Annotated in this window: 64 protein-coding genes and 2 pseudogenes; 17 read left to right on the plus strand and 49 right to left on the minus strand. The window is 70.9% G+C overall.

All coding sequences use genetic code 11. From position 1 onward, the window contains the following. Positions 1 to 443: 443 nt before the first annotated feature. Both OG254_RS17590 and OG254_RS17595 read right to left on the minus strand, forming a co-directional pair. A complete protein-coding gene (locus tag OG254_RS17590) occupies positions 444 to 596 on the minus strand; it encodes a DUF5994 family protein (RefSeq protein WP_405582816.1) in 153 nt (50 codons plus the stop codon). Between the two features lie 76 nt (positions 597 to 672). Further along, positions 673 to 1,122: pseudogene (locus OG254_RS17595) on the minus strand (fatty acid desaturase); the annotation flags it as partial. Between the two features lie 264 nt (positions 1,123 to 1,386). Here OG254_RS17595 and OG254_RS17600 point away from each other — a divergent pair. The 5 genes and pseudogenes from OG254_RS17600 to OG254_RS17620 form a co-directional block, all read left to right on the plus strand. After that, on the plus strand, positions 1,387 to 1,578 hold the full coding sequence (locus OG254_RS17600; RefSeq protein ID WP_405582818.1) for a CsbD family protein: 192 nt from the start codon (positions 1,387 to 1,389) through the stop codon (positions 1,576 to 1,578). Further along, complete coding sequence (locus OG254_RS17605; protein ID WP_405582820.1) at positions 1,575 to 1,922, plus strand: hypothetical protein; 348 nt, start codon at positions 1,575 to 1,577, stop codon at positions 1,920 to 1,922. The genes OG254_RS17600 and OG254_RS17605 overlap by 4 nt, the downstream gene beginning before the upstream one ends. A gap of 147 nt (positions 1,923 to 2,069) precedes the next feature. Next, entirely contained in the window at positions 2,070 to 2,666 is a 597-nt protein-coding gene (locus OG254_RS17610) for a DUF5994 family protein (RefSeq protein WP_405582822.1), read from the plus strand. Between the two features lie 10 nt (positions 2,667 to 2,676). After that, positions 2,677 to 2,952, plus strand: a complete 276-nt coding sequence (locus OG254_RS17615) for a hypothetical protein (RefSeq protein WP_405582824.1) — start codon at positions 2,677 to 2,679, stop codon at positions 2,950 to 2,952. Positions 2,953 to 3,019: 67 nt separating this feature from the next. Further along, positions 3,020 to 3,148 (plus strand): annotated as a pseudogene (locus tag OG254_RS17620) (serine/threonine-protein phosphatase); the annotation flags it as partial. Between the two features lie 371 nt (positions 3,149 to 3,519). Here OG254_RS17620 and OG254_RS17625 read toward each other — a convergent pair. Next, positions 3,520 to 3,690, minus strand: a complete 171-nt coding sequence (locus OG254_RS17625) for a hypothetical protein (RefSeq protein ID WP_405582826.1) — start codon at positions 3,688 to 3,690, stop codon at positions 3,520 to 3,522. 95 nt (positions 3,691 to 3,785) lie between these two features. Here OG254_RS17625 and OG254_RS17630 point away from each other — a divergent pair, with 95 nt between their 5' ends. The 3 genes from OG254_RS17630 (at position 3,786) to OG254_RS17640 (ending at position 6,006) form a co-directional block, all read left to right on the plus strand. Further along, positions 3,786 to 4,457 carry a hypothetical protein gene (locus tag OG254_RS17630; protein WP_405582828.1) on the plus strand — a complete coding sequence of 224 codons (672 nt, stop codon included), beginning with the start codon at positions 3,786 to 3,788 and terminating at the stop codon, positions 4,455 to 4,457. Positions 4,458 to 4,548: 91 nt separating this feature from the next. Continuing rightward, positions 4,549 to 5,208, plus strand: coding sequence for an ANTAR domain-containing protein (locus tag OG254_RS17635; protein ID WP_405582830.1), 660 nt, complete (start codon positions 4,549 to 4,551; stop codon positions 5,206 to 5,208). Positions 5,209 to 5,289: 81 nt separating this feature from the next. Next, complete coding sequence (locus tag OG254_RS17640) at positions 5,290 to 6,006, plus strand: ANTAR domain-containing protein (RefSeq protein ID WP_405582832.1); 717 nt, start codon at positions 5,290 to 5,292, stop codon at positions 6,004 to 6,006. Between the two features lie 68 nt (positions 6,007 to 6,074). Here the strand turns inward: OG254_RS17640 and OG254_RS17645 are convergent, their stop codons facing one another. The 4 genes from OG254_RS17645 to OG254_RS17660 form a co-directional block, all read right to left on the minus strand. Continuing rightward, positions 6,075 to 6,365 carry an ANTAR domain-containing protein gene (locus OG254_RS17645; protein ID WP_405582834.1) on the minus strand — a complete coding sequence of 97 codons (291 nt, stop codon included), beginning with the start codon at positions 6,363 to 6,365 and terminating at the stop codon, positions 6,075 to 6,077. Positions 6,366 to 6,368: 3 nt separating this feature from the next. Further along, positions 6,369 to 6,518 (minus strand): hypothetical protein, encoded by a 150-nt coding sequence (locus OG254_RS17650; protein ID WP_405582836.1) that lies wholly within the window; start codon positions 6,516 to 6,518, stop codon positions 6,369 to 6,371. Between the two features lie 50 nt (positions 6,519 to 6,568). Further along, complete coding sequence (locus tag OG254_RS17655; protein WP_405582838.1) at positions 6,569 to 6,925, minus strand: PRC-barrel domain-containing protein; 357 nt, start codon at positions 6,923 to 6,925, stop codon at positions 6,569 to 6,571. Between the two features lie 201 nt (positions 6,926 to 7,126). Beyond that, positions 7,127 to 7,405 (minus strand): hypothetical protein, encoded by a 279-nt coding sequence (locus tag OG254_RS17660; protein WP_405582840.1) that lies wholly within the window; start codon positions 7,403 to 7,405, stop codon positions 7,127 to 7,129. 382 nt (positions 7,406 to 7,787) lie between these two features. Here OG254_RS17660 and OG254_RS17665 point away from each other — a divergent pair, with 382 nt between their 5' ends. After that, positions 7,788 to 7,949 (plus strand): hypothetical protein, encoded by a 162-nt coding sequence (locus tag OG254_RS17665; RefSeq protein ID WP_405582842.1) that lies wholly within the window; start codon positions 7,788 to 7,790, stop codon positions 7,947 to 7,949. 302 nt (positions 7,950 to 8,251) lie between these two features. Here the strand turns inward: OG254_RS17665 and OG254_RS17670 are convergent, their stop codons facing one another. After that, positions 8,252 to 9,085, minus strand: a complete 834-nt coding sequence (locus OG254_RS17670; protein ID WP_405582844.1) for a ribonuclease BN — start codon at positions 9,083 to 9,085, stop codon at positions 8,252 to 8,254. A gap of 159 nt (positions 9,086 to 9,244) precedes the next feature. On the opposite strand from OG254_RS17670, the gene OG254_RS17675 reads away from it, so the two are divergent. The 3 genes from OG254_RS17675 to OG254_RS17685 are packed head-to-tail and all read left to right on the plus strand — an operon-like array spanning position 9,245 to position 10,446. Beyond that, on the plus strand, positions 9,245 to 9,601 hold the full coding sequence (locus tag OG254_RS17675; protein ID WP_405582846.1) for a PRC-barrel domain-containing protein: 357 nt from the start codon (positions 9,245 to 9,247) through the stop codon (positions 9,599 to 9,601). Positions 9,602 to 9,639: 38 nt separating this feature from the next. Further along, positions 9,640 to 9,810 carry a hypothetical protein gene (locus OG254_RS17680; RefSeq protein ID WP_405582848.1) on the plus strand — a complete coding sequence of 57 codons (171 nt, stop codon included), beginning with the start codon at positions 9,640 to 9,642 and terminating at the stop codon, positions 9,808 to 9,810. A gap of 54 nt (positions 9,811 to 9,864) precedes the next feature. Further along, positions 9,865 to 10,446 carry a hypothetical protein gene (locus OG254_RS17685; protein WP_405582850.1) on the plus strand — a complete coding sequence of 194 codons (582 nt, stop codon included), beginning with the start codon at positions 9,865 to 9,867 and terminating at the stop codon, positions 10,444 to 10,446. A gap of 203 nt (positions 10,447 to 10,649) precedes the next feature. On the opposite strand, the gene metF is transcribed toward OG254_RS17685, so the two are convergent. The 5 genes from metF to OG254_RS17710 all read right to left on the minus strand — a co-directional run bounded on the left by metF (position 10,650) and on the right by OG254_RS17710 (position 15,259). Next, on the minus strand, positions 10,650 to 11,573 hold the full coding sequence (metF, locus tag OG254_RS17690; protein WP_405582852.1) for a methylenetetrahydrofolate reductase [NAD(P)H]: 924 nt from the start codon (positions 11,571 to 11,573) through the stop codon (positions 10,650 to 10,652). Between the two features lie 85 nt (positions 11,574 to 11,658). Next, a complete protein-coding gene (locus tag OG254_RS17695) occupies positions 11,659 to 12,009 on the minus strand; it encodes a DoxX family protein (protein ID WP_147993946.1) in 351 nt (116 codons plus the stop codon). Between the two features lie 116 nt (positions 12,010 to 12,125). Beyond that, a complete protein-coding gene (locus tag OG254_RS17700) occupies positions 12,126 to 12,731 on the minus strand; it encodes an NADPH-dependent FMN reductase (protein ID WP_405582854.1) in 606 nt (201 codons plus the stop codon). A gap of 51 nt (positions 12,732 to 12,782) precedes the next feature. Next, entirely contained in the window at positions 12,783 to 13,712 is a 930-nt protein-coding gene (locus OG254_RS17705) for an aldo/keto reductase (RefSeq protein WP_405582856.1), read from the minus strand. Positions 13,713 to 13,717: 5 nt separating this feature from the next. Continuing rightward, a complete protein-coding gene (locus tag OG254_RS17710) occupies positions 13,718 to 15,259 on the minus strand; it encodes an MFS transporter (protein WP_405582858.1) in 1,542 nt (513 codons plus the stop codon). Between the two features lie 67 nt (positions 15,260 to 15,326). Here OG254_RS17710 and OG254_RS17715 point away from each other — a divergent pair, with 67 nt between their 5' ends. Beyond that, entirely contained in the window at positions 15,327 to 15,992 is a 666-nt protein-coding gene (locus OG254_RS17715) for a TetR/AcrR family transcriptional regulator (protein WP_351191761.1), read from the plus strand. Positions 15,993 to 15,995: 3 nt separating this feature from the next. On the opposite strand, the gene OG254_RS17720 is transcribed toward OG254_RS17715, so the two are convergent. From OG254_RS17720 to OG254_RS17855, 28 genes are all read right to left on the minus strand, one after another. Continuing rightward, on the minus strand, positions 15,996 to 16,478 hold the full coding sequence (locus OG254_RS17720) for a nuclear transport factor 2 family protein (RefSeq protein WP_405582861.1): 483 nt from the start codon (positions 16,476 to 16,478) through the stop codon (positions 15,996 to 15,998). A gap of 27 nt (positions 16,479 to 16,505) precedes the next feature. Further along, the gene (locus OG254_RS17725) at positions 16,506 to 16,727 is read right to left on the minus strand and encodes an acyl-CoA carboxylase subunit epsilon (RefSeq protein ID WP_405582863.1); all 222 of its coding nucleotides are present in this window, start codon (positions 16,725 to 16,727) and stop codon (positions 16,506 to 16,508) included. A gap of 14 nt (positions 16,728 to 16,741) precedes the next feature. After that, positions 16,742 to 18,313: an acyl-CoA carboxylase subunit beta gene (locus tag OG254_RS17730; RefSeq protein WP_405582865.1), complete on the minus strand. Its 1,572-nt coding sequence runs from the start codon at positions 18,311 to 18,313 to the stop codon at positions 16,742 to 16,744. 1 nt (position 18,314) lies between these two features. Continuing rightward, positions 18,315 to 19,121: a 4'-phosphopantetheinyl transferase family protein gene (locus OG254_RS17735; protein ID WP_405582867.1), complete on the minus strand. Its 807-nt coding sequence runs from the start codon at positions 19,119 to 19,121 to the stop codon at positions 18,315 to 18,317. Next, the gene (locus OG254_RS17740) at positions 19,118 to 19,462 is read right to left on the minus strand and encodes a phosphopantetheine-binding protein (protein WP_351191771.1); all 345 of its coding nucleotides are present in this window, start codon (positions 19,460 to 19,462) and stop codon (positions 19,118 to 19,120) included. Before OG254_RS17740 ends, OG254_RS17735 begins: the two co-directional genes overlap by 4 nt. Next, positions 19,459 to 20,733: an MFS transporter gene (locus OG254_RS17745; RefSeq protein ID WP_405582869.1), complete on the minus strand. Its 1,275-nt coding sequence runs from the start codon at positions 20,731 to 20,733 to the stop codon at positions 19,459 to 19,461. Before OG254_RS17745 ends, OG254_RS17740 begins: the two co-directional genes overlap by 4 nt. Before the next feature lie 24 nt (positions 20,734 to 20,757). Then, positions 20,758 to 21,648, minus strand: a complete 891-nt coding sequence (locus OG254_RS17750) for an alpha/beta hydrolase (protein ID WP_405582871.1) — start codon at positions 21,646 to 21,648, stop codon at positions 20,758 to 20,760. 20 nt (positions 21,649 to 21,668) lie between these two features. Continuing rightward, positions 21,669 to 23,066 carry an NDP-hexose 2,3-dehydratase family protein gene (locus tag OG254_RS17755; RefSeq protein ID WP_405582873.1) on the minus strand — a complete coding sequence of 466 codons (1,398 nt, stop codon included), beginning with the start codon at positions 23,064 to 23,066 and terminating at the stop codon, positions 21,669 to 21,671. Then, entirely contained in the window at positions 23,063 to 24,064 is a 1,002-nt protein-coding gene (locus OG254_RS17760; RefSeq protein ID WP_405582874.1) for an NAD-dependent epimerase/dehydratase family protein, read from the minus strand. The genes OG254_RS17755 and OG254_RS17760 overlap by 4 nt, the downstream gene beginning before the upstream one ends. Positions 24,065 to 24,075: 11 nt before the next feature. Continuing rightward, positions 24,076 to 24,687, minus strand: a complete 612-nt coding sequence (locus tag OG254_RS17765) for a dTDP-4-dehydrorhamnose 3,5-epimerase family protein (protein ID WP_405582876.1) — start codon at positions 24,685 to 24,687, stop codon at positions 24,076 to 24,078. Further along, complete coding sequence (locus OG254_RS17770) at positions 24,684 to 25,454, minus strand: class I SAM-dependent methyltransferase (RefSeq protein WP_351191782.1); 771 nt, start codon at positions 25,452 to 25,454, stop codon at positions 24,684 to 24,686. The genes OG254_RS17765 and OG254_RS17770 overlap by 4 nt, the downstream gene beginning before the upstream one ends. Beyond that, positions 25,447 to 26,568 carry a DegT/DnrJ/EryC1/StrS family aminotransferase gene (locus OG254_RS17775; RefSeq protein WP_405582879.1) on the minus strand — a complete coding sequence of 374 codons (1,122 nt, stop codon included), beginning with the start codon at positions 26,566 to 26,568 and terminating at the stop codon, positions 25,447 to 25,449. Before OG254_RS17775 ends, OG254_RS17770 begins: the two co-directional genes overlap by 8 nt. After that, on the minus strand, positions 26,565 to 27,581 hold the full coding sequence (locus OG254_RS17780; RefSeq protein ID WP_405582881.1) for a carbohydrate kinase family protein: 1,017 nt from the start codon (positions 27,579 to 27,581) through the stop codon (positions 26,565 to 26,567). The genes OG254_RS17775 and OG254_RS17780 overlap by 4 nt, the downstream gene beginning before the upstream one ends. After that, on the minus strand, positions 27,581 to 28,744 hold the full coding sequence (metK, locus tag OG254_RS17785) for a methionine adenosyltransferase (protein WP_405582883.1): 1,164 nt from the start codon (positions 28,742 to 28,744) through the stop codon (positions 27,581 to 27,583). Before metK ends, OG254_RS17780 begins: the two co-directional genes overlap by 1 nt. Before the next feature lie 75 nt (positions 28,745 to 28,819). Then, positions 28,820 to 30,304, minus strand: coding sequence for an FAD-dependent monooxygenase (locus OG254_RS17790; RefSeq protein WP_405582885.1), 1,485 nt, complete (start codon positions 30,302 to 30,304; stop codon positions 28,820 to 28,822). A gap of 52 nt (positions 30,305 to 30,356) precedes the next feature. Next, positions 30,357 to 31,346 carry a dTDP-glucose 4,6-dehydratase gene (gene rfbB / locus OG254_RS17795; protein WP_405582887.1) on the minus strand — a complete coding sequence of 330 codons (990 nt, stop codon included), beginning with the start codon at positions 31,344 to 31,346 and terminating at the stop codon, positions 30,357 to 30,359. Continuing rightward, complete coding sequence (locus tag OG254_RS17800; RefSeq protein WP_351191793.1) at positions 31,343 to 32,518, minus strand: nucleotide disphospho-sugar-binding domain-containing protein; 1,176 nt, start codon at positions 32,516 to 32,518, stop codon at positions 31,343 to 31,345. The genes rfbB and OG254_RS17800 overlap by 4 nt, the downstream gene beginning before the upstream one ends. 34 nt (positions 32,519 to 32,552) lie before the next feature. Then, positions 32,553 to 33,233 (minus strand): antibiotic biosynthesis monooxygenase family protein, encoded by a 681-nt coding sequence (locus tag OG254_RS17805; protein ID WP_405582889.1) that lies wholly within the window; start codon positions 33,231 to 33,233, stop codon positions 32,553 to 32,555. 69 nt (positions 33,234 to 33,302) lie between these two features. Then, positions 33,303 to 34,172 carry a glucose-1-phosphate thymidylyltransferase RfbA gene (gene rfbA / locus OG254_RS17810; RefSeq protein WP_405582891.1) on the minus strand — a complete coding sequence of 290 codons (870 nt, stop codon included), beginning with the start codon at positions 34,170 to 34,172 and terminating at the stop codon, positions 33,303 to 33,305. Between the two features lie 107 nt (positions 34,173 to 34,279). Then, positions 34,280 to 35,737: an FAD-dependent monooxygenase gene (locus OG254_RS17815; RefSeq protein ID WP_405582893.1), complete on the minus strand. Its 1,458-nt coding sequence runs from the start codon at positions 35,735 to 35,737 to the stop codon at positions 34,280 to 34,282. 17 nt (positions 35,738 to 35,754) lie between these two features. Beyond that, on the minus strand, positions 35,755 to 36,690 hold the full coding sequence (locus tag OG254_RS17820) for an aromatase/cyclase (protein ID WP_405582895.1): 936 nt from the start codon (positions 36,688 to 36,690) through the stop codon (positions 35,755 to 35,757). Positions 36,691 to 36,710: 20 nt separating this feature from the next. Then, positions 36,711 to 37,496, minus strand: coding sequence for a 3-oxoacyl-ACP reductase FabG (gene fabG, locus OG254_RS17825; protein WP_351191803.1), 786 nt, complete (start codon positions 37,494 to 37,496; stop codon positions 36,711 to 36,713). Positions 37,497 to 37,573: 77 nt separating this feature from the next. Next, the gene (locus tag OG254_RS17830; protein WP_351191805.1) at positions 37,574 to 37,843 is read right to left on the minus strand and encodes an acyl carrier protein; all 270 of its coding nucleotides are present in this window, start codon (positions 37,841 to 37,843) and stop codon (positions 37,574 to 37,576) included. A 162-nt stretch (positions 37,844 to 38,005) separates the two neighbouring features. Then, entirely contained in the window at positions 38,006 to 39,220 is a 1,215-nt protein-coding gene (locus tag OG254_RS17835; RefSeq protein WP_405582898.1) for a ketosynthase chain-length factor, read from the minus strand. Then, entirely contained in the window at positions 39,217 to 40,488 is a 1,272-nt protein-coding gene (locus OG254_RS17840; protein WP_405582900.1) for a beta-ketoacyl-[acyl-carrier-protein] synthase family protein, read from the minus strand. Before OG254_RS17840 ends, OG254_RS17835 begins: the two co-directional genes overlap by 4 nt. Then, positions 40,485 to 40,814: a TcmI family type II polyketide cyclase gene (locus OG254_RS17845; protein ID WP_351199906.1), complete on the minus strand. Its 330-nt coding sequence runs from the start codon at positions 40,812 to 40,814 to the stop codon at positions 40,485 to 40,487. Before OG254_RS17845 ends, OG254_RS17840 begins: the two co-directional genes overlap by 4 nt. Before the next feature lie 185 nt (positions 40,815 to 40,999). Continuing rightward, positions 41,000 to 42,871, minus strand: a complete 1,872-nt coding sequence (locus OG254_RS17850; RefSeq protein WP_405582902.1) for an acetyl/propionyl/methylcrotonyl-CoA carboxylase subunit alpha — start codon at positions 42,869 to 42,871, stop codon at positions 41,000 to 41,002. 237 nt (positions 42,872 to 43,108) lie between these two features. Continuing rightward, positions 43,109 to 43,828 carry a response regulator transcription factor gene (locus OG254_RS17855; protein WP_351199910.1) on the minus strand — a complete coding sequence of 240 codons (720 nt, stop codon included), beginning with the start codon at positions 43,826 to 43,828 and terminating at the stop codon, positions 43,109 to 43,111. A 372-nt stretch (positions 43,829 to 44,200) separates the two neighbouring features. On the opposite strand from OG254_RS17855, the gene OG254_RS17860 reads away from it, so the two are divergent. Then, a complete protein-coding gene (locus OG254_RS17860) occupies positions 44,201 to 44,887 on the plus strand; it encodes a ScbR family autoregulator-binding transcription factor (protein ID WP_405582904.1) in 687 nt (228 codons plus the stop codon). 14 nt (positions 44,888 to 44,901) lie between these two features. On the opposite strand, the gene OG254_RS17865 is transcribed toward OG254_RS17860, so the two are convergent. From OG254_RS17865 to OG254_RS17875, 3 genes are all read right to left on the minus strand, one after another. Then, a complete protein-coding gene (locus OG254_RS17865) occupies positions 44,902 to 45,690 on the minus strand; it encodes an SDR family NAD(P)-dependent oxidoreductase (protein WP_405582906.1) in 789 nt (262 codons plus the stop codon). Between the two features lie 118 nt (positions 45,691 to 45,808). After that, entirely contained in the window at positions 45,809 to 46,750 is a 942-nt protein-coding gene (locus OG254_RS17870; RefSeq protein WP_405582908.1) for an NAD-dependent epimerase/dehydratase family protein, read from the minus strand. Positions 46,751 to 46,770: 20 nt separating this feature from the next. Then, the gene (locus OG254_RS17875; RefSeq protein WP_405582910.1) at positions 46,771 to 47,742 is read right to left on the minus strand and encodes a ScbA/BarX family gamma-butyrolactone biosynthesis protein; all 972 of its coding nucleotides are present in this window, start codon (positions 47,740 to 47,742) and stop codon (positions 46,771 to 46,773) included. A 128-nt stretch (positions 47,743 to 47,870) separates the two neighbouring features. Between OG254_RS17875 and OG254_RS17880 the strand changes: the two genes are divergently transcribed. Both OG254_RS17880 and OG254_RS17885 read left to right on the plus strand, forming a co-directional pair. Then, positions 47,871 to 48,542 (plus strand): ScbR family autoregulator-binding transcription factor, encoded by a 672-nt coding sequence (locus OG254_RS17880; protein ID WP_405582912.1) that lies wholly within the window; start codon positions 47,871 to 47,873, stop codon positions 48,540 to 48,542. Between the two features lie 75 nt (positions 48,543 to 48,617). Continuing rightward, entirely contained in the window at positions 48,618 to 49,577 is a 960-nt protein-coding gene (locus tag OG254_RS17885; protein WP_405582914.1) for a D-2-hydroxyacid dehydrogenase family protein, read from the plus strand. A gap of 10 nt (positions 49,578 to 49,587) precedes the next feature. On the opposite strand, the gene OG254_RS17890 is transcribed toward OG254_RS17885, so the two are convergent. From OG254_RS17890 to OG254_RS17910, 5 genes are all read right to left on the minus strand, one after another. Then, entirely contained in the window at positions 49,588 to 50,184 is a 597-nt protein-coding gene (locus OG254_RS17890; RefSeq protein ID WP_405582916.1) for a DUF2087 domain-containing protein, read from the minus strand. Positions 50,185 to 50,272: 88 nt separating this feature from the next. Then, complete coding sequence (locus tag OG254_RS17895; protein ID WP_405582918.1) at positions 50,273 to 51,133, minus strand: tyrosinase family protein; 861 nt, start codon at positions 51,131 to 51,133, stop codon at positions 50,273 to 50,275. Next, positions 51,117 to 51,614, minus strand: coding sequence for a tyrosinase family oxidase copper chaperone (locus OG254_RS17900; RefSeq protein ID WP_405582920.1), 498 nt, complete (start codon positions 51,612 to 51,614; stop codon positions 51,117 to 51,119). Before OG254_RS17900 ends, OG254_RS17895 begins: the two co-directional genes overlap by 17 nt. A gap of 107 nt (positions 51,615 to 51,721) precedes the next feature. Next, on the minus strand, positions 51,722 to 52,312 hold the full coding sequence (locus OG254_RS17905) for a vitamin K epoxide reductase family protein (protein ID WP_405582922.1): 591 nt from the start codon (positions 52,310 to 52,312) through the stop codon (positions 51,722 to 51,724). A gap of 104 nt (positions 52,313 to 52,416) precedes the next feature. Then, complete coding sequence (locus OG254_RS17910; protein WP_405582924.1) at positions 52,417 to 53,163, minus strand: beta-glucanase; 747 nt, start codon at positions 53,161 to 53,163, stop codon at positions 52,417 to 52,419. A 215-nt stretch (positions 53,164 to 53,378) separates the two neighbouring features. Between OG254_RS17910 and OG254_RS17915 the strand changes: the two genes are divergently transcribed. Then, positions 53,379 to 53,774 (plus strand): hypothetical protein, encoded by a 396-nt coding sequence (locus OG254_RS17915; RefSeq protein WP_351199933.1) that lies wholly within the window; start codon positions 53,379 to 53,381, stop codon positions 53,772 to 53,774. Positions 53,775 to 53,948: the final 174 nt, after the last annotated feature.

Below are 53,948 nucleotides of genomic sequence, written 5' to 3' on the forward strand. Positions count from 1 at the left end.
CGAGGACCTGGACATGCCCGAGGAAACACACCCACGATGGTCACGCTGACGCACAAGGGGATCCAGCTCATGGAGACCGAGGAGGAGGACAGCGACTGACACGGCACGGGCCACCTCAAGGCTCCGGCCGGTCACATGAGGGCCATGTCCTCCCATATGACTGAAATGACGTCCCGGGCATACCCTGGTGAGTGGGTCGGCGCACTCTCACGTGCAAAGACCCGGAAGGGCGGCCCCGGTGTGTATACGCCGGGGCCGTTGCGTCACCGGCACATGCCACCGGGAGACGGTGTGATCCACTCGGCCGATCTCCGCGAGTGACGCAACTGCGTCGTCGTTGCCCCGAAGGGCCGAGAGATCAGCACGTCGTCCACCTGGACGGCGGACAGCGACTGGCCCGCCACCCATCGAGGTGACGGTGCTCATCGCCGATCTTGTCCTCCTCAGAACGCGGATTGGTTGGCGACGAGCATCCGGCCGGGCACCGCGGACCATGTCGCCCCGTTTACCGTGACACTCGTGATGTGACCCCACGTGCGCGGCAACCCGGCGGGCAGCTGGGGGAGTTCGGCGAGTCGTAGGAACGGGACCACCACGCTACGTCGATGGGCCGGGGCATGCCGCCGCGAGGTCGTTCCTGCCAACTTCCGTACGTGGATGAGTGGTTTGACGTCAGGCGCGGCGGGCGGCGACCCGGTCCACGGTCGGCCAGCGCACGTCGTGCACCCAGCCGAGGCGTTCGAGGAGCCGGATGACGGCGGCGGAGGGGTCGATCTGGCCGCGGTCGACGCCGTGGCGGGCGCTGGTGGGGTCGGCGTGGTGGAGGTTGTGCCAGCTCTCGCCGAACGAGAGCAGGGCGAGGGGCCACAGGTTGGTGGCCCGGTCGTGGCGTCGAGTGCGGAACGGGCGCTCACCGATCAGGTGGCAGAGCGAGTTCACGCTCCAGGTGACGTGGTGGAGCAGCGCGATACGTACAAGTCCCGCCCACAGCAGGGCGGTTACGCCGTACAACCAACTGCCGCCGATCGCCCAGCCCAGCCCGAACGGCAGGGCGAGCGTGAGGACGCACAGCGCCGGGAAGGCGCGGTCGACGGCCCGGATGTCGCGGTCGGGGTCAGGGGCTGCCCCTGTGAGGGGACGCGAGGACAGGGCCGGTTCGGATGCCGGCAACGAAGGGCCCTCTCTTCCTTCACCGTACTCCCGCATGCTCCAGAACGAGGCGGGCCGGACAGCATGGCCCCCGCGTTGACACGGACCGTCGTCGGACGTTGACTGGCAGCACGGTGCAGGGCCATGCCACTCCGGAACGTACGGCGAAGCATTCCGCCTTCCCGCCTCGCCCAGACCCCGCGGGAACCCACCTACCGGACAACAGCGAGGCCGGCCATGGCCGTTTCACGGATCATCAGGAACAAGGCGCAAACGATGAAGGGCAGGATCACTGAAGAGTTCGGCCGGGTCACCCGCAACAGGCGACTGCAACGCCGAGGCAGGACCGACCGGGTTTCCGGAAGCCTGAAGCAGGCCGTCGAGAAGACCAAGGGCGCCTTCAGGCGCAACGAAAGCAGCCCCCGATGATGTACGACCAGAATCGCGCCCGGCAGCCCGCGGATCACACCCGGGGCCGTACCGAGCGCCGTACCCCGGGCCCGGAGCCGCTGCTCCCGTCGGACGAACAGGACAAGATCGTCCAACGCCTCCGGCACGCCCTCAACACCTTCGCCGACAGCCCACTCGATGCGTTGGAAGAGGCCGAGAGCGCCTATGACGAAGCCACCGCCCAGCTCGTGAACGCCCTCGCGGAACGACGGCGTCTCCTTCGCGCCGGCTGGCAGGACCAGGACCGCGAGACACACCTCGAGGAACTCCGGCTCGCGCTGAGGCAGTACCGGGAGATCACCCAGCGACTGCTCCACATCTAGGCAGCCACTACTCCGCGTCGCGGCGGAACGCGGAGTAGTGTTGCCAGTACTGAGGGCACTTCGCATACCGGCTTCCACGCCGGGTCGTTCTCGGTGAGAGATGAAACCCGGGCCGCCGCAGAGGCGGCCCGGAGACGGGTCCGCATCATGTCGGCGACCTTGTATCCAGCCCTGCCGCGCGTCGAGCCCGTCGCAGCCCCGGCCGTGCGTCTCACCCTCAAGCCCGACGGCACCTCCCGTGGACTCCTGGACGGTGCCTGGTGGCCCCGCTCCCGGGATCTGCTGAGCGAACTGCCGGCACTGACCGACGTGTTGGACCCCTTGTGGGGCCGCATCACCCGCATCGCTGTCAACCCGGAGCACTGGCCGGTCGTCCCCCGCAAGGTTCCCGTGGACGGCCACATCGTCAAGGTCGGCTGGTTCACCCCGGAAATCGACCCGCACAAGCTGCTGCTGCTCTCCTACGGCACCGGCCGTTGGGACCTGCTGATCATCCCGCCGGAGACCGGGCCGGAGTCGGCGGCCCGGCTGATGGCTGCCGCGTCCGACTGCGACGGCCCGCCCCTGACCGCGAGCGCGCTCATCGCCGCGGACGAGGCCCTGCACGGCGTCGCCGCGACCGACGAGCCACTGGACCCGGACGAGGCGAGGGAGTACGGGGGCGGCGCCTCCGCGGTGTCCGCGACCGTCCCGCACCAGCCCAGCCAGCCCAGTCAGCCCAGTCGCCTGATCGTCGGTATGTGAGGCGGCCGCCATGAACGCCTTCCTGACGGCCGCCGCCTTCGTCGTCCTCATCGCAGCTGCGGCATACGTGATCCACCGGCTCAACATCGAGCACGCCGACAGAATCGCTGTGCACCAGTACAGCGCCGCCCGGCCCGGCCGCCGCGGACGCGGCACGCCGCAGCCGCCGATAGAACCCGGTCGGTCCGAGTCGCCGGCCTCCGGCGAGCGACGGGACCACCGCGACGGGGGCCGCGGCCGCTTCCCACCGCGCCGCCGACGCAGCCGGACCACTCACCACAGGTGACCAGCCGGTTTCCGTCACCGGGCCATCGCCGGGCAGTTCGGGCCAGCCAGCAGAGGCTCCGACGCGGCGAGCGATGGTGCGCTCACTCTCCCGCGCCCTGCAGCAGCAACGGGGCGGCCGCACCACCGACGACGCGACCCTCTTCCTGATCGAATGGCGAGGGGGCGCCGCCGACCACCTCGGGGTCCTGGAGTGAGTCGACACCCGCACGACGGGCTCCGGCATGCGAGCCGCCGCGTGTTCACCGTCCATATCCCGGGATTGGGCTGCTTCGGACCGTCCGTCACACGACCCGAGGACTACGCTGCTGTGTAGACGTCCCAGACCCCGGCGGCATGCTGTTGCTGAACACAGATGGCTGCGGGGTGCGGACTCTTCGTCCGTCACCCGGCGCCTCCATGGAGGGAACTGGGTGGGTCCTCTGTCCTGCTGCACAGGCTGTCGGACCGGCCGTTGCTCTGTCTCCGCCGAAAGTACGCCCCTGCCGGGAGCGCGCCCAGGGTGCCGGAACTCCGGCTCACCGTGCCGCTGCCGGATGGTCTCCCGAACCGAGGCGTCATGCCCCTCTCACAGCTCACCGTCCACCGCCATGGCCAAAGGAAGCAGGCGCTGATCACCCTGTCCGGTGAGATCGACCTCGAATCCGCCCTGCGACTGCACCATCCGCCGACGACACTGGCTCGGATTCTCGACCTGACCGGCTGCGGGTTCCCGCTCCTCGGCTTTCCGTTCGGCCACCTGCCACCTCCTCCCGGCGACACCCCGGCCGCGCCCCGTCCAGCCCCGCCGCACCGGTCTGTCCCGCTTGCGCCTGTTCTCTTGGGTGGTGTGCGATGACGGCCGGACCCGGGCGGGGACAGTCACGGCAGCCGGGGGACGGCGGGCCGTCCGCCGTGGCTCCTGTGTGGTTGCGTCGGCTGAGCCGTTGGCTGGTGGAGGGCCTGCGTGAGGATCTGGCGGGGCTGTATGTGGAGTCCCGTGCAACGCCGCCGGGTGGTCCATACCGCCGTCCCAGCCGCCAGAACTTCCTGAACCGTCTCACCGCGGACATGCGCCGACCGGGATTCGCCATGGTGATCGCCGAGACGGACAGCCTGATGGGATGCGCCTTCGGATTCCCGGTACGCGGCGACGGTTCCTGGTGGCTCGGCTTCGAAGGCACATTGCCGCGCAGCGTCGGGCAACTCACGGTGTCCGGCGGCGTCTTCGCATTCGCTGACATCATGATCCGGCCGCACCCGCAGGACCGGGACCTCGCCCGTCGCGTGCAGAAGCGGCTGCTGACCGACCACCAGGCATCACTCGGCGCCACCTTGGTGGACCGGGCCGATCGCCAGGCCCTCGCTGCGCTCCGCTCATGGGGGTGGCTGGACATCGGAGAGCTTCGCAGGCCACTGGGCGCCACCACGTTCCGCGCGCTGGTACTTCCCCTCGGGGAACGCACCGCGGCGAGGCCGGAGGGCGTTGTCACGATGCCTGGAGGCGGTGGCCCCAGTGGGGTCTGACAGGCGGTCGACCCGCATTCGGATGCTGGTGGCCGAGCAGGCGGTCCGACGAGGTGTCCGGGTGAGTGTGGTGGACGTATGCACTGCGGCCGTGGCCGCGCTGCCGGTCGGCGGGGCCGGGCTGTCGGCGATGTCCCGGACCGCGGCGAGCCATCCGCTGTGCAGCACCGACGACATCAGCGAGCAACTGGAAGAGCTCCAGCTCACGCTGGGTGAAGGGCCCTGCGTGGACGCCTTTGTACGCGGCTCGGCCGTCCTGGCACCCGATCTGCTCACCACTGAACTTCAGGATCACTGGGCCGTGTTCGCCGATGCGGCCCTGGAAGCCGGAGCCCGCGCGGTGTTCTCGCTCCCCCTGCAGAAGGGGGCGATCAGCCCGGGAGTTCTGGACCTGTACTCCAACATTCCGACCGTACTGGACACGGAGGAACTGGCCGACGCACTGGCGTTCGCCGATCTCGCGACGCTGCTCCTGCTCGACACAAGGATCGACGAGGCGGGCGCGCCGACCGGCGGGCCGATGCCGGACCGCAGCTTCGAGGACCTGGGCGCATACCGAGCGGAGATCGACCAGGCCAGCGGCATGCTCACGGTTCAGCTCGGAGTCGGCATCGAAGAAGCCTTCGTCCGGCTCCGCGCCTATGCCTATGTGCAGGGACGCCGGCTGGCGGACGTGGCCGCCGACGTGGTGGCCCGACGGCTTCGTTTCTCCCCGGACGCGGAGCCGGATCAGGCCGGGGAGGAAACCTGACGCATCGGTGCCCGGCCGAGGGAACTTGCCGTACTTTCCGCCCCTTCGGGCAGAGACTAGTCTCAATCGAGGGTGCCCACGATGGATCAACATCTTCTGGCCAAGACCTTCGTCGAGCTGGCCGACAATCTGGTCGCCGAGTTCGACATCATCGACTTCCTGCGCTTGCTGACCGACCGCTGCGTCAGCATGCTCGACGCGAGCGCCGCCGGAGTGCTGCTCGCCGACCGGGACGGCAGACTCCGCGTCATGGCCGCCTCGGACGAACAGGTACGCCTGCTGGAGCTCTTCCAGCTCCAGAACGACGAAGGCCCCTGCCTCGAGTGCTTCCGCACCGCCGTACCGGTGATCGTCCCCGACCTCGGCACGGCGACCGCTCGCTGGCCGCGCTTCGCAGTGGCGGCCCAGCGCAGCGGGTTCGGCGCGGTCCAGGCTCTGCCGATGCGTTTGCGGGACGAGATCGTCGGCGCCCTGAACCTCTTCCGCACCACCCCCGGCCCCTTCGACCCGGCCGCCACACCCGTCGCCCAGGCCCTGGCCGACGTCGCCACCATCAGCCTGCTGCAACAACGCACCACTCAGCGCAGCACGGTGCTCAACGAACAACTGCAGACGGCGCTGAACAGCCGGGTACTGATCGAACAGGCCAAGGGGAAACTCGCCGAACGCCAGGACATCGACATGGAGCAGGCGTTCACCGCTCTGCGCGGCTACGCCCGCGCCCACAATCGGCGCCTGGCCGATGTGGCCCGTGCCCTCATCGACGGCTCCGAACCCCTCACCGGCCTGGGGTCCTGACCCACGCGATGCGGAGCGGACAACGGACGAGGAACCGCACGACCGGTGTTTGAGATCCACGAGGCGGGCTACTCACAGAGGCGTCCGACGGCCGTCCTGGACGAAGGCACCGGAGAGCTGAGCTCACAGCTCCCGGAGCCGTCCGCCGGGTGCGCACGCCGTCGTCTCAGGTCCGCCGCGTGGAGGCGCCTCAGTGCTCGGCGAAGCTCCCGCTGTATCGGTTCCGAGAGCATCCGGTCCTTCGTCGTGGCGACCAGGGCCGCGGCCACGTCCCGGAGCTTGATGTTGCAGTGCTGCGACACGTCCACCAGCAAGTCCCAGGCCCCCTCGCTGGAACACGGGGCCAGGGCCATCACCATGCCTCATGCCTGGTCGATGACCGCACGGCTCGCCAGCGCCCGACCCAACTGCTGGTTTCTGGCGCGCAGTTCGACGACCTCGGCCAGCAACGCCGCGTACCCCTCAGAGGGCACAGTCCTCAACAGCCGCTGTTCTTCACGGGGTGGGGTCATTTGGTGCATGGTCCGTACCTCACAGGGCAGTCACCCCCGTCCCTGGATGATCAGCGGCGCGCCAGTTGCCGTTCGCCGGCCGCACCGGGCTTGTAGGGCAGTCCGTAGTGCTTGAAGACCGCTTCCTCCTGCTCGGCGGGCAGCACATCGTCGGTGCCGATCGAAGGGGCCTGCTTCACCAGCGTTCTGACATAGCCGACCCTGAGATAGCCCGGCCCGACGATCGCGTCCTCAAGAGGGACGAAGACAAGACGATGCCGGGTGGGCAGCCCGGTGCGTACCGTGGCCATGGCCGGCTCATCGGTGGTGGTGTCCACATAGACCGCCTCCAGGACACCGATCTTGTGCGACTCGGTATCGACGACATCGCGGTTGCGCCATTCTCGGACGTCGGCTGCGTGAATCATGATCTCTCCCTACCTGGACGACGTGCCTTGCGGTCGTGAGTCGCCCCCTGGTTCTCCGCGTGAAATCGCCGCAGCGCACGCTGCATCCGCATCGGGAGCGACTTGCCCTCCCAGGCGGCGACCAGGGCCGAGGCCGCCTCCGGAAGTTTGACGTGCACTGCCGAGAGGCATGCACCAGCAGGTCCCGGGCCGCTTCACGGGTCACCTGCGGTGCTCGCGGTCCCGACGGTCCTCGCGCCGCCAACGCGCCCGGTTCTGACGGCTGTAGCGACGGTCCCAGCGTTCCTGGCGACTCCGGCGCTCCTGGTAATCCCGGTAGTCCCCCAGATCGGAACTGCCGCTGCGGCTCCGGCCGCCGCCGCGATCGCGGCCGTGTCGGGTGGCGGCGTAGACCAGCACCGCCGCAGCCACCCACCAGATGGGATCGAGGAAGCCGAAGCCGAACAGGAACGCGATGAGGATGAGGAGCAGGGCTAACACGGTGGGCCTCCCCGGGAGCGGGACACGGCATCGATACCGGGGACTGGGGCCTCACCCCACAGCGTAGTCCTGCCCAAGGGTTGCGGATAGCGTGCGACGTAAGCGCGTCCTGCCTGGCCTGGATGGCTGCTTGAGACCTGTTGGGGAACTGCGGCGAGGTCTAGCGTGCGACATGCCGCCCCTGCCCTCGGCGGCGTCGCACCGCCAGCGCGCTCTCCAGAGGGCGCACCCTGCGCATCGGTGCCGGAACACGCCGCGTCACGAGCGCGGCCGTGCCCGTACGCGCCATCGTCACGCAATCCCGGTCGCGCCCCTATGCGCCCCGAGCGGGCATCGGTCTGCCGCCCGCCGCGTCGAACGCATCCCACACCAGGCGGTACACATGTACGCGCTGATCATTCCCGCTTCGACCCCCTTCGTCCTGCTCGCCACCGTGATGGCCCTGTCCTGGTGGGAGGACCACATCCTGCCGACGCCGCCGACCGACTCGGCCGAAGCCCCCGCCGAGGCTCCGCTCACCCCGGCGGCCGGCAGCACGGCGTAGCTGTGAATCAAGGAAATCCCCGCTGGCGGTGGCAGGCACCGGTACAGCCGCAGCCGCAGCCGCAGGTAACTGCAGCACGAAGGCAGGACCGGCCGGCTCTCCGGAAGCCTGAAACAGGCCCTCGACCAGAGCGGGACCGAGGAAATGCGGCAGACCATGGTCGAAGCCCGAAGCCTCTTCGAAGCACTGGTCACCGAATTGCATGCACCTTGTAGAGGCCCGCGGATCCGAAGAGGAACCAGGCCCGGCAGCGATGACGAACTCGCTGCCCAAGCGAAATGACCAGTTGCAGGGCCCGCATCTCATCTGCGCCGTTTCAGTGCGTCTGCCATGCGCGGGAGTTCCTCGTACAGCACCCGGCCGACCAGCGCACCGCCGAAGACGACGACACCCACGCCGAGCAGCCAGGACTGGATGACGAGGACGGTTCCGACGGGTCCGTAGGTGACGGCGTTGGACGCGATCAACGGCGAGAAGACGAGCCTGGAGAAGACCCTCAGGCCGAGCAGCCCGATCACGGTGGCCACGGCGCCGGGCAACAGGGCACGCCAGCGGATCCTCCCGCCGAGCAGCAGGCGCTGGGACCACCACAGCAACAGGACGGCACTCAGCGACGCGACGGCCCCACCTGCCAGGGGTTCACGCCGCAGCGTGGTGGTGGCGGAGACGTAGAGATATCCGGTGAGGACGCCGAGCCACACCACGTGCCGCCACCTGGCCCACCAGCGGGCCGACGGCAGGCTCCAGACCTTCTCATAGCCGGTCTGCACCGCCGCCCCGAAGCTCAGACCGAACACGGCCAGGGAGGCGACTCCGAACGCGGTCGTGGTCCGCAGGGCCTGGCCGGGCCGGGTGAACAACTGCTCGACCTGCCGCCTGGAGGCCGTCGACACGCCAAGCCCTTCCCCCAGCCACTGCGCGAACCCCCGCCCGTGCTCGGGATCGGCAGAGGAGACAATGATCAGCAGCGGCACCAGTGTGAGAAACCCCAGCGCGGCAAAGCCCAGCGAACGCGACCACAGCTCAATATCCCTGCTCCGCCGCCATCCGCGCCCGACTGGCGAACGGCTGATCACGCGGTGGAACGGCCCGAACCGAGAGGAACGGTCCGCGGCACCGGAAGGCTTCATCGACATGTCTGTCGACTACCACGGTCGCAACCCCTGCCGCGGGAGGGCGCGACGCAGAGATGCCCGGATAACCTGGAAGAACAAAGGGCTACCGGGCTCAGCGGGCTGCGACTGCCCGAGGGGGCGGCTCGTACCGGCCCGGATCAACGGCTCAGGAGGCAGGCCATGATCCATTCAGCCGATATCCGTGAGTGGCGCAACCACAGCGTCGTCGACCCGAAGGGCCACAAGATCGGCGTGCTCGAAGCGGTGTACGTCGACACCACCACCGACGAACCGACTATGGCCACGGTCCGTACCGGACTCCCCACCCGCCACCACCTGGCCTTCGTCCCCCTCGACGAGGCGACCCTCGGACCGGACTATGTCAAGGTCTCCTACACCAAGACGCTGGTGAAGAAGGCACCCTCGGTCGGCATGGACGACATCCTGCCCGCCGAGTCAGAGGAAGCGATCTTCCAGCACTACGACATGCCCTACCAGACGGGCGCACGCGGCGAGCGGCAACTCGCGCGCCGCTGATCGCCCGCGCTCAGCCACCCAAGGGAGGCGTACGCGTCATGGCCCTCTTTCTGTTTCTCCTTCTGGTCGCCGTTGTGCTGGGAATCATCGGAGTGGCCGCAGAAGGGCTGGGCTACCTGCTGATCATCGGCATCGTGATCCTTGTAGCTGCGCTGGGTCTCATCGCCGTCCGCTGGTCCCAGCGCACCGGTCACCGCCCCGTCCGATAACGAACGGCACCCTGTTACTCCGTGGAAGCCCAGGCCAGTGGGACCGTTCCCGAGGTGTCGTCGGCCCAACAGGTCGGCGCGGCGCTGGAGCGGGAGCGGGAGTTCCGTGCGGCGCCGGCATGTGCCTCGGTCCCGGTGACGGCGTCGGGGTGCCTGTGGGAGCAGGAATTCACGGTCCGGAAGGCGGATATGAACCGCCGTGACCGGCACGAGCAGCCGGAGGCCGAGCTGGTGCCGGCGTCCGCCGAAGCATGGGACGTGACGTTCCGGCAGACCGGTCCGGTGCTGTCCGAGATGGAGCCGGACGACAAGGTCGTCGGAGTGATCCGGCACGGGCAGATCGTCGAGGTACGGGACGCCGACGGGCGGCGGCAGCAGACGTCCGTCGGCCCCGTGGGGTGGCCCGCGGACCGTCTTGGCGGCGCGCTCGCCAGCATCCCGATCGGCCTGACGGCGCTCGCGGGACGGCTGTGGTCCCTTCTCGCGCGGGGCAACCGGCGTCACACCACCGCGGCGACCGTGGTGCGCTGGCACGGCGTCGGCATCGGCGGCGCCGCCCTACTGACGCTCTGGGCGCAGTCGGCGAACGACTGGCCGATCTGGGCGATACCGGCGGTCTGGGGGCGCTCGCGCTGATCCTCCTCGCCTGCATGACGGGCTTCACCATCGCCGCCCTGCGCGGCGATCTGGAGGACGATGCGCCGTCCACGCCGCCCGGAACGCGGACACCGGAGCCGGAGAGCGGTCGCTCCTGATCCGGGGCGAGGGCTGAGGGCCGAGGGCCGGAGCGCCCGCTTCAGCCGATCTCCCCGATCGCCCCCTGCCCTCCGGCGCCCCGCCTACGCCGCCACAGGCGTCGGCGTCAGCCCCAGGTTCCGATGGATCTCGAACGCCGCCGGCGAGCGGTTCAGGGTGATGTAGTGCAGGCCCGGAGCGCCCTCGGCCAGCAGCCGGCCGGCCATCTCCGTGGCGTGGGCCACGCCGATGCGGTGGCCCTCGGCCGGGTCGTCGCGGGCCGCGTCGAGGCGCTGGGCCAGGTCCTCGGGGAAGGATGCGTTGCTGAGCTGGGCGAAGCGGCGGATCTGGCGTACGTCCGTGGCCGGCATGATCTCCGGGATGACCGGGGTCGTACAGCCCGCCGCCGCCACCCGGTCCCGCAGGCGCAGGTAGTCCTCCGCGTCGAAGAACATCTGCGTGATCGCGTAGTCCGCCCCGGCCCGGCACTTGGCGACGAAGTGCCGGATGTCGCTCTCCCAGTCCGGTGAGCGTGGATGGCGCTCGGGGAACGCCGCGACGCCGATGCTGAAGTCGCTGATGTCCCGTACCAGGGAGACCAGTTCGTGGGCGTGGGTGAAGCCCTCGGGGTGCGGGATCCAGGGGCCGTTCGGGTCGCCGGGCGGGTCGCCGCGCAGGACGAGGACGTCCCGGACTCCGGCGTCCGCGTACTGGCCGATGATGTGCCGCAGTTCGGCCACGCTGTGGTCCACGGCGGTCAGATGGGCGACCGGCCGCAGCGTGGTCTGGGTCGAGATCCGGCCGGTCACCTCGACCGTGCGGTCCTTCGAGGAGCCTCCCGCCCCGTAGGTGACCGACACGAAGGTCGGTGACAGCGGCTCGATCCGGCGTACGGCGTCCCACAGGCTGCGGGTGCCGGACTCGGTCTTCGGGGCGAAGAACTCGAAGGAGAACGTGGGCGTGCCGGCCGCGAGGTCGCGGGCGAGCACCTCGCGCAGAGTCTGCGGAGTCGGCAGAGTCGTCGTCATGCTTCTTCCTCGGGGGACTGGTGAGTCCGGCCCGTACGGGGAGTCCGTACGGGCCGAGGAGCGGGCGCGCATCCGACGCGCGCCGTCACAGCGTGGCGAGACCCAGCACCAGCGGGGCGGCCGACACCAGCACCAGGACGATGGGCACCGGAACGCCCTTGACGTCCTTGACGCGCAGGTGCGAGATGACCGCGCCGATGAAGAAGAGCACCACGCCGATGGCGGCGGCGATGCCCAGCGGCCGGTAGAAGATGCCGATCAGCAGGCCCGCGGCGCCGGCGAACTTCAGCAGCGCCAGCATGGTGTACCAGCTGCTCGGGACGCCGAGCCGGGTCAGCGTCTCCACGATGTCCTTGTCCTTGACCAGCATGCTGCGGCCGGAGAACACCAGCAGGAACGACACCACGACGGCCAGCACGATGTATGCGATGAACATGACTTTCTCCGGGGAAGTTGGAGTGGCGAGCGGAGCGGAGCAAAGGGGAGGGGAGGGGAGGGGGAAGTTCTTGCCCTGTGCTGCCGGGCCTCGTGGCCTCCCCCGCCCCCGCCGTGTCAGGCCTCGGGGTTGTAGGGGGACTTGGCGCGGGCCTCGTGCAACGCGTTGCCCCACCAGGCGAGTTCGTCGAGCATCACCTTGAGGGCGCCGTTCGTGCCCTCGGTGTCATTCGGGGTGCCGTCCTCGCCGAACGCCTCCCAGTAGAACGGGAAGGCCAGCCCGTCGCGGATGGTGACGGCGTGCATCTCGGCGAAGACCTGGCGCAGCTGCTCGACGGCGCGCAGGCCGCCGCTCTGGGCGCCGTAGGAGACGAAGCCGACCGGCTTGGCCTGCCACTCGGTGAAGTGCCAGTCGATGAGCGCCTTCAGGGAGGCCGGGAAGCTGTGGTTGTACTCGGGGGTGACCACGACGAACGCGTCGGCCGCGGCCAGCTTCGCGGAGAGCGGGAGCATCTCGGCGGGGCGGAGCTCCTCGGTCGCCATGGCGGGCGGCGTCGCCGGAAGGACGAGCGGCAGCTCCGTCTCGGAGAGGTCGACGACCTCGACGTCGAAGGCGCTGTGCTCCTTGGCCAGACCGGCGAACCAGTTCGTCACGACCTCACCGAACCGGCCCTCGCGGACCGAGCCGAGTATGACGGCGAGCTTCAGGGTGTTCGTGGACATGCGGCGTTGCTCCTTCATCAAGGGCTTTCAAAAGGGCTTTCCAAGGGCTTTCTAAGGGCTTCCATCGAGCGACACGGCGTCGAGCCGGGCCAGTTCGCCGTCGGCGAGGGCGATGCCCGCCGCGGCGACGTTCTCCTCCAGGTGGTCCAGGCGCCGGGTGCCGGGGATCGGGGTGACGGGGATCCCCCAGACCCGGGCCCGGTGATGCACCCAGGCCAGCGCGATCTGGCCGGGCCGCACACCGCGCTCGGCCGCGATGTCGCGCAGTACGCCGGGCAGGTCCTCCCGGCCGGGGAAGGTGCGGGCCACCCGGGCGATCTGCGCCGAGCGGTCGCCCCGGGCGCTGAGCAGCCCGCGTCCGTTGGGCGAGAACGGCACCACGCCGACGCCGAGTTCGGCGCAGACCGGCACCATCGCCTCGATCCGGCGGGCGCCCAGCGACCACTCCGACTGCACGGCGGAGACGGGGTGCACGGCGTGGGCGCGGCGCAGTTCCTCGCCGCTGACCTCGCTGAGCCCGATGTGGCGCACCTTGCCCTCGGCGACCAGGTCGGCCATGGCGCCGATGGTCTCCTCCAGCGGCACGTTCACCTGCGGACGCGCGAGGTAGTAGAGGTCGATGACATCCGTGCCGAGGCGCTTCAGGCTGGCCTCGCAGGACGACCGTACGAAAGGTGCGTCGCCGCGCATCGACCAGCTGTCGCCGGGGCCGAAGACCACGCCGAACCTCGTGCACAGCACGGCCTCGTCGCGGCGGTGACGGACGGCCCGGCCGACCATCTCCTCATTGCGGCCGCGGCCGTACATGTCGGAGGTGTCGATCATCGTGGCGCCGAGGTCCAGCGCGTGGTTGATGACGGCGGCGGCCTCGGACGGGCCGGTCGACGTGGCCGGTTCGGTCATCCGCATGCAGCCGAGTCCCTGGACGGGGACCCTGAGGCCGGTGCTGCCCATGGGGGTGGTGGGGAGTGTCGTACGCATCCCTGTCATCCCTTGTCCGGTACGGCGGCCGCGGCGGGGTGCGCCGTGGTGCGGGCGGTCTTGCCGACCAGGTGGTTGATCACCAGGGCGGACAGGGCGCACAGGGCCGCCACCACCCACATCACGAGGTGCCAGGCGTCGGTGTACTGCTCGGCCAGGAAGGCGTGGGACTCGCCGCCGAGGTCGCCCGCGGCCACCCGGCCGGCCCGTTCGCGGCCGCCGACCTCGGACTGCATCAGGCTGATCAGGGCGGCGCCGAAGACCGCGAGGACGAGCGCGTTGGCGCCGCCGCGGGCGGTGTTGAGCAGGCCGGAGGCCATGCCGATGCGGTCGGGGGCGACGTGCTCCATGGCCTGGGCGTCGATGAGCGCGGCGGCCAGGCCGTTGCCGACGCCGATCAGCAGGAGCGGGCCGACGAGTTGTACGGCGCCGGAGCCCGGGGCGAGCACGGTCATCCAGGCGTTGCCGCCGGCGATCAGGGCGATGGCCAGGGTGATGAGGAGCCGGGCGGACACGCCCTGGTTCACGAGTTTTCCGGTCAGCGGGGGCACCGCCAGGACCGGCAGGGTCATCGCCAGCATCAGGGTGCCCGCGTCCCCGGCGGAGAAGTCGCCCGCGCCCTGGAGGTAGGTCGGCAGGTAGACCAGCACGCCGACGGTGCCGACGGCCGTGGTCAGGGCGGCGAGCAGCCAGCCGGTGAAGGGGCCGCCGCGCAGCAGGGCCAGGTCCAGGACCGGGTGTTCGGTGCGGCGTTCCACGGCGACGAAGACCGCGAGCATGAGCAGGCCCGCGCCCAGGAAGACGAGCACCCTCGGGCTGGTCCAGCCCGCCGACGCCACCTGGTTGGTGCCGTACATCAGGCCGATGATGCCGAGGACGAAGGCGATGGTGCCGGGCAGGTCGAACCTGGGCCGGTGCTCGGCGGCGGACTCCTTCAGGACCAGGGTGCCGGCCACCAGCAGGAGGCCGACGCCGGCGAAGGCGCCGAACATCGCACGCCAGCCGAGGGCGCTGACCAGCCAGCCCGCGAAGGTGGGGCCGAAGGCGAGGCCGACGCCGACCGTGGTCCCGACCATGGCGAAGGCACGGGTGCGGGCGGGTCCCTCGAAGCTGCTGCCCAGGATGGCGCCGCCGCCGGCCATGACACCGGCCGCGCCCACGCCGGACAGGGTCCGGGCCGCGTCCAGCACCAGCACGTGCGGGGCGAACGCGGCGGCGGCCGTGCTGGCGACGTAGAGCACCGCCCCGATGGCGAAGATCCGGCGCCGGCCGAAGAGGTCGCCGAGGGAGCCCGCGATCAGCATCAGACAGGAGGCGGCCAGGAAGTACCCGGTGACCACCCACTGCAGGGCGCCACCGCTGCCGCCCAGGTCGGCGGCGATGCGCGGGAGCGCGACGCTCGTGCCGGACATCGCCATCGGAACGATCAGATAGCCGAGGAGCACGGACCCCAGGGTCAGCGTGGCTCTGACACGGCTGCCCGAGTCCGGAGGGGATCCGGGGCCGGACGGCACCCCGGCCTGGTCGAGCTTCTGCGAAGCGCTCATGAAGGTAAAGTACAACGTGCATTGCACTGTGTAAAGTGGTCGTTGTAATCGACCAGGAGGTGCCACGATGGCCAGTGCAGACAGCGGGCAGAACAGGCCGCGCAAGGGGTTCCCGGAGAAGCGGCGGGCCATCCTCGACGCCTCCCGGAAGGTGTTCGGCCGGGTCGGCTACCAGGGCGCGAGCATCGACATGATCGCCGGCGAGGCGTCGGTGTCGACGCGCACGATCTACAACCACTTCGAGAACAAGGAACAGCTGTTCGCCACCGTGCTGATCGAGAGCTCGGAGCAGGTGGCCGCCGCCCACGAGGCGATGATCGAGCGATGTCTCGGCGGGACGTCGAGCCCGGCCGGTCTGGAGGCCGACCTGGTGGCCCTCGCCATGGACTGGGTGCGGCCGCGCCCGGAGTTCACCGACCACTTCGCGATCGTCGCCCGGATCAACGCCGAGGGCGAGAACTTCCCCGGCGACCTGCACGACGCCTGGCAGAAGGCCGGCCCGCTGCGGGTGCAGCGCACGCTCGCCGCCCGGATGGCCCGGCTCGCCGAGCGCGGCCTGCTGCAGGTACAGGACTCCGAACTCGCCGCCCAGCACTTCGTCGTCCTGGTCACCAACACCTGGGGCCGGGACCGGGCAGGCGTGGACGCGCTGTCCGACGCCGAGACGCACGACATCGCGGCGGCGGGCGTCCACGCCTTCCTGTACGGCTATCTGCCCCGGGGCGCGCGCTGAGCCTCAGTGCCCGGTGTTCGGGCCCTGCCCCGCGTTCCACACCAGGTCGAAGGTGAACCGCCGGATGCGCCAGCCGGCCGGGGTGCGCGCCACCTCGGCGTCGTAGTGCCCCCCGATGTCGAAGTGCGCGGCCGGCTCCTCCCGCTGCCGCACGTGCACCGCCATCAGATGGGCACGCACGCGTGCGGCGTCCTCGTCGCCCTCGGGGTAGAGGTCGACCTTGTAGTTCCCGGCGAGATGGTGCGTGCGCTCGAAGGTCGTGCGGGCCATCTGCTGGAAGCCCGCGAGGCCCTCGAAGCCCTTGTACTCGCCGAACGGGAAGGTGAGCCGGACGTCGGCGGTGAACACCGAGTCGAACCAGGTGTCGTTGTGCCGGTCGGCGTCCAGGTGGTGGACGTAGCGGTCGCACAGCTCGGTGATCGCGGCGCGGTCGGCGAGGGTACGAACCTGGGCGCCGATCCGCGCCAACTCGTCAAGGGTGGTCATGGCTGCTCCTGTGCTCGAAGGGTCGGTTCAGTGGCCGGCGCCGCGCCAGCCGCGGGGGCCGGCGAAGCCCTGGGCGCGTTCCGGGCGGCGCCAGCGGGCCACGGCGCGGTGGCGGCGGGACAGGTCGTCGGGCTCGGCGCCGGCGGCGGCCGTACGGGACAGCAGGACCGCGGTGAGCGCGGCCAGTTCCTCGGGGTCGGGGCTGCCCTTCTCGACGCGGAAGAGCTGGGTGGGAGTGCTCGGGCTCATGGCTTCGTCCCCTGTCACTGCGGCGGGTTTCCGTGCTTGCGGCGGGGCAGGTCGGCGTCCTTGCCGGCCAGCATGGTGATCGCCCGGCAGAGCACCGAGCGGGTCTCGCGGGGGTCGATCACGTCGTCGACCAGGCCGCGTTCGGCGGCGTAGTAGGGGTGGACCAGCTCGGTGCGGTACTCCTCGATCTTCCGGCGGCGCATCGCCTCGGGGTCCTCGGCGGCGGCGATCTCCCGGCGGAAGACGACGCCCGCGGCGCCCTCGGCGCCCATCACCGCGATCTCGTTGGTGGGCCAGGCAAGGGCGATGTCCGCGCCGATGGACCGGGAGTCCATGACGATGTAGGCGCCGCCGTACGCCTTGCGCAGCACCACCGAGACGCGGGGCACGGTCGCGTTGCAGTACGCGTACAGCAGCTTGGCGCCGCGCCGGATGATGCCGTCGTGCTCCTGGTCGACGCCCGGCAGGAAGCCCGGCACGTCGACCAGGGTGACCAGCGGGATGTTGAAGGAGTCGCAGAACTGCACGAACCGCGCGCCCTTCTCGCTGGCCCTGATGTCCAGCACTCCCGCCATCGAGGCGGGCTGGTTGGCGACGATGCCGACGACATGGCCGTCGAGGCGGGCCAGCGCGCACACGAGGTTGGTCGCCCAGCCGGCGTGCACCTCCATGTACTCGCCGTCGTCGACGAGTTCCTCGATCACCGCGCGGATGTCGTACGAGCGGTTGCCGTCCGCGGGGACCAGGTCGAGCAGGCTGTCCCCGGCCCGGTCGACCGGGTCGGCGCCGCGCACGGTGGGCGGCAGTTCGCGGTTGTTGGAAGGCAGCAGGGACAGCAGATAGCGCACCTCGGCCAGGCAGTGCTCCTCGTCGTCGTAGACGAAGTGCGCGACGCCGGAGACACCGGCGTGCACGTCGGCGCCGCCGAGTTCGTTCTGCGTCACCTGCTCGCCGGTCACGGCCTGGACGACGTCGGGGCCGGTGATGAACATCTGGGAGATGTCCCGCACGGCGAAGACGAAATCGGTCAGCGCGGGCGAGTAGGCGGCACCGCCCGCGCAGGGGCCGAGCATGACCGAGATCTGCGGGATCACGCCGGAGGCCCTGGTGTTGCGGCGGAAGATGCCGCCGTAGCCGGCGAGCGCGGACACTCCCTCCTGGATCCGGGCGCCGGCGCCGTCGTTGAGGGAGACCAGCGGGGCGCCGGCGGCCAGCGCCATGTCCATCAGCTTGTGGATCTTCTGGGCGTGGGCCTCGCCGAGGGCGCCGCCGAAGATCCGGAAGTCATGGGCGTAGACGAAGACGGTACGGCCGTCGACGGTGCCCCAGCCGGTCACCACCCCGTCCGTGTACGGCCGTTTGGCCTCCAGTCCGAAGCCGGCGGCGCGGTGCCGGCGCAGCGGCTCGACCTCCGTGAAACTGCCCTTGTCCAGCAGGAGTCCGATGCGTTCCCGGGCGGTCAGCTTGCCCTTGGCGTGCTGCCGTTCGGTGGCCTTCGGGTCGGGGCCCTGGCGGGCCTGTTCCTTGATGTGGCCGAGTTCCTCGACGCGGCCGGTCGTGCTGATCGCCGTGCTGCTCTCCCCCATGTCACTCCTCGTGTGTCGGTGTCGGTGTGCGCGCCGGCAGGGCCATGGACAGGACCGGCCGCGCGGCGGCGATCTCCTCGGCGGCCTCCCGTCGCGGCAACCGCGCGATCCGGTCCGGGAGTTCGTGGAGTACGGCCCGGTGGCCGGTCGTCGCCGCGACGGCGAGGGCGGCCACGTGGTCGGGGCAGCCGTGCAGGTCGGCCACGAGCCAGCCGTCCGGTGCGCGGTGTCCGCCGGCGCTCGCGTGGACGCCGAGGTAGTCGTCGCCGACGCCGTGACTCAGTCCCGTGCCCAGGCCCTTGAGGTACGCCTCCTTGCGGCTCCACAGCTGCGCGAAGACCCTCGGCCGCCGCTCCTCGGGCGCCCGCAGCACCTCGTCCCGCTCCGCCGGGTGCAGCCGGGGCAGGCACACCTCCACCGTGGGTGCGGTGGGCACGCGTTGGACGTCCACGCCGACCGGGCGCGCGGCCACGCCGTACAGGACGAGGCCGTGGCTGTGGGACAGGGAGAAGTGCAGCGGTCCGGGCAGGACGGGACGACCGTGCGGGCCGCCGCAGTACGGGCACGGGGCCCGGCGCAGCCGGAGCAGGCCGGGGGCGGTCCCGGTGTACGCCGACAGCAGCCGGCGCAGCACGATGTGCGCGTGCAGATAGTCCAGCCGGGCGTCGGGCCGCAGGAAGCCGGCGGCCCGCCGTCGTTCCTCGGCGTCGAGCTCGGAGACCGCCTCCGGTTCCTCGTCATCGGTGGGTGGGCGCAGGGCCCACAGGTGCAGTTCCCCTGGGGCGAGGGAGGCGCGGGGGACCGTCATGGGCTACCGCCGGCGAGCCCCGCCGCCAGCCCGGCGGCCGCCTCGCCGAGCGTCCCCTCGTACAGCAGGTCGGCCGGTATCTCGATGCCGAGTTCGCGCTTCAGGGCCCGCTGGAGCTGGAGGGCCAGCAGCGGGTGGACGCCCTGGCGGCGCAGGGGGCGGGCGGCGCTGAGGCGGTGGGCGGGCGGGACGCGCAGACGGAGCTCCAGCTCGCGGCGCAGGCAGGTCTCCAGGGTGCGTACGCGGGTGTCGGCGGGCATGGCGCGCAATGCGGTGGGGCTGGGCAGGACGGACAGCGGGGAAGGGTGCCGCGGCGCCGCTGCGGCGGGTCTCGGTGTCATGGCGTACCGCCTTTCGTGGAGTGCGTGGGCGCGTGGGACGGCCCGCCGTCCGCTTCCCCGCCGGGGGAGCCGCTCCCCCGCCGCTCCACGGCCAGCGCCACCACCGCCGCCGCCACCGACACCAGACCGCCGGCCAACAGCCCGGCGCGTGCGCCCAGTTGCTGGGCGAGCCAGCCGATGAGCAGGGCGCCCAGCGGGGTCGATCCCTGGAGGATCAGGGTGTAGAGGGCCATCACCCGGCCCCGGTAGTCGGGGTCGCTGCCCAGCTGGATGCGGTGGTTGGCGGCCTGCGCGAAGTACAGGGAGGCGAAACCGGTGAGGGCCAGCAAGGCCAGCGCCGACCCGAAGTCGGGGGCCCACGCCGCCGTCGTCTCCAGGGCCCCGAAGGCGAGCGCGGAGAGGACGACCGTACGGGCCGGCGGGCGCGCGCGGCGTCCCGTGCCGACCAGTGCGGCGAGCAGGGAGCCGGCGGCGAACGCCGTGGTGAGCAGGCCGAAGGAGGCGGCGTCGGCGTGGAAGACGGTCTTGGCGAGCAGGGGCAGCAGCAGCTGGAAGTTGAGGCCGAACAACCCGACGACCGCGATCAGCGCGACCGGAAGAAGCAGGTCCGGACGCCCTGTCACATACCGCAGCCCGTCGGCCACCCCGCCCTTCACGGCCGCCCGCCCCGACCGGTGCAGCTCCGACGTCCGCATCAGGCGCAGCCCCACCACGGTCCCGGCGTAGCTCGCCGCGTTCAGCAGCATCACCCACCCGGTGCCGGACGCGCCGATCAACAGGCCCGCGAGGGCGGGACCGGCGACCCGGGCGACGTTGAAGTACGCGGCGCTCAGCGCGGAGGCGTTCGGCAGCAGTTCCGCGCCGACGAGTTCACTGACGAAGGACATCCGGGCGGGCACCTCGACGGCGTTGACGGTGCCGAGGGCGAGCGCAAAGAGGTAGACGTGCCAGAGGCGGGCGGCGCCGGTCAGGTCGAGGAGCGCCAGCGTCAGGGCCAGGGCGCCGGAGGCGGTGTTGGCCCACACGAGCAGGCGCCGCTTGTCGTGCCGGTCGGCGAGCCGGCCGCCGTACAGGGTGAACAGCATCAGCGGCGTGAACTGCAGTGCCGTCACGGTGGCGAGGGCTGCGGCGGAGTCCCCGGTCAGGGACAGCACCAGCCAGTCCTGCGCCACGACCATCATCCAGGTGCCCGCGACGGAGACGAGCTGACCGGCGGCGAAGAGGCGGAAGTTGCGCACGGACAGGGAGCGCAGGCCGCTGGGGAGAGTCATGCCGAACATGGTGGGCATCGCGGGTCAGCGCCCGGTCGGGGCGCACTCGCGCTGGGCGAGACACTCCTCCAGGAAGCCGAGGGCGCGCAGATGGTAGGAGCGGGCGGCCCAGCCGAGGCTGATGTTGTGCCCGGCGCCGGGCAGCCGGTCGACGACGACGCGCGGCGCGCCGCCGAACTCCGCCCGCAGCGCCGCGAGGGTGTCGTCGTCGTGCCGCCACCATGCCTCGTACTCGGCGAAGGTCAGCCGCACCGGGACGCGGATCCGCCCGGCCAGCGACGCGAACGTCTGAGGCCAGCGCAGCGCCTCCTCCCGCTCCCGCACGGGCATGGGGGCGACCAGCGTGTCGCTGTCGCGGAAGGTGCCCGGCGGATACAGGCGCAGCTTGCCCCAGTTGCGGCTCCAGTGGCCGTGGCCGCGCTCGTCGGGCAGCTCGCGCGGCGCCACGGCGTAGCGGTGCCCGAGCCCGGAGACGTCCAGGCCGAGCAGGCCGCCGCCCCGCTCCCCGGCGGCCGCGGTGAGGGCGAGTTTGCCGCCGTAGGAGTGGGCGAGCAGGAACAGTCCCGCGCCGGTGTCGTACCGCAGGGCGTGGTCGTCGAGGGCGGCGTGCAGGGCGTCCGCCTGCTCGGACAGGCGCTGGCCGTCGGGCAGTACGGCGGCGGAGGCGCCGTAGCCCGGCCGGTCCACGGCGAGGACCGTGTAGCCGAGACGGGCGCCCAGGGCGAGCAGGGACTGGCCCGGGTGCGAGCGGCCGTCGAAGTAGCCGGCGCTCATGCCGCCGCCGTGCAGGGCGACGACGGTGGCGCGCGGGGCGCCCTGCGCGGGCTCGGCGAGCAGCGCGGACAGGGTGAGCCCGGCCGCGTCGAGGGTGATCCGGCGGATGCCGGGGGTGGTGGCCGGGCTGATGACGGTCATGCGTCCCCCGTGGGTCGGCGTCACAGCTGCACGGCGCCGGCGTCGATGCAGGACAGCAGGGTGCGGGCCTGGACGTTGACGTAGTGCCCGTGGGCGGTCAGCGCGCCCAGCTGGGCCGGGGTGGCCCACTGGTAGCCGGCGGGCGGGGCCGACGGGGTCTGGGAGTCGTCGGTCTCGATGAAGAGGTAACGGCTCTCGGCGTTGAGGAACCTGCCGCCCTCCTCCGAGTGGATCGCCGCGTAGCGGACGCGATCGGCGGGGGCGTCGAGCGCCAGGTCCAGGAACGGCGGGCGGTCGGCGGGCGGCAGGTGCTCCCAGTTGCCGGGGTTGGCCTGCACGGTCGGCGCGAGTTCCACGGTGTCCAGGAACCCGGCCTCCACCTTGGCGTTGACCAGCAGGTGCGGCACGCCGCCGATACGGCGGTACAGGAACGCGGTGACCCCGGTGCCGGTCGGCTCGAACAGTGGCTGGTCCCAGCCGGTGACCTCGCGGTTGCCGGCCTCGACGCGGACGCCGACGACCCGGAAGTAGCGGCCGTCGGGGCGCTCGACCACGTCGTCGCCGAGGCGCCAGCCCTCGACCTCGTTCAGCGGGATCCGCCGCATGTCCACGTCGTGCCGGGAGCGCTCGATGGTGAACCAGGACTGCAGCTCGGCGTCGGTGAGCAGGGCGCCCGCGGAGGTGTGCACCGGCGGGAAGCAGGCGATGACCGTACGGGCGTCCATGTTGACGAGGTTGTCGCGGCGCAGGAGTTCGCCGAGCTGTCCGAGGGTGAGCCAGCAGAAGTCGTCGTCGAGCGGGACGTCGGTGTCCGCGCCGACCTCGACGAGCATGTTCCGGTTGGCCTTGCGGTAGAACCACGAGCCGTGCTCGGACTGGAGCACGTCCGCGTGGACCAGGGCGCGGTCCGCTCCGGCGAAGTACTCCAGGTACTTCACCCTCGAACCCCGGTGCACGGTGGAGTAGTTGCTCCGGGTGGCCTGCACGGTCGGCGACAGCTGGAGGATGTTGCGGTTGCCGGGCTCCATCTTGGCCTGCATCAGGAAGTGCAGGATGCCGTCGAACTCCTTGGCGAGGATGCCGAGGATGCCGACCTCGGGCTGCCGGATGATGGGCTGCTGCCAGGAGCGCACCGAGCCCTCGCTCAGGGTGACGTGCAGCCCTTCGACGCTGAAGAACTTCCCCGTGTGGTGCACCAGGTTGCCGGTGCCGTCGGCGAAGGACCAGCCGTCGAGCTCGCCGAGCGGGCGGCGCTCGACCCGGAAGCGGTGGGCGCGGGACCGTCCGGCGAGCCAGTCGTCGACGTCGGCGGTGCGCAGGGCGTGCCCGGCGCCGGTGGCGGCGGCCGAGCGGGCCAGGCGGGTGGCCAGGTCCTCGGCGGCGCGGGAGCGCAGGGAGGGGGCGACGGGTGCGGTCACGACAGGGCCTCCTCGCCGCCCGTGACGACGAACGTGACCGTGCGGCGCAGCGCCTCGTCCAGCGGCGTCGCGGGACTCCAGCCGGTGGCGGTGCAAAACGCCGAGGCGTCGATGGTGACGCTGCGGAAGTCGCCGGCCTCGGCGTGCGCGGGCGGCGGCACGGAGACCACCGGCACGGCGGGCTTGCCCGTCTGCTCGGCGACCAGGGCGGCCACGGTCCTAAAGACGTCGCCGAGCGGCTCGCCGCGGCCGGTGCCGAGCAGCCAGTGCCGGCCGGCGAGCGCCTCCGGGTGGTCGACGGCGGCGGCGAAGGCGCGGGCCACGTCCTCGACGTAGAGCAGGTCGCGGCGGACCGTGCCGTCGTGCCACATGGTGATCGACTCCCCGGACAGGGCGCGGCGCGTCATGAAGGTGACGACGCCCTTGTCGCGGGCGGTGGACTCGGGGCCGTAGCCGTAGACGGTGGGCAGCCGGATCGCGGCGCCGCGCAGCACGCCCTCGGCGTCGGCGGCCAGCAGCAGGCGTTCGGCGGCGAGCTTCTGCCGGTCGTACTCGCCCTTGGGCCGGTCGGTCTCGGTGCCGTCGAGGACGTCCTTGTCCAGGGGACCGGCCTGCGAGGCGGCGCCCGCCCAGAGCACGGTGACCGGGGAGCCGTCGGCGCTGCGGCGCTCGCGCAGGGCCTCGACGAGGTCGCGGACCAGGCCGACGTTGACGCGCTCGGCGGCGGTGTCGCCGTCCTCGACGCGCCAGGTGGTGGCGCCGGCGCTGTACAGCACGGTGTGGATCACCACGTCGGCTCCCTCGACCGCCTCGGCGACGGCGCCGGGTGCGGTGAGGTCGGCGGCGCGCACCTCGATGTCGGCGCGGGCGTCCGCGGGGACGGGTACGGGACGGCGGGAGACGGCCCTGATGCGCAGCGGGCGCCGGGCGAGTTCGCGCAGGACCGCGGAGCCGACGAATCCGGTGGCGCCGAGCAGCACCACGAGCGGGGGGTTCACGGGCGACGGGTTCACGGCCACAGCTGTGCCTCCACCTCTTGGCAGGCCTGGTACGTGGGCAGCAGGCCCCGCTCCCGGGCCTCGGCGACGGTGGGTGCGCTCAGGTCCCGCTGCGACTGGGCGGCCTTCAGGTCCTCGGGGAGCGGCAGGCCGAGTTCGGGGTCGAACGGGGTGACGGCGCGCTCGTTCTCGGGGACGTAGCCCTCGGACATGACGTAGACGACCATCGAGTCGTCCGCCAGGGACAGGAAGGCGTGCCCTACGCCGACGGGGATGTACAGGGCGCGGCAGTCGTCACCGCCGATCTCGGTGGCCTCCCACTGGCCGAAGGTGGGCGAGCCCACGCGCAGGTCGATCAGGAAGTCCTTGACGCGGCCGTAGGGGCAGTAGACGTACTTGGCCCGGCCGGGCGGGGTGGCGGTGTAGTGGATGCCGCGCAGCACACCGCGGGCGGACAGGTTGTGGCTGATGTCCTTGACGGGAAACAGCGGCCGGCCGAGCGCCTCGGCGAACGCCGGCTGCTGGTACGGGGAGGAGAACAGGCCGCGGTCGTCCTTGTAGACGGGGGGCGTGAACTCGAAGGCACCCTCGATGCCGAGCTTGTGCACCTGCACGGCGCTCACTCGCCTTCCTGGTTGACGGGCTTGACGCCGACGAAGAGGCCGTTGCCGGGGTACTCACCGGTGACGTACTCGACCGTGAACCCGGCCTCGGTGAACGCGGCCTCGTACTGGGCCCTGCTGTAGAGGGCCATGACATGGGTGTCGTCGAAGTGCCGGACGTCCTGCCCCGGCTTCCCGACCAGGTAGTGCACGTCCATGCGGCTGGCGTCGCCCGTGTCGTGCAGGACGGTGTGGGAGACCCGGGCGACGGTCATGCCGCCGTGGGTGACGACGCTGGCGCCGACGTGGTCCGGCGTGAAGTTCTCCGGGAACCACCAGGGTTCGAGGACGGCGACGCCGCCCGGGGCGAGGTGATGGGCGAACGACCGCAAAGTGGCGGCCAGTTCGTCCTCGCCGGTGAGGTTGCCGATGGCCGCGAAGAGGCAGGCGACCGCGTCGAAGCGGCGCTGAAGCCGGAAGGTGCGCATGTCGGCGCGCTCGACGGGGATGCCGGGATGGTTGCGGCGGGCGACCTCCAGCATGCCGTCGGCCAGGTCGATACCGCGCACGTCCCCGAACTCCGCGGCGAAGTGGGTGAGATGGCCGCCGGTGCCGCAGCCGACGTCCAGCAGTGAGGCGGCGGCCGGGAAGCGGGAGCGGATGTGCTTGGCGACGACGGCGGACTCGGCGCGGTAGTCCTTGCCGCGGCCGTTGTAGATCGCGTCGTAGATGTCGCCGGCGTCGTAGATGCCGAGGGACTCGGACGCCGTGCGGGTTGCCTCAGACACGGGCCAGTACCTCCCGCAGCGCGCCGATGACCTTGTCCTGGAGGCCCTCGGACAGGGACGGGTACATCGGCAGCGAGAAGATCTCGCCGGCCAGCTTCTCGGTGACCGGCAGGGAGCCCTCGGCCCAGCCCAGGTCCTCGTAGCCGGACATGGTGTGCACCGGCCACGGATAGCTGATGTTGAGGTGGATGTCGTAGGCCTTGAGCGCCTCGATGATCGCGTCGCGCTTCGGGTGGCGGACGACGTACACGTAGTAGACGTGCGTGTTGCCGGGGTTGGTGGCCGGCAGCAGCAGTCCGCCCGGCCCGGTGACGTCGGCGAGCTGCTCCTCGTAGCGGCGGGCGACGGCGTTACGGCCGGCAACATAGGCGTCGAGGCGGGTGAGCTTGCGGCGCAGGATCTCCGCCTGCACCTCGTCCAGGCGGGAGTTGTGGCCGGGCGAGCGCACCACGTAGTAGATCTTGTCCATGCCGTAGTAGCGCAGCTGCTTCATGGCCTGGTCGGTCGTCTCGTCGGCGGTGACGACCGCGCCGCCGTCGCCGTAGGCGCCGAGGACCTTGGTGGGGTAGAAGGAGAAGGCCGCCGCGTCGCCCATGGTGCCGGTGAGCCGGCCGTGGTGGCGGGCGCCGTGCGACTGGGCGCAGTCCTCCAGGATCTTCAGGCCGTGCTTCTCGGCGATGCGCTTCAGCGGCTCCATGTCGACGCTCTGGCCGTAGAGATGGACCGGCAGCAGCGCCTTGGTGCGGGGGGTGATGGCCGCCTCGACCTGCTCGGTGTCGATGAGGAAGTCCTCCTCGCGGACGTCCACGAACACCGGCGTGGCCCCGGCGCCGACGATGGCGACGATCGTCGGGGCGGCCGTGTTGGACACCGTGATGACCTCGTCGCCGGGGCCGACGCCCAGCGCCTGAAGGGCGAGCTTGAGCGCGTTGGTGCCGTTGTCGACGCCGGTGGCGTGCGGCAGCCCGTGGTAGGCGGCGAACTCGGCCTCGAAGCCCTTGACGCTCTCGCCGAGCACCAGCTGACCGGACCCGAACACCTTCTGTACGGCGTCCAGGATGTCGTCCTTCTCGACTGCGTACTCCGGCAGATAGTCCCAGACTCGGGTGGTCACGCGATCGCCTCCTGCTTGAAGTTGCTCGGGGTTCGGTCGGGGCCGAGGCCGGGCCCGGTCTCGCGGGCGGCGGCCGGGCCGTAGGCGGCTTCGATACGGCGGAGCAGATCGGCCGGGGTCAGCGCGTACTCCTGGGTGCCGACCGTCTCCAGCACGACGGTGGCCAGCGCGCAGCCCAGCCGGGCGGCCGGCTCGGGAGCCAGCTCGCGGGCGGTCCCGGCGAGGAAGCCCGCGCGGAACGCGTCGCCGACTCCGGTGGGGTCGACGGCCCGGTCGGTCGGTACGGCGTCGACGTGCAGCCGCTCCCGGCCGGTGCGGGCGATGTCGACGCCGTCGGCGCCGCGGGTGACGAGCCAGGCGCCGGTGCGCTGCAGCACCTCGTCCTCACTCCAGCCGGTGCGCTCCAGGAGAAGGGCGGCCTCGTACTCGTTGGTGAACAACAGCCGTGCCCCGTCGACGAGTTGGCGCACCTGCCCGGTGGTGAGCCGGGCCAGCTGCTGGGAGGGGTCGGCGGCGAACGGGACTCCCTGCTGCCGGCACTCGTCGGTGTGCCGGAGCATGGCCTCGGGGTCGTTCGGGCCGACGACCACCAGGTCGGGGCGTCCGGTGCGCTCGGCCACGTCGGTGAGGCTGATGCGGGAGGCCTCCGCCATGGCGCCGGCGTAGAACGTGGCGATCTGGTTGTGGTCGAGGTCGGTCGTGCACACGAAGCGAGCGGTGTGCAGGGTCTCGCTGACCAGTACGGCGTCCGTGGCGACCCCGTTGGCGCGCAGCCAGTCCGCGTACTCCGCGAAGTCCAGGCCGGCCGCGCCCACCAGCACCGGCGTGAGCCCGAGCCGGGCCAGGCCGAGGGCGATGTTGGCGGCCACTCCCCCGCGGCGCACCTCCAGGCTGTCCGCGAGGAAGGACAGGGAGACCCGGTCCAGCCGGTCCGCGACGAACTGCTCGGTGAACCGGCCGGGGAAGGACAGCAGATGGTCGGTGGCGATGGAGCCCGTGACGGCGATACGCATCAGGCCCCGGCCGCCTTCCGCAGCGCCTCGACGCGGTCCGTCCGCTCCCAGGTGAACTCGGGCAGCTCACGGCCGAAGTGACCGTAGGCGGCGGTCTTGGCGTAGATCGGGCGGAGCAGGTCGAGGTCCCGGATGATCGCGGCCGGGCGCAGGTCGAAGACCTCGGTGATGGCGGCCTGGATCCTGGCCACGCCGACCTTCTCGGTGCCGAAGGTCTCGACGAACAGGCCGACCGGCTCGGCCTTGCCGATCGCGTACGCCACCTGCACCTCGCAGCGCGATGCCAGTCCCGCCGCGACCACGTTCTTGGCGACCCAGCGCATCGCGTACGCCGCCGAACGGTCCACCTTGGACGGGTCCTTGCCGGAGAAGGCACCGCCGCCGTGGCGGGCCATGCCGCCGTACGTGTCGATGATGATCTTCCGGCCGGTCAGCCCCGCGTCACCCATCGGACCGCCGATCTCGAAGCGGCCGGTCGGGTTCACCAGCAGGCGGTAGCCGTCGGTCTCCAGCTTGATGCCCTCGTCGAGCAGGGCCTTCAGCTCCGGCTCGACCACGAACTCCCGGATGTCGGGGGCGAGAAGGGTGTCCAGGTCGATGTCGGACGCGTGCTGGGAGGAGACGACCACCGTGTCTAGGCGTACGGCGCGGTCGCCGTCGTACTCGATGGTGACCTGCGTCTTTCCGTCCGGGCGCAGGTAGGGGATGGTGCCGTTCCGGCGGACTTCCGACAGGCGCTTGGACAGGCGGTGCGCCAGGAAGATCGGCAGCGGCATCAGCGTGGGCGTCTCGTCCGTGGCGTAGCCGAACATCAGGCCCTGGTCGCCCGCACCGCCGGTGTCGACGCCCTGGGCGATGTCCGGGGACTGGGCGCCGATCGAGACGGACACGCCGCAGGAGGCGCCGTCGAAGCCCTTCTGCGAGGAGTCGTAGCCGATCTCCAGGACCTTGTCGCGGACCAGCTGGGCGATGGGCGCGTACGCCGTGGTCGTCACCTCGCCCGCGATGTGCACGAGCCCGGTGGTGATGAGGGTCTCGACGGCGACGCGGGAGGTCGGGTCCTCGCGCAGCAGCGCGTCGAGGACGGTGTCGCTGATCTGGTCGGCGATCTTGTCGGGATGGCCCTCGGTGACGGACTCCGAGGTGAACAGGCGTACAGCCATGGGGAATTTCCTTCGGTGGGCCTTTGGTGGGCCTTCGATGGGCCTTCGTTGAGTGGGAACGGCCGGGCCGGGGCGTCAGCCGGTGGCCTCCGCGGGGCCGAACCAGCGCTCCAGCGCGGCCGTCGCCCGCTCGTCGTCGGCGGAGGTCCAGGCGACGTAGCCGTCGGGCCGGACGAGGACGGCGGCGGCGCCGGTGAACGGGTCGGTGCGCTTCTCGGCGGCGTCGAGGGTCGCGGTCACCGTGACCACGCGGTCCTTCCAGCCCTCGGCGGCGCCGCGGACCTCGGCGTCGTCGGCGAGGTCGAGCAGCACGCCCTGCGCCTGGTGCAGCAGTTCGGCCGTGGTCGTCGTCGCGCCGGCGGTGGTGCGCAGCGTGCGGGGCGGCAGCCGGCGGCCCAGCAGGGGGTGGCTGCCGGTGCCGAGGTCGTAGCGGAGGTCGAGGTGGCTGACCGAGCCCGCGAGATGGCGTTTGACGTCGTCGTACGCCATGAGTTCGGTGAGCAGTTCGCGCAGCGGGTCGGCCTCCTCGCCGCCGAGGAAGACCATGCCCTGGGCGCGGGTGTTGCTCAGCAGGCGCTCGCCGACCGGGTGGCGTTCGGCGTGGTAGGTGTCGAGCAGGCCCTCGGGTGCGCGGCCGATCACCTCGGCGGCCAGCTTCCAGCCCAGGTTGACCGCGTCCTGCACGCCGGTGCTCAGGCCCTGTCCGCCGGCCGGGAGGTGGATGTGCGCGGCGTCGCCCGCGAGCAGCACCCGGCCGCGCCGGTACTCGGTGGCCTGGCGGGTGGCGTCGGTGAAGGAGCTGACCCACTCGGCGCCGCCGTGCGAGATGTCCTCGCCGGTGATGTTCTGCCAGGCGTCGGCGACCTCGGCGAAGGAGAGGGTCCGGTCGGTGCGGTCGCGGGGCGGGGTGCCGTGCGGGCAGACGATGATGCGGTCCACGCCCTCGGCGAGCGGGGCGGCCATCACCATGCCGTTCGGCAGCTTCTCACCGAGGAAACGGGGCTCGAGACCGCAGCCGACGACGTCGGCCAAGTACATCTCGCGGGTGGCCGGGGTCCCCGGGAAGTCGAACCCGGCGGCCTTTCGGACGACGCTGTGCCCGCCGTCGCAGCCGACCAGCCAGCCGGCGGTGAGCCGCTGCTCGCCCCGCGGGCCGGCGAGGGTGACCTCGACGTGGTCGCCGTGGTCGGTCAGGGCCGTGAGCGCCGAGCCGCGCCGGATGTCCGCGCCGAGCTCGCCGGCCCACTCCTCCAGGACGGCCTCGGTCTGCGACTGGGGTACGCCGCGGGCGCCGAAGTGGGCGTCCTCCAGCACGGTGTAGTCGAACTGCACGCCGCCGAAGTGGCCGAGCGGGCTGGTCTGCAGGCCGCCGAACCTCGGCAGCAGGCCGCGCTGGTCGAAGGCCTCCATGGCCCGGGCGGTGAAGCCGAGGCCGCGTGACTGCCCGGTGGGCTCGTCGAGCAGCTCCGCCACGACGACCCGCGCCCCGCCGAGGCGAAGCTCACCGGCCAGCATCAGCCCGGTGGGCCCGGCACCGACGATGATCACGTCCGCGTCCACGAACGTCCCTCCTGTCTGGGGTGGTGTGAAGTGCCTGTGGGGTGACCGGCCGTCAGGCGGCGGCCGACGGGCGCGCGGCGTCCCGGACGGGCCGCCACCACTGCGGGTTGTCCCGGTACCAGGCGACCGTCGCGGCCAGCCCGTCCTCGAAGGAGGTCCGGGGCGCCCAGCCGAGCTCCTCGCGGATCTTGCGGTCGTCGAGGGAGTACCGCAGGTCGTGTCCCTTGCGGTCGGTGACGTGCCGGATCATCGAGCGGCCGGCCCCGCAGAGCGTGAGGATCCGCTCGGTCAGCGCCAGGTTGGTCAGCTCGTTGCCGCTGCCCACGTTGTAGATCTCGCCGGCCCCGCCGCGCAGCAGCACCAGGTGGATCGCGCGGCAGTGGTCGTCGACGTGCAGCCACTCGCGCCGGTTCTGCCCGTCGCCGTAGACCGGGACCTCGATGCCCTGCAGGAGGTTGGTGACGAACAGCGGGATCAGCTTCTCGGGGTGCTGGTAGGGCCCGTAGTTGTTGGAGCAGCGGGTCACCGACACGTCGAGGCCGTGGGTGCGCCAGTAGGAGCGGGCGACGAGGTCGGAGCTCGCCTTGGACGCCGCGTACGGGGAGTTGGGCAGCAGCGGCCACTCCTCCGTCCAGGAGCCCTCGTCGATCGAGCCGTACACCTCGTCGGTGGAGACGTGCACGACGCGCTCCACCCCGGTCTCCAGCGCGGCGTCCAGCACGGTCTGGGTGCCGAGCGCGTTCGTCCGCACGAACTCGGCGGCCCCGGTGACGGACCGGTCGACGTGGGACTCGGCCGCGAAGTGCACGACGGCGTCGTGCCCCGGCAGCAGCTCCAGCAGCAGCTCCCGGTCGCAGATGTCGCCGTGGACGAACGTCAGCCGGGGGTCGTCGGCGGGCAGGTTGGCCCGGTTGCCCGCGTACGTCAGCTTGTCGAGGACGGTGACGGCGGTGCCGCGTCCCTCGTCGTAGGCGCCCGCGAGCAGCGAGCGCACATAGTGGGAGCCGATGAATCCGGCGCCCCCGGTCACCAGCATCCTCATGACGCCGCCCCCAGCCACTCGGGGAGCCGCCTCATGACATCGGCGGGCGTCGGCATGGCGCGCATCTCGGCGGCCACCTCCTCGCTCGCCCGGCGGTAGCGGGGCTCGCCGAGGAGTTCGCGCAGCGCGTCGGCGATGTCGGTGCCGGTCGCCTTGCGGCCCTCCAGCATCAGGCCGGCGCCGCGGGCCACCGGGACCTGCGCGTTGGCCCAGCCGTCGTCGTGCGCCATGGGGACGCCGAGCTGGGGCACCGCGGCGTCGAAGGCGGCGTACATGGTGCCCATGCCGCCGTGGTGCACGATCGCGTCGCAGGTGGCGAGGAGTGCCCGCAGCGGCATCCAGTCGACCGTGCGCACATGGCCGGGCAACGGCGAGGGCAGCGCGGTCAGTTCGGCGCCGCTGGTGGTGAGGACGACCTCGACGTCGAGTTCCTCGGTGCCCTTGAGGATGTCGCGCAGGTGGGCGCCGTCGCTGTAGAAGACGCGCAGGGAGCCGAGCGTGACGGCGATCCTGGGCCTGTCGCCGCGCCGCAGCGCCCAGTCCGGCAGTTCGGCGCCGCCGGTGTAGGGGGCGTAGCGCATCGGCAGGGTGTGGGCGGCGCCGCCCTGGTGCGGGGCGTCCTGGTGGATCGTCTCCAGGGAGGGCGGGCTCAGGTCGATCTCCACCTCGGCCTCGGCCGGGTCGGTCACGCCGAAGCGCTCGGCCACGGGGGCGAGGCGGTTCAGGGCGGGACGGAAGGTGGGCCGGCGGGTGCCGATGCCGTGCAGGACGGCGGGGATGCCGACGGCGCGGGCGGCGAGCAGTCCGGCCACGGCGGGCGGGCAGTAGACGACGGCGTCGGCCTTCCAGGTCCTCGCGATGTCGACGAGGCCGTCGGCCATGCCGCCCGCGACCTCGGCGAAGACCCCGGCGACATGCTCGATCACCTCACCCGGGGTGAGGTTCCAGCTCACGTCGGTCTCGGTGAACCGGCGGACCAGATCGTCGTACGGCCGTACGGACCGGCCGTCGTCGGTGGCGACGGTGTGCAGCCCGGCCGAGGCCGCCGTGGTCCGCGCGGAGCCGTTCGCGGCGACGAGCACGTCGTGCCCGGCGGCGAGGGCGGCGTGGGCCAGCGGGACCAGGGGCAGCATGTGCGAGGCCCCCGGGATGGTGGTGAACAGATAGCGCATGGCTGAGGCTTCTCCGGTCCGGGTCAGGGGGTGGTCAGCTCGCGGCGGAGCGCGAGTGCCAGACGCGGAAGGTGTTCGCCCAGCGCGACGTGGCCAGCGAACGGGCGCGCACCCGGCCCTTCTGGACCTCCAGCGGCCGCTGCTCGTCGGGCAGCGTGTGGAAGGCGTCGTAGGTCTCCTTGCTGTCCCACTGCGCGTAGTTGACGAGGGCGGTGCCGTCGAGGGCGCGGAAGTAGGTGTGGGAGCGGTAGCCGGGGACCGTCAGCAGCCAGTCGTCGGGCTTGGCGAGCGCGTCGACGAGGGCCTTCTGGTTCTCCGGCTCGCAGCGCAGTACGAAGATCACGGTGTAGTCGTCGCGCTCGGTGGAGATCTCGGCGGCGTCCCCGAGCGAGGTGTGCCGCTGGGCGAAGACGGCCTCGGTCTGGATCAGCTGCACGGTGGTGGCGAGCCGGTGGAACTCCGGCACGGTCTTCGTCCGGAACTTCTCCCCCTGGTACCGCGCCTTCAGGTCCTCGGCGCTGCGCCACTGAATGTAGTTGGCGGTGCCGGGGGTGTCCTGGCCTGCGTGCACGGTGGAGGAGATCCAGCCGGGATAGTCGGCGTTGTCGACGATGTTCCGCATGGCTTCGAGCACCAGGTCCTGCTTTTCCCGGTCCTCGGTGTCGAAGAGGTTGAACAGGGTCATGTAGCCGTCGTCGGGCGAGATGAAAGGCATGATTCTCCGCAGTTCTCCGCTGATCGAAATCTGATCGAAAGCTGATCGAAGGTAAAAGGTGGTGAACTCTCAGCCGGCCGCGGCGATTTCCATGACATAGCGGCCGTACGAGGATTTCGCGAGCAACGCGCCGAGCCGGTGGCAGGCCTCGCGGTCGATGAATCCCATGCGCCAGGCGATTTCCTCGATGCAGGCGATCCGGACGCCCTGGCGGTGTTCCAGGATCTGCACGTACTGACCGGCCTCGGTGAGGGCGTCGTGCGTGCCCGTGTCCAGCCAGGCGAAGCCGCGCCCGAGGGAGATCAGCCCGGCCTTGCCCCGCTCCAGATAGACCCGGTTGACGTCCGTGATCTCCAGCTCGCCCCGCGCGGAGGGGCGCAGGTTCTTGGCGATGTCGACCACGTCGTTGTCGTAGAAGTACAGGCCGGTGATGGCCAGGTTGGACTTCGGCCGGGCCGGCTTCTCCTCCAGCGAGACCAGGTTGCCGGCGCCGTCCACCTCGCCGACGCCGTACCGCTCGGGGTCGCGCACGGGGTAGCCGAACAGCACACAGCCGTCGACGTCGACGACCGCGTCCTGGAGGATGCCGCTGAAGCCGGGGCCGTGGAAGATGTTGTCGCCGAGGACGAGGGCGACGGAGTCGTCGCCGATGTGGTCGGCGCCGATGACGAACGCGTCGGCGAGGCCGCGGGGTTCGTCCTGCTCCGCGTAGGTGAGGTTCAGCCCGTAGTCCGAGCCGTCGCCCAGCAGCCGCTGAAAACCGCCCAGATCACGCGGTGCGGAAATGATCTGGATATCGGTGATGCCGGCGAGCATCAGCACCGACAGCGGGTAGTAAATCATTGGCTTGTCGTACACCGGGAGCAATTGCTTCGACATTCCCAGGGTGATCGGCTGAAGCCGTGTCCCGTGGCCTCCGGCCAGGATGATCCCTTTCACTGTCCCTGCCTCCAGGCATGATCTGCCGGTTCGCGCGGTCGGGGGAGCCGATGACCAGCTTTCTCGGACCGGCGGCCCGATTCAAGGGCCGCCAGGTCAGAGCGATGTCAATTTCTGTCAGAAATGCCGAACCAGTTCTTCAGCGCGTTTTCCGCATCGCCGTGTCCGTCGGTCCACGCGATGTATCCGTCCGGCCGTACCAGCACGGCACGGGCCGCGCCGAGGGGGCCGTCCGGCTCCGGGCGGGCGGTCACGGTGACGATCCGGTCGGCCCAGGGCCGCGCGGCGGTGCGCAGCCGCGCGTCACCGGCGAGGTCGAGCAACAGGCCGCGCCCGGAGGTTCGCAGCAGATCCGAGGTGTTCACCACACCGTCGGGGCCGCCGAGTCGGACATACGGCAGCCGGGCACCGAGCAGTGGGTCGGCACCGGCGCCGTACCGGATGTCGAGCCCGGAGATCATCCCGGCCAAGTGGGCCCGCACCTCGGGCCGTTCGCCGATGAGCTCGCCCAGCAGCGCCCGCACGGGCTCCACCTCGGGCCCGCCGAGCAGCAGCAACGCCTGCGCGCGGATGTTCGCGAGCACCCGCCGGCCGACCGCGTGCCGCTCGGCGTGATAGGTGTCCAGCAGTCCCGCCGGGGCCCGTCCCCGCACTTCGGCGGCGAGTTTCCAGCCGAGGTTGACGGCGTCCTGGAGGCCCAGGTTGAGCGCCTGCCCTCCGATGGGCATCTGCTGGTGGGCCGCGTCACCGGCGAACAGCACGGGCCCCCGGCGATAGTCGACGAGCTGCCGGTCGGCGTCCCCGAAGGAGTTCACCCACAGCGGGCTGCCGCCGCTGATGTCCTCCCCGGTGACCCGCTTCCACACCTGCGCGACCTCGGCGAACTCGGGCTCGGCGGACCGCGTTTCGGCAGCCGTGCCGAACTCGTGGACCATGACCCGGGTGACCCCGTCACCGCGCCGCGCGGCGATCGCGAGCCCCTTCTCCAGCCGCTGGAAACGCCGGTTGGGTACGTCGATCCCGGCCACGTCGGCCCGCAGCAGCTCCCGCCCCGCGTCCCGTCCTGGGAACTCGGCGCCGGTCAGCCGCCGCAGCGTGCTGTCCTCGCCGTCACACCCGACCACGAACCGCGCACGGACCCGCAGCGCCCGCCCGTCGGGCCCGGCGGCCACCGCTTCGACGCCGTCCTCGCCCACGCGCACGGCCCGCAGTTCATGCCCCCGCCGCACATCCGCACCGAGCCCGACCACCCAGTCCTGCAACAGCTCCTCGGTGCGGGTCTGCGGCACCTTCCACTGCCCCGGCCAGGGGCTCGGCAGCGTCAGGTCGAGCGGCACCCCGCCGAAGTGGCCGCGGGGCTCGTCCGGCGGGGTGCCCAGGGCGTCCAGCAGCCCGCGGCTGTCGAGGAGTTCCATGGTGCGCGCGTGCAGCGTGGAGGCGCGGGACTCGGTGGTCGGGGCGCCCCGCCGCTCCATTACGACCGTCCCGGCGCCGCCGAGCCGCAGCTCCCCGGCGAGCATCAGCCCGACGGGCCCCGCGCCCACGACGAGGACGTCGGTCTCCACTGAGGGCCTGCCCACGGTCAACGCCGGTTCTCGGCGTAGTCCTTGGCATACCCGAGGGTGGCGCGGCTGTTGGTGCTGAGCGCGTTCTGCACGTACGCGCGTGCGTCCGCGACCGTGGCGCCGGCACCGAGGATCTTCGCGATGTTGGCCGTGTTGAGGACCACGGTGTGCTGCGAGGAGGCGGCGACGCCGGAGTCGTTCTCGGCGAAGGTCCAGTAGCCGGTGTGCAGGGTCATCAGCGCGGGCAGGGTGACCTGCTTGTAGGCGATCCTGTGGTGCGGGAAGGTCACCCGGTACGACTTCGTGGTGTGCGTGGAGCCGTCCTTGGCGCGGGTGTCCATCTCCAGGGTCTGGAGCCCCGGGGTGTCCTCACTGAACCGGACGGACGCCACGTGCGGCAGCCGCTCCACCCACAGGCCGGCCTCGTTGACGAAGTCGTAGAGGTCCTTGGCGGAGCCCTCGACCTGCACGGTGTCCTCGAAGGAGAAGGTGATCTCCTCGGCGGCGTGGGCGAGTTCGACGTTGGTCTTCAGCGCGGCCAGCTCCGAGCGGGAGTTGCGGTCGACGGCCTCGTCGATCCACTTCAGGCCCTCGGGGTCGTCGTCGATGGCCCGGTAGTCGTGCAGCAGCCGGATCCGGGACGCGGCGGCGGACAGCGGCTCGATGATCCAGGCGCCGCCCATCGCGGCGACCGGCGGGGCGGAGACCTCCTGGCGGAAGGTGATCCGCAGACCGTCCGCATCCAGGGTGCGGCGGGAGGTCCAGTTCTTCGCCTCGCCGCCCGCGGTGGCCCAGATCCGTATCCGCTCCTCGCCCTCGCCGCGCTCCAGGTGGTCGACATAGATGGTGGGCGGGAAGATCCGCGGCCAGTTCTCCACCTCGGCGATGAGCCGGTAGACGGCGGGGGCGGGGGCGTCGACGGTGATCTCGTGCTCGACCTGACGTGTCGTCATGACGTGTTCTCCTCCGCGTGTCAGAAGTTGCCCAGCCCGCCGCAGACGTTCAGCGCCTGCGAGGTGATGGAAGCGGCGGTGTCGGAGGCGAGGTAGCCGACGAGGCCCGCGACCTCCTCGGGGGTGGAGTAGCGGCCGAGCGGGATCTTCGCCTGGAACTTCTCCAGGATCGCGTCCTCGGTGGTGTCGTAGGCGGCGGCGTACCCGGCGCGCACCCGCTGGGCCATCGGCGTCTCGACGTAGCCGGGGCAGACCGCGTTGACGGTGATGCCGGTCGGCGCGAGCTCGTTGCCGAGAGCCTTGGTGAAGCCGACGACGCCGTGCTTGGAGGCGGAGTAGGGGGCACCGAGGACGACGCCCTGCTTGCCGGCGGTGGAGGCGACGTTGATGATGCGCCCGCGCTCCTTGTCCCGCATCCCTCCGGTGTTGAGCACCTCACGAGTCAGCCGGAAGACGCTGTTGAGGTTGGTGTCGATGACGTCTTCCCACAGCTCGTCGACGATGTCGGCGGTGACGCCACCGCCGCTGCGGCCCGCGTTGTTGACCAGGACGTCGACGGTGCCGAAGGTGTCGACCGCCGCCTGCACGAAGGCCTTGACCGCGTCGGCGGACCGCACGTCCACGGCGGCACCGTCGACGTCCAGCCCCTCCTCGCGGAGCTCCTTGACGGTGGACGCCACGTTCTCGGGGGTGCGGGCACCGAGGAAGACCCGATGCCCCTGCTCGGCGAGAAGCCGGGCGACGGCGAGGCCGATGCCGCTGGTGGCTCCGGTGACGAGGGCTACGCGCTGGTGCTGCTGCGCCATGTTTTCTCTCCCGTGGGGGTGCGTTGACTGGTTCGGGGCGGGGCGGGTCTCGGGTCCCGCCCCGCGGGGGGCGCGCGTCAGGCCGCGGCGCCGACTCCGAGCAGGGCGTTGACGGCCGCGATCAGCGCGCGCGGCGTGTGGGCGTCGGTCAGCACGTCGTCGTCGAGCGTGATCCCGAACTCCCGCTCAACCCGCCCACCGGTCTCCAGCAACGCGAGCGACTCGTACCCGAGCTCTTCGAACCCGGTGTCGAGGATGTCGCCGTCGAGGTCAACACCTTCATCGGCACCGGCACCTTCGCGCAGGATCCGCTTGAGGTCGTCCAGGGTGAATTCCGTGGTGGCCACGTGGAGTTGGTCCTTTCGTGTGTGGTGTGACGTGTGTCTTCAAGCCCTTTTCAGCCCGTCCGGCGTTTGAGGACGAGGCCCGTTCAGGGCCGATAGGGGGGTCCGGGGGCAGAGCCCCCGGGGATGGGACGGGTAGGGGCGGCGGGGGCGAGAAAATCCCGCCTACTCCGGGGCCCGCACAACAACGGCCGAGTTGAACCCGCCCTGCCCCCGAGCCAGCACAACGGCCGTACGCACAGCGGCAGCCCGCGGCTGACCCACGACCAGATCAAGCCCGTACTCCGCCACCGGCTCACTGTTGACCGTCGGCGGAATCACCCCGTCCGCCATCGCAAGAAACGCCGCCGCAAGATCCAACGGCGCAGCCCCGGAGTACAACCGCCCGGTCATGGTCTTCGGCGCGGTGACAGGAACACCCCCCACCCCGAACACCGCGTTGATCGCCTCGGCCTCGGCCCGATCAAGCTCAGGCACGGCCGCCGCATCGGCGAAGACCACGTCGACCTCCCCGGCCTCCACCCCGGCATCCGCGAGAGCGACCTCCAGCGCCCGCCGCAGCCCTGGCTCACCCCCACCACCCGGCCGGGGATCGATGGTCGCGCCGTACCCGGCGATCTCCCCGTAGACCTTCGCGCCCCGCTCCCGCGCCGCCTCGGCGGACTCCAGGATGAGGATCGCCCCGCCCTCACCGGGCACATGCCCGCGCGCCTCGGCGTCGAAGGGCAGATACGCCCGCGTGGGCTCGTCACTCGTGCTCAGCCGGTCCCCGGCGAGCTGCGCCACCCACCCCCACGGACAGATGGACGCGTCCACCGCCCCGGACACGATCAGCGCGGTCCCCTTACGGATCTGCCGCCGCGCCTGCGCGACCGCGTCCAGCCCGCCGGCCTGGTCGCTGACGACGACCCCGCTCGGCCCCTTCATCCCGTTGCGGATGGAGATCTGGCCGCTGTTGACGGCGTAGAACCAGGCGAAGGACTGATACGCGCTGACGTGCTGGCTGCCCAGACTCCACAGCTTCTGCAGCTCGTTCTGCCCGAACTCGAACCCACCGGAGTGACTCGCGGTCACCACACCCATGTCGAACTCGGGCAGCTCCGCGGGAGTCACCCCCGCGTCGGCGAGCGCCCAGTCCGCGGCGACCAGCGCGAGCCGCGTCATCCGGTCGGTCTGCGGCAGCAGCCGGTTCGGCAGATGGTCCTCGGCGACGAAGCCCGGTATCTCTCCGGCGAGCCGCGCCGGGTACGAGGACGGATCGAACCGGGTGATCCGCCCGATGCCGCTCTTGCCCCCCTTGGTCGCGGCCCAGAAGTCCTTGAGGCCGAGCCCGTTCGGGGACACGACACCAAGACCGGTCACCACCACGGCCGTGCTCATGCCGCACTCCTCTCGGGCCGGGCGAGCACCATGGCGCTCTGGAAGCCGCCGAACCCGCTGCCGACCGAGAGCACCGCGTCGGTGATCTGGTCGCGGGCCGTCAGCGGCACGTAGTCGAGGTCGCACTCTGGATCGGCGGTGTGCAGATTGGCGGTCGGCGGCACCACGTTGTGCTCCATCGCCAGCGCGGAGGCCGCGATCTCGATCGAGCCGATCGCGCCCAGCGAGTGCCCGACCATCGACTTGATGGAGCTCACCGGAGTCCGGTAGGCGTGCTCGCCGAGGCTCCGCTTGAAGGCCGCGGTCTCGTGCCGGTCGTTCTGCTTCGTGCCCGAGCCGTGGGCGTTGACGTAGTCGATCTCCTCGGGGTTCATCCGCGCCTCGTCCAGCGCGACCCGGATCGCCTCGGCCATCTCCGCGCCGTCCGGCCGCAGTCCGGTCATGTGGTAGGCGTTGCTGCGCGTGGCGTACCCGGCGATCTCCGCGTAGATGTGCGCGCCGCGCCGGCGGGCGCTGCCCAGCTCCTCCAGGACGAACACCGCAGCGCCCTCGCCCAGGACGAAGCCGTTGCGGGTGCCGTCGAAGGGGCGGGAGGCGCGCTCCGGCTCGTCGTGCCGGGGCGTGGTCGCCTTGATCGCGTCGAAGCAGGCCATGGTGATGGGCGAGATCGGCGCGTCCGAGGACCCCGCGATCACGACGTCGGCCGACCCCTCCCGGATCAGCTCCAGCGCGTGGCCGACCGAGTCGATGCCCGAGGTGCAGCCGGTGGACACCACCGTGCTCGGCCCCTGGGCGCCGACCGCCCAGGCCACCTCGGTGGCGAAGGAGCTCGGCACCAGGTAGTTGTAGAGGTGCGGTACGGCGTACGCGTGATCGACGAGATCGAGTCGGCCGCCGTCACTGACGATCCGGTACTCCTCGTCGAGCCCCATCGTGGCGCCGACGGCACTGCCGATGGTGACCCCCACCCGGTACGGGTCGTACTCCTCCACCTCGATACCGCTGTCGGCGACCGCACCGCGCGCCGCGACCACCGCGAACTGCGCGGCGCGGTCCATCCGGCGGACCTCCTGCGGGCTCAGCCCGTGCTCCTCGGGATCGAAGTCGATCTCCGCGGCCACCCGGGACCGGAACGGGGAGGGATCGAAGAAGGTGATCCCACGGGTCGCGGTCCGTCCCTCGCTCAGCAGGCTCCAGAAGTTCTTGGTGCCGATGCCGCCGGGAGCGAGGACCTCCATCCCCGTGATGACGACTCGTCGCTCCGTCACGCGGACGCCTCCCACTGGTAGAAGCGGGTCGCCATGGCGTCGGCGGGCGAGCGCCAGGTCGCCGGGTCGTAGGCCTCGATGAACGGCTTGAGGTCGTCGCTGATCCGGATGAACCGCGGGTCGGCCTTCGCCTGCTCGATCAGTTCACCGCCGTTGTCCGAGTCGAAGTCCTGAAGATGGAAGTAAAGGCCGCGGTACGAGAACAATTGACGGCGCCGGGTACCCATGCGGTGCGGCATGTCGCCGGCGTCGAACTCCGCGAACAGTTTTCCCACGTCGATGCTGGAGTCGGGATCCATCCGAGCCACGATCAAAGTGCTGTGCATGCGTCTCTCTCCTCCACGACAGAGTTTCCCGGTAATTCCACGCGCGGTGACCGGATGAATTCACATCGCATGACTCTCGGCAGAGTTCCGAGAAGCGCGAGAAAGGGGATCTGACTCCAGGTTCTTCGTTTTTCCGGCTGCTTTCAAGGCAGTTCAGGTCAGACGAATGTCAAACCCCGTCAGAATCAGTCCTTGATTTCGCAGATGGCGGCGCCGGAGGTGAGGGAGGCGCCGACTTCGGCGGACAGGCCCTTGATGGTGCCGGACTTGTGGGCGTTCAGGGGCTGTTCCATCTTCATCGCTTCGAGGACGACGACGAGGTCGCCTTCCTTGACTTCCTGGCCTTCCTCGACGGCGACCTTGACGATGGTGCCCTGCATCGGGGAAGCGAGGGTGTCGCCGGAGGCGACGGGCCCGGACTTCTTCGCCGCACGACGCTTGGGCTTGGCGCCGGCGGCCAGGCCGGTACGGGCCAGGGTCATACCGAGGGAGGCCGGCAGGGAGACCTCCAGGCGCTTGCCGCCGACCTCGACGACGACCGTCTCACGGCCGGCCGCCTCCTCCGCCTCGGCGTCGGTGTCGGCCGGGGCCGTGAAGGCCTTGATCTCGTTGACGAACTCGGTCTCGATCCACCGGGTATGGACCGTGAACGGATCGGCGGACCCGGTCAGCTCGGGGGCGAACGCCGCATCGACGACGACCGCGCGGTGGAAGGGGATGGCGGTGGCCATGCCCTCAACCTGGAACTCCTCCAGCGCGCGGGCGGCCCGCTGCAGGGCCTGCTCACGGGTGGCGCCGGTCACGATCAGCTTGGCCAGCAGCGAGTCCCACGCCGGACCGATCACCGACCCGGACTCGACACCGGCGTCCAGACGGACACCCGGGCCGGAGGGCGCGGTGAAGGTGGTGACGGTGCCGGGGGCGGGCAGGAAGTTACGGCCCGGGTCCTCACCGTTGATACGGAACTCGAAGGAGTGCCCGCGCAGCGGCGGGTCGTCGTAGCCGAGTGCCTCGCCGTCGGCGATCCGGAACATCTCACGGACCAGGTCGATCCCGGCGACCTCCTCGGTGACCGGGTGCTCCACCTGCAGACGGGTGTTGACCTCCAGGAAGGAGATCGTGCCGTCCGCGCCGACCAGGAACTCCACCGTGCCGGCACCGACGTAGCCGGCCTCCTTCAGGATCGCCTTCGACGACGAGTACAGCTCCGCGACCTGCGCCTTCGACAGGAACGGCGCGGGGGCCTCCTCGACCAGCTTCTGGTGCCGGCGCTGCAGCGAACAGTCACGTGTCGAGACCACGACGACGTTGCCGTGGGAGTCGGCCAGGCACTGGGTCTCCACGTGCCGGGGCTTGTCGAGGTAACGCTCGACGAAGCACTCCCCCCGGCCGAACGCGGCGACCGCCTCACGCACCGCCGACTCATACAGCTCCGGAACCTCTTCCAGAGTCCGGGCCACCTTCAGACCACGGCCACCGCCACCGAACGCGGCCTTGATCGCGATCGGCAGACCATGCTCCTCGGCAAACGCCACCACCTCATCCGCACCGGACACCGGGTCGGGGGTGCCTGCGACGAGCGGGGCACCGGCGCGCTGGGCGATGTGCCGGGCACCGACCTTGTCCCCCAGATCACGGATCGCCTGCGGCGGCGGACCGATCCAGACCAGACCCGCATCCAGGACCGCCTGCGCGAAGTCGGCGTTCTCCGACAGGAACCCGTAACCCGGGTGGATCGCGTCCGCGCCGGACTCACGCGCCGCCTTCAGCACCTTGTCCATGTCCAGGTAACTGGTCGCCGGGGTATCGCTCGGGCTCGCCTCGGGATGTCCGCGCCGACCGCCCTTGCCGACCTGCTCTTCTGCTGGGGGTCCGGGGGTCGTCCCCCGGAATGACGCAGTACCGCCCAGGGCGAACGCCTCATCCGCGGCGCGGACATGCAGAGCGTCGCGGTCCGGGTCCGCGTAGACGGCCACGCTCGCGATCCCCGCGTCCCGACAGGCCCGGGCCACGCGGACAGCGATTTCGCCACGGTTGGCGATGAGCACCTTGCGCACGACGAGCTCTCCTCATTCGTCACCGGACGGTGCATCAAAGCCTCGCCTGCGCCCGACCAGCCCTACAAGGGCGTCCCTTTCAGGAACAGGTCAGATTCCGCAGGCCCTGTGCGGCTGTGTCCGAGCAACTTCAGAGGAACGTCGGGAAATCTCAGCGGAATGCCAAATTCCCGAGGTGGACGCATCAGAAAGGGGCACCCCCGCGTCCGGGGGTGCCCCTTTTTTCCCACCCTATGTTCAGGCGCTCTCCCCGCCGAATCGGAATCCGACGCCCCGTACGGTGACGATCCAGCCACTGCCGCCGAGCTTGTTGCGGAGGCTGCTGACGTGCGTGTCGACGGTCCGCCGGGACCAGGAGTCGCCCCAGATCTGATGGATCAGGCGCTTGCGGGGAATGACCGTGTCGGGGTTGGAGGCCAGCATGTACAGCAGGTCGAACTCCTTGCGGGTGACGTCGACCGGGCGTCCGTGCAGGGTGACCTCGCGGGAGCCCGCGTCGATGCGCAGCGGGCCGTGACTGACGACCCGTGCGGCGGGCTCCGGCGTACGGACCCGGCGCATGACCGCATCCATCCGGGCCATCAACTCCCGGAAGCCGTACGGCTTGACGAGGTAGTCATCGGCGCCGGCCTGGAGGCCGAGCACCCGGTCGAGTTCGGATCCGCGGGCGGTGACGGCGATCACCGGGACGTCACAGGTGGACCGGATGCCGCGGCAGACCTCCAGCCCGTCCAGATCGGGGAGTTCGAGGTCGATCAGTACGAGATCGGCGTCCGCGTACGACTGCAGCGCGGCGCCTCCCGAGGTCACGCTGTCCACTTCGTGCCCGTGCCTCTTCAGCGCGCGCACCAGGGCTTCCGCCTCAACCGCGTCGTTCTCCACGACCAGAACCCGCCATGCCGCCGCACCCACCTCCCCACGCCGGGGAGCCGGTATGTGAGGCTCCACCAGATTCATTGAACGCTGGCTCATTAGTCCCCCTAGCTAGTCCAGCTTGTCCGATTCGTTCACATTAGAACGCTCACTGGAAACCTACAAACCGATGCTCCGGTATGTCAATGATCCCTAGGTTCGTCGACGTCTCGCACAAATGCCGTTCAACGGGACGTCAAATCAGGTTCCGCGCCGCATACTTCAGCGAAACTACAGGGAAATGACGCCTTTTTACCGCGACTTCGCAGGCGGCAGGCACTTTCGCCGATGCCAGACAGAGACTGACAAACAGTCAAAACGGTTTGTTATGATCCACGCCCTTCCTCACCGGGACCTGAGCAGGAGGAGCACGGAAGTGAACATCTGGGAAATCGCGGTGTGGGCGAGAGGCCCACGATGACCAAGCAGGAACGAGCCGCCCGCACCCGCGACGCCCTGCTGCTCGCGGCAGCCCGGGAGTTCCGGTTGCACGGCTACGACAGGGCGAAGCTGTCCGTCATCAGCGCCGAGGCGGGGGTCAGTTCCGGCGCGCTGCACTTCCACTTCGAGAACAAGGCCGCCCTGGCCCAGGCCCTGCGCACCGAGGCCTCGCACTCCCTGCGCCGGGCCGCACGCCTCGTCCACAGCCGGCGCACCAGCGCGCTCCAGGCCCTGGTCGACGTCTCGCACGCCCTGGCCGATCTGCTCCGCCGCAGCATCGTCGTACGCGCGGGGTTCGTGCTCGGCTGTGAGACCGAGCACGGCACGGGACTCAATCTGCGTCAGGAGTGGCAGTGCTGTGTGCAGCAGCTCCTGGCCGAGGCCGACGACGAGCGCACGCTCGCCCAGGGCGTGCTCCAACAGCACATGGCGGGCGCGCTGGTGGCCTCGACCGTCGGGTACGAGGTACTGAGCAGGTCCAACCCGGAGTGGCTGTCCTGCTTCACCCTCACCGCGTTCTGGGAGCTGCTGCTGCCCACGCTGGCCGCTCCCCCGGCCCTCACGCACCTGGACCCGGCGGGGTCGGACGCCGCGCACCGGGCGTCGGCAGCGGCCCTGCGCACGGGCTGCGTCCCGGCTTCCGTCGGCCCGGCCGCTCCCTGAGACCCGGGGTAACGTCACAGATCGGTGCCCCCGCTCACATCGAGATACTGACCGGTGATCCAGCGGGAGTCCTCGGAGGCGAGGAACGCCACCACGTCCGCCACCTCGGAAGGGCTGCCGATCCGGTCGAAGACGGAGCGCGCGGCAAGGGCGGCCCGCGCCTCGGGCGTCGCTCTGCGCCGGGCGTTCATGTCCGTCTCGATGAACCCGGGCCCGACGGTGTTCACGGTGATGCCGCGACCGGCGAGTTCCTTCGCCAGACACAGGGTCATGGTGTCCAGCGCCCCCTTGGACATGGCGTACGCGACGGACTCGGGGAAGGCCCGCCGTGAGGCGAGCGAGGAGATGTTGACGACCCGCCCGCCGTCCCGCATCCGCGCGAGCGCGCCCTGCACCAGGAAGAAGGGCGCCTTGGCGTTCACGGCGATCATGCGGTCGAAGACCTCCGGATCCGCCTGCCCGATGCGCCCCGAACCGCTCACTCCCGCGTTGTTCACGAGGATGTCGAGCGGGCCCGCGGCATCGGCTTCCCCTTCCGTCTGCTCCCGCACCCCGGCGTCGAAGGCCGCGAAGACGGCGTCGGCGTCGCCGGGCACCCCGAGCTCCGCCCCGACCGGGAAGGCCCGGCCACCCCTCTCGCGTATGCGGGCCACGACGTCCAGCGCGGCGGCCTCACTGCGGCCGTAGTGGACGCCGACCAGCGCCCCGTCGCGGGCGAGCCGCTCGGCGATGCCTCTGCCGATGCCCCGGCCGGCTCCGGTGACCAGTGCGATCTTGTCCGTCAGTGCGCGTTTGGTATTCACGAAGACCCTGCGTGTCGAAGAAAGGAGAAATACAGAACGAGGATTCAAGAAAAATCGGATTCAAGAAACCGCGGGATCAACCGCGCGATCAAGGACCAGCGGCTGGAAGACCCGTCGGTCAGCCCTCCAGGAACTCCCGGTACCACGAGGCGTGTTCGGCCAGCAGCTCCGCGAACCCCGCGCCGGGATCGACGCCGACGCCGGTCCAGAAGCCGTCGTCGGCGAACCAGTGGTCCACGGCGAGCATGCCGAGGTGGTGCAGTGTGCGTGGCTGTCCGGCGAGCCGGGTCCGCGCCTCGTCGATGTCCAGGGCGGCGCCCGGCAGTGGCAGGCCGACCCGGTCGGCCACCGCGCCGAGCAGTTCCGAACTGTCCACCGGCTCCGGGTGGTTGACGTGATGCGCGCCCGCCAGGTCCCGCTCCGACAGCCCGGCGGCGACCACCGCGCGCCCCAACGCCCGTACGTCGACGACGGAGTGCCGGGCCGCGCACTCCTTCAGGCCCGCCGACAGCACTCCCAGCAGGGCGGCGAGCCCGGGCACCACCCAGCGGTCGCCGGCCCCGAGCACCAGGTGGGGGCGCAGCACGACCCCGCCGGCGTCCAGCACATGCAGCTCGGCGGCGGCACGCGAACGGCTGGTCGGCGAGGCGGGCGCCGGCGGCAGCTTCCCGGGCAGCACGCCGGTGAAGGGCCCCCGGCCGTACACCGCGGCCGTGCTCACGTAGACCACGCGGCCCACCCCGGCGCGCGATGCCTCCTCGACCAGGGCCCGGGTGCCGTGGTCGTTGACGGTCTCGGTGCTCCGTTCGTCCCCGCCGATGTGGGAGGCGCAGTGCAGGACGACGTCGACGCCGTCGCAGATCCCGCGCAGCGACTCCCGGTCGGCGAGGTCCCCCCGCACGACGTCCGCCGCCGGGGCGGCGCCGGCCGGCAGGCGCGCGGGGTCGCGCAGCAACAGCCGGACCCGGGACGGTGTGCCGCCGCCCGGCTCCCGCAGGGCGGCGACGACATGCCCGCCGATGAAGCCGCTTCCCCCGGTGACGAGGATGCGAGATGACAAGGTGGGTCCTCCCTCTCGGCCTACGATCCGTCCGCCGCCGCGACCGTGACAGTGCAGCGGAAGACCTCGGCGTCGTCCTGGAGGCCGCGCACCCGGATCGTGCTCGGATCGGGGTCGCCCTCGGCCAGGGCGTCGGCCTCGATCCAGCAGGGGCTGTCGAGTTCGGCGTACCGCGAGAAGACCATGTCCATGTCGGTGACGACCATGAGGCCGGGGAAGAGCGAGAAGGCCGTCGCGGCCTGACGGGCCGCCTCCAGCAGCACGAAGCCCGGCACGTGGTCGTCCGGCCGTCGAAACAGCGTGGGATGCGCGGTGTTGATCCGGAGCTGCCAGGCCCCCGGACGCGGCGAGGGTGCGAGTACGACGGCGGCGGCGTCCGCTCTGCCGACCACCCCGGGCGGCAGTCCGGGCAGCAGCGGCACGGGACGGCCGGTCAAGGACAGCCGCTCACCGCGCAGTCGGCGATAGGCCCGGTCGGAGACACAGTCGAGGCGTCCGTCGGCGGTGGCGACGACCCGGCCCAGCCGGCGCAGCACCATCGCGCAGCGCATGCCCGCCAGCCGGCGGCCCCGGCGTCGTACGCCGCCGCAGGTGAGGTCGGCGACGACGCCCTCGGGCGAGGGGTCGAGCAGCAGCCCGGCCGGCGCCGCCGAGTACCGGATGCGATGCATCACGAAACGGTCGCCGAGGGGCACCGAGTAGGCGGCGTGCGCCAGCAGCATCGCGCTCTGCCGCAGTATCTCCGGTATCAGCAAGGGGTCCTGGAAGCGTCCGGCCACCGCGGTGAAGAACCGGTGCCGGTGCGGCCAGTGGGCCCTGACCTGGAAGTGTGTGTCGTCCAGGCGGCGCCATGCGGTGGGGAAGGCGTCCCGCGGATCCGGCCGGTGCACCTGCTCGCCGCTGATCTCCTCATCCCATACGGCCGTTGTGGGAACGGGCCCGGCAGCACCTGTGGTTGGCTCGTTCCGTGCGGTTGCGTCGACAGATCGCACCCGGTCCATGGCTCCCCCCGAGTCATTGGCCAGAGCGAGTGCTCCCGCCCGCCGAGTAACCTACGTGTGATCCGGTTTTCTTTTCAATACACGACGTAATGTGCTGCATGCACACGGTGGAGGGACCCATGGCCCAGCAGGACCGCGCGATCAGGACGCGCCGTTCGATCCTCGAAGCGGCCGCCAGGGTGTTCGGCGAGCGTGGCTACGCCTCCACCACCGTGGAGGAGATCCTCAACCGCGCCGGGGTCACCAGGGGCGCCCTGTACTTCCACTTCGCGTCCAAGGAAGAGGTCGCGCTGGGTGTGCTGGAGGCCCAACTGCCCATAGACCGGCTCCCCGAGAGATCCAGCAAACTGCAGAAGCTGGTCGACCACGGCATGGTCATGGCCTACCGGCTGCAGCGCGATCCGCTGGTGCAGGCGGGTGTCGCCCTCGCCCTCGACCAGGGCGCACGCGAGCTGGACCGGGACGCCGCCTTCCGCGCCTGGACCGAACAGCTGGAGCAGATCCTCACCGAGGCGCGGGCCCAGGGTGAACTCCTGCCGCATGTCGACGTCGCCGAGACCGCCGAGTTCCTCAACGGCGCCTTCGCCGGCGTCCAGGCGATGAGCCAGGCCAGCTGCAACCGCGCCGATCTCGGCCGCCGCGTCTCCGTCCTGCTCCGCCACGTCCTGCCGAGCATCTCCACTCCGGCGCTGCTGGCCGCCCTCGACCTGTCGCCGGACCGGGGCGAGCGGGTCTTCGAGGAGTACGAGGCGGGCGCCCCGCAATCCACCGAGCCCGTGACGCAGGGTTAGCGAATGCACACCGGCAATCAACCGATCGGTCTGCTTAACTCCGTTGGGTCGTCCCGGCCATGGAAAGGAACCACCGTGCGGCTGCGCTGTGCTGTGCTCGACGACTTCCAGAACGCGGCGACCGAGGCCGCCGACTGGTCGCCGCTCGCGGACGAGGTGGAGGTCGTCCCCTTCACCACGCACTTCCCCGACGAAGACGCGCTGGCCGCGGCGCTCGCCGACTTCGACATCGTGGTCACCCTGCGCGAACGCGTCCCCTTCCCGGCCGCCCTGATCGCCCGTCTCCCCCGGCTGCGGCTGCTGATCGCCTCCGGCATGCGCAACTCGGTCATCGACTACGCCGCCGCCGAGGCGCACGGCGTCACCGTCTGCGGCACGGCCAGCTCCTCCACACCGCCCGTCGAACTCACCTGGGCCCTGCTGCTCGGCCTCGCCCGCGGTCTCGTCCAGGAGAGCAACGCGCTGCGCTCGGGCGACCCCTGGCAGAGCACGGTCGGCGCCGACCTGCACGGCCGCCGTCTCGGCCTGCTCGGCCTGGGCAAGATCGGCAGCCGCGTCGCCCACGTCGGCCTCGCCTTCGGCATGCACGTCAGCGCGTGGAGCCAGAACCTCACCAAGGAGTACGCCGACGAGGTGGGCGTCCAGCTGGCCGCCGACAAGCGGGAGTTGCTCGCCGACAGCGACTTCGTCTCCGTCCACCTCGCCCTGAGCGACCGCACCCGCGGCCTGCTCGGCGCACCCGAACTGGCCCTGCTCAAGCCGACGGCGTATCTGATCAACACCTCACGCGCGGCGATCGTCGACCAGGACGCCCTGCTGGCCGCCCTGCACGAGGGCCGTATCGCGGGTGCGGGCGTCGACGTCTTCGACACCGAGCCGCTCCCGGCCGGCCACCCCATGCGCACGGCCCCCCGCCTCCTCGCCACACCCCACCTGGGCTACGTCTCGCAGGCCAACTACGCGACGTACTACGGCCAGGCGGTGGAGAACATCCAGGCGTATCTGGCGGGTGAGCCGGTACGGCGACTGCCGTGACGCCGGCGGGTCAGGCGCTGTCGGCGGCCCCGTCGTAGCCGCCCTCGGCGGGGCGGCGGTAGATGCCCTCGCTCCGGTGCAAGTGGTGCAGGTCCACCAGGTAGCGCCGGAGCGTCACATGGTCGATGTCGTCGCTGTCCTCGCACCAGGCGCGCAGCTTCTCGTCGACCGTGCGCTCCGGGTACTCGACGCCCGGTTCGAAGGTCTGCTCGGCGATGTGGCGCAGCACCAGCTTCTTGCGGGTCCACCGGGCCGGCAGCCGCACCAGCCGCCCGCCCTGGACGAAGGTCCGCAGCACCAGGTCGGTCCGCGCGTCCCCGGAGTCCGGGTCCCCGGCGCCGCGGGCATCGCTCGCGCGCTCCGCCGCCGCCCGCGCGTACTGCCTGAACAGGTCGTACGCGACGCCCAGTTCCCCGTCGTCCGCCGCGCTCACCACGCCCTGCTCCCGCAGCCGCAGCAGTGCCAGAGCGGTCTCCTTCGGGGACAGCCCCGCCGCCCGGGCGACCTCCTCGGCGCCCCCCGCGCCCAGCGCCACCGCGGCGAAGGCACGCACCCGGTTCTCCTCGGCGAACAGTCGGACCAGTTGTTCCGTCGGATCGGTAGCCATGCCCGGAGGCTAGTGGACACCGGCCGCGGGAGCTGAGCCATTTTTCCCGCCCCGCCCCGCCCCGGTCCGGTCGGCACCGGCCGCCCCCTCAGGCGTACCGGTAGATCTTGGAGACGTCCTCCAGCTCGTCCGGTGTCAGGTCCCACGGCGGCAGCCGCTCGTGCCGGGCGACGATCCGCCGGTGCTGGTCGCTGCCCCGCCCCGGCGGCTTCGCCGGCAGGTAGCGGTGATTGCGGTGGCGCTGCTGCCAGCGGGACCACTGCATGTCCACGAAGGCGTGGTGCAGCCAGAAGACGGGGTCGTTGACGGACGCGCCGCCGACCATGGCGCCCCCGACCCAGCGGTGCACCCGGTTGTGGTTGCGCCAGGAGTCCGGGCCCCGGCCCCACCCCTCCAGCTTGTTGCGAAAGCCCCTGCTGACGGTCGAGTTCCAGGGCGCCACGTCGTACACGGGGTCGTCCAGCGCCTGCTTCAGGTCGGCCTTGGTGGGCAGGGACATCGGACTGCGGGAGCGGCCCAGGTCCCGGGTGAGGAACTCGCCCCGGGTGAAGCCCACCCTGATGGTCCAGCGGCCGGCCGCGTGGGCGAACGGCCCGGTCATCACCCGCCGGTCACCGGGCCGCCCGTTGCCGCCGAGCAGATCGTCGGTCCACGGCAACGAAGTTGCCCTGCGGTCCCGGGTCCAGTCCCAGTACGGCACCGTCACCGAGTCGTCGACGCGGCGCAGCGCGTCCTCCAGGTCCAGCAGGAACATACGGTGCCAGGGCAGGAAGGAGGGCGTCATGTGCGCGGCGCGCAGACCCCGGTCACCGTCCCCCACGAAGTGCCTGATGTGCAGCCGTACGAACTCGTCGTACTCGCCCCGCCGTTTGACCTCCAGCAACGCCTCGACGAACCGCCGCCGCTCGGCGCGCGACAGCTTGCTCACGTTCTTACGCACGTACACCATGTTCTGCCTCCCTGTGCGGATGCCCGCCGCCGAACGGCCCGGGGGCCAGATCGCGCAGCCGCTCGCGAGGCCCGAGTTCGTCGACGGCCGCGCGGGTCGCCTCCAGCGGGGTCCCGTACCAGCTGTAGTGGTCGACCATGCTCAGCCAGGTGCCGTCGGCCCGGCGCATCAGGTGCAGCGGCTTGCCGTCCACGGTGACGTGCCAGGCGACGTCGAGGGCGCTGAGGCCGCCGTGGGACACCGGAACGCCCTGGATACGGCGGCCCCGATAGGTCTCGTCGAAGGGACTGTCGGCGCCGGGTGGCCGGTCGGCGGACTGCGAGGGCCGGGAGGCGGTGATGACGGGGGCGAGCGCCAGGGCGCAGGAGCCGAACAGAATCCGCGCCGCCTCCCGCCGCGTCCACCCCCGGGGCTCACTGCCCACGGGGGCGTCCCCACCCTGGACCCCGCCCACCGAAACCCCACCTGCGCTGACGGCCATCGCTCACTCCTCGTACGGTTCGGTGTTCGTACGAGTAGCAGTTCAAGGCGCCCGAGCCGGACCACCCAGGCGTTGGTGCGGCCGTGTCAACCCGGGTGCAGCAATGCTCAGCTTGTCCAGAAGTCCCACCAACGGGTCAGGATCAGCATGCCGACGATGCCGATGTGCAGCACCGGAAGCACCCAGGTGAACTCGTCGAAGAAGGCCCGCACCGGGCGCGGCGCGGGCAGGAAGCCGACGCGCACGATCAGGGACGTCACGTACCAGAACAGCGGGATCGTCCCGAGCCAGGCCAGACAGCACCACAGGCACAGGGCGTTGATCCGGTACAGGGACTCGAACTGGAGCCAGGAGACGAACCCGATCCCGAACAGGCAGCCCGCCGCGAAGGTCAGCCAGTACCAGCGCGGGAAGGTGGCCCCGGCCAGCAGGCTCACACCGACACAGATCACGATGCCGTAGGCCACCAGGCCGAGCATCGGGTTGGGGAACCCGAAGGCCTCGGCCTGGTCGCTCTCCATCACGCTGCCGCAGGACACCACGGGGTTCAGGCTGCAGCCCGGGGTGAAGTCGGGGTCCTCGAGGAGCTTGAACTTGTCGAGGGTGATGACCCAGGAGGCCAGCAGCCCGGCCGCCCCGCAGACCACCAGGAGCAGGGCGAACGCCCGGCTGCCACCGGCACGTGAGTTAGGGACCACCGCGCGACCTTATCGACGGCCCGAGGAATCCTTCGGCGCGCTCTCACCCGACCGGCCGACAGCACGCGGGCCCGCCGCCCGAACGGGGGAGCCCGGCCGTGCGGTCAGCGATGGACGCGGACGTAGTCGACGTCGAAGGTGATCGGGTCCGGGCCGCAGGGCGCCGGGTGGTGTTCGCCGGCGCTCAGCGACAGGTTCAGGATCAGATACGCCGACCAGTCGGGGCCGACGCCGGTGCCGTCGGAGAAGACGCACGCGCCGTTGACGTACCACTCGACGCATCGCTCGCCGTAGCGGGTGCCGATGGTCGCCCACCGGCCCGGGGCGACCGCGTGGTCGTCGGTGAAGTAGTTCACCGCGCAGTTGACGTGGTTGGACAGCTCCAGCAGGTGCGGGTTGTCCGGGTGGTACTCGAAGCTGTCGACCTCGTTCTGCCCGTCCTTCCAGGTCCACAGCGCCGGCCAGGCCCCCGTCCCGGAGGGCAGCCGGACGCGGGTCTCGACGAGGTCGCCGGTCCGCACCTGAAAGCCCTCGTCGGAGTACTCGGTGGTGAGCAGCCCGGTGCGCCAGGCCGGCCGACCGTTCTCCAGGGTGCGGCCGTCCGGGGTGGCGGTGAAGGTGGCCACGCCGTCCGAGACGGTCACACAGCCGGGGTCGAGCCAGTCGAGTTTGTTGTCGTCCGGGTTGTGATCGCAGTAGCGGAAGGCGCTGGTCCGGTCGCCGACCCATCGGGCTCCCCAGGCGATGGGTGCGTCGAACTCCTCCGCCCAGACCAGCGATCCGACAGGGGTCGGCGGCGGCGTGAATTTGTCCCCGCCGGTGATCATGTCGAGGAGGTCACTGAATTTCATATTCCCGATCATGCATGCGGTCCGGCCAAACCGGAAGCACCATAGGATGAATTGATTCGCGGACCAGCTGTCAATCCCTCCGAATGCCTCTGCGCATTGCATTCTTCACCCCTGCGACTTTCATGCGTATGGAGTAACACGTCGCTTTTGCAGTGCTGATGGACTGCTATGTTCTCCAACCGTCGGATCAGAGGTACTTTCAAGCGAGGTGAATCATGAAGAAGGCAGTTTTCACCACTGCGGCGTTGGCGATCGGTGCGGGTCTTGTGGGTGGTTCCGCCGTGGCGGCATCGGCCATCGGCGGCGGTTCGGGGCTCTCCACCAGCCCGCTCGGGCTCATGTCCCCGACCAAGGTGACCCCGGCCGTCGTGCCGGCGGCGGATGTCGTGACGGGGCTGGCCAGGGACGGAGGGATCGCCAAGGGCAGCGCGTTCGACAAGAAGAGCCCGGAGCAGCCGATGTCCGGCATCTACCTGGACGGCATGGACCCGGACGCGGCCAGGCAGCCCACTATTCCGGTGAAGAACCCGGCCGGCAGCGGCTCCGTGCAGGTCCGCCCGCTGAAGGCGCCGACCTCGGCCGGACTCGGCACCCTGCTCCCCAACAAGTGACCCCCCGGCACCCTTACGAGTCGGCCGTACCGGCGAAAGCCGGCCCCGGAATTCCGAGACTCTGATCCGGTTCTCGGCTGCCGGAAGACCGTCGGCAGGCCCGGACGCTGGATCCGGACCCGCAGTTCCAGCTCCGCTCACGGCGGGCCCACGAGCCCACCGGCACCCGTGAAC

Origin of the sequence: Streptomyces sp. NBC_01092, assembly GCF_045039535.1 — a bacterium.
Classification (GTDB): Bacteria; Actinomycetota; Actinomycetes; order Streptomycetales; family Streptomycetaceae; genus Streptomyces.

Bases quoted from the DNA above. Each gene is read 5' to 3' on its own strand.
- fabG (WP_351191803.1), bottom strand. From the start codon at position 37,496: ATGGCGCAGCAGCACCAGCGCGTAGCCCTCGTCACCGGAGCCACCAGC.
- OG254_RS17705 (WP_405582856.1), bottom strand. From the start codon at position 13,712: ATGCGTACGACACTCCCCACCACCCCCATGGGCAGCACCGGCCTCAGG.
- OG254_RS17675 (WP_405582846.1), top strand. From the start codon at position 9,245: ATGATCCATTCAGCCGATATCCGTGAGTGGCGCAACCACAGCGTCGTC.
- OG254_RS17655 (WP_405582838.1), bottom strand. From the start codon at position 6,925: ATGATTCACGCAGCCGACGTCCGAGAATGGCGCAACCGCGATGTCGTC.
- OG254_RS17605 (WP_405582820.1), top strand. From the start codon at position 1,575: ATGATGTACGACCAGAATCGCGCCCGGCAGCCCGCGGATCACACCCGG.
- OG254_RS17800 (WP_351191793.1), bottom strand. From the start codon at position 32,518: ATGCGCTATCTGTTCACCACCATCCCGGGGGCCTCGCACATGCTGCCC.
- OG254_RS17600 (WP_405582818.1), top strand. From the start codon at position 1,387: ATGGCCGTTTCACGGATCATCAGGAACAAGGCGCAAACGATGAAGGGC.
- OG254_RS17745 (WP_405582869.1), bottom strand. From the start codon at position 20,733: ATGACTCTCCCCAGCGGCCTGCGCTCCCTGTCCGTGCGCAACTTCCGC.
- OG254_RS17610 (WP_405582822.1), top strand. From the start codon at position 2,070: ATGTCGGCGACCTTGTATCCAGCCCTGCCGCGCGTCGAGCCCGTCGCA.
- OG254_RS17750 (WP_405582871.1), bottom strand. From the start codon at position 21,648: ATGACCGTCATCAGCCCGGCCACCACCCCCGGCATCCGCCGGATCACC.
- OG254_RS17730 (WP_405582865.1), bottom strand. From the start codon at position 18,313: ATGGGGGAGAGCAGCACGGCGATCAGCACGACCGGCCGCGTCGAGGAA.
- OG254_RS17665 (WP_405582842.1), top strand. From the start codon at position 7,788: ATGTACGCGCTGATCATTCCCGCTTCGACCCCCTTCGTCCTGCTCGCC.
- OG254_RS17645 (WP_405582834.1), bottom strand. From the start codon at position 6,365: ATGGTGATGGCCCTGGCCCCGTGTTCCAGCGAGGGGGCCTGGGACTTG.
- metF (WP_405582852.1), bottom strand. From the start codon at position 11,573: ATGACGACGACTCTGCCGACTCCGCAGACTCTGCGCGAGGTGCTCGCC.
- OG254_RS17910 (WP_405582924.1), bottom strand. From the start codon at position 53,163: ATGAAATTCAGTGACCTCCTCGACATGATCACCGGCGGGGACAAATTC.
- OG254_RS17720 (WP_405582861.1), bottom strand. From the start codon at position 16,478: ATGACCACCCTTGACGAGTTGGCGCGGATCGGCGCCCAGGTTCGTACC.
- rfbB (WP_405582887.1), bottom strand. From the start codon at position 31,346: ATGAGGATGCTGGTGACCGGGGGCGCCGGATTCATCGGCTCCCACTAT.
- OG254_RS17710 (WP_405582858.1), bottom strand. From the start codon at position 15,259: ATGAGCGCTTCGCAGAAGCTCGACCAGGCCGGGGTGCCGTCCGGCCCC.
- OG254_RS17880 (WP_405582912.1), top strand. From the start codon at position 47,871: ATGGCCCAGCAGGACCGCGCGATCAGGACGCGCCGTTCGATCCTCGAA.
- OG254_RS17820 (WP_405582895.1), bottom strand. From the start codon at position 36,690: ATGACGACACGTCAGGTCGAGCACGAGATCACCGTCGACGCCCCCGCC.
- OG254_RS17805 (WP_405582889.1), bottom strand. From the start codon at position 33,233: ATGCCTTTCATCTCGCCCGACGACGGCTACATGACCCTGTTCAACCTC.
- OG254_RS17860 (WP_405582904.1), top strand. From the start codon at position 44,201: ATGACCAAGCAGGAACGAGCCGCCCGCACCCGCGACGCCCTGCTGCTC.
- metK (WP_405582883.1), bottom strand. From the start codon at position 28,744: ATGGCTGTACGCCTGTTCACCTCGGAGTCCGTCACCGAGGGCCATCCC.
- OG254_RS17915 (WP_351199933.1), top strand. From the start codon at position 53,379: ATGAAGAAGGCAGTTTTCACCACTGCGGCGTTGGCGATCGGTGCGGGT.
- OG254_RS17890 (WP_405582916.1), bottom strand. From the start codon at position 50,184: ATGGCTACCGATCCGACGGAACAACTGGTCCGACTGTTCGCCGAGGAG.
- OG254_RS17670 (WP_405582844.1), bottom strand. From the start codon at position 9,085: ATGTCGATGAAGCCTTCCGGTGCCGCGGACCGTTCCTCTCGGTTCGGG.
- OG254_RS17900 (WP_405582920.1), bottom strand. From the start codon at position 51,614: ATGGCCGTCAGCGCAGGTGGGGTTTCGGTGGGCGGGGTCCAGGGTGGG.
- OG254_RS17640 (WP_405582832.1), top strand. From the start codon at position 5,290: ATGGATCAACATCTTCTGGCCAAGACCTTCGTCGAGCTGGCCGACAAT.
- OG254_RS17735 (WP_405582867.1), bottom strand. From the start codon at position 19,121: ATGACGGTCCCCCGCGCCTCCCTCGCCCCAGGGGAACTGCACCTGTGG.
- OG254_RS17680 (WP_405582848.1), top strand. From the start codon at position 9,640: ATGGCCCTCTTTCTGTTTCTCCTTCTGGTCGCCGTTGTGCTGGGAATC.
- OG254_RS17725 (WP_405582863.1), bottom strand. From the start codon at position 16,727: ATGAGCCCGAGCACTCCCACCCAGCTCTTCCGCGTCGAGAAGGGCAGC.
- OG254_RS17895 (WP_405582918.1), bottom strand. From the start codon at position 51,133: ATGGTGTACGTGCGTAAGAACGTGAGCAAGCTGTCGCGCGCCGAGCGG.
- OG254_RS17845 (WP_351199906.1), bottom strand. From the start codon at position 40,814: ATGCACAGCACTTTGATCGTGGCTCGGATGGATCCCGACTCCAGCATC.
- OG254_RS17715 (WP_351191761.1), top strand. From the start codon at position 15,327: ATGGCCAGTGCAGACAGCGGGCAGAACAGGCCGCGCAAGGGGTTCCCG.
- OG254_RS17695 (WP_147993946.1), bottom strand. From the start codon at position 12,009: ATGTTCATCGCATACATCGTGCTGGCCGTCGTGGTGTCGTTCCTGCTG.
- OG254_RS17835 (WP_405582898.1), bottom strand. From the start codon at position 39,220: ATGAGCACGGCCGTGGTGGTGACCGGTCTTGGTGTCGTGTCCCCGAAC.
- OG254_RS17700 (WP_405582854.1), bottom strand. From the start codon at position 12,731: ATGTCCACGAACACCCTGAAGCTCGCCGTCATACTCGGCTCGGTCCGC.
- OG254_RS17780 (WP_405582881.1), bottom strand. From the start codon at position 27,581: ATGCGTATCGCCGTCACGGGCTCCATCGCCACCGACCATCTGCTGTCC.
- OG254_RS17630 (WP_405582828.1), top strand. From the start codon at position 3,786: ATGACGGCCGGACCCGGGCGGGGACAGTCACGGCAGCCGGGGGACGGC.
- OG254_RS17615 (WP_405582824.1), top strand. From the start codon at position 2,677: ATGAACGCCTTCCTGACGGCCGCCGCCTTCGTCGTCCTCATCGCAGCT.
- OG254_RS17650 (WP_405582836.1), bottom strand. From the start codon at position 6,518: ATGACCCCACCCCGTGAAGAACAGCGGCTGTTGAGGACTGTGCCCTCT.
- OG254_RS17855 (WP_351199910.1), bottom strand. From the start codon at position 43,828: ATGAATCTGGTGGAGCCTCACATACCGGCTCCCCGGCGTGGGGAGGTG.
- OG254_RS17740 (WP_351191771.1), bottom strand. From the start codon at position 19,462: ATGACACCGAGACCCGCCGCAGCGGCGCCGCGGCACCCTTCCCCGCTG.